This window comes from Streptomyces telluris, assembly GCF_024519335.1.
GTDB lineage: Bacteria > Actinomycetota > Actinomycetes > Streptomycetales > Streptomycetaceae > Streptomyces > Streptomyces telluris.
On sequence record NZ_JANIID010000018.1, the window covers coordinates 114,290 to 158,239 of the forward strand.

General features: G+C 68.0%; 39 protein-coding genes and 3 pseudogenes. 17 read left to right on the top strand and 25 right to left on the bottom strand.

Annotated features, from left to right (window positions below; all coding sequences use genetic code 11):
- The first annotated feature begins 34 nt into the window (after positions 1-34).
- Genes NQU55_RS20200 through NQU55_RS20210 form a run of 3 tightly spaced genes read left to right on the top strand, consistent with a single transcriptional unit; the run spans position 35 to position 1,436 of the window.
- Positions 35-517: a hypothetical protein gene (locus NQU55_RS20200; RefSeq protein WP_168091507.1), complete on the top strand. Its 483-nt coding sequence runs from the start codon at positions 35-37 to the stop codon at positions 515-517.
- A complete protein-coding gene (locus NQU55_RS20205; RefSeq protein WP_240976156.1) occupies positions 514-1,023 on the top strand; it encodes a DciA family protein in 510 nt (169 codons plus the stop codon). Before NQU55_RS20200 ends, NQU55_RS20205 begins: the two co-directional genes overlap by 4 nt.
- Positions 1,020-1,436: a hypothetical protein gene (locus tag NQU55_RS20210; protein WP_240976155.1), complete on the top strand. Its 417-nt coding sequence runs from the start codon at positions 1,020-1,022 to the stop codon at positions 1,434-1,436. The genes NQU55_RS20205 and NQU55_RS20210 overlap by 4 nt, the downstream gene beginning before the upstream one ends.
- Before the next feature lie 31 nt (positions 1,437-1,467).
- Here the strand turns inward: NQU55_RS20210 and NQU55_RS37140 are convergent.
- The 5 genes and pseudogenes from NQU55_RS37140 to NQU55_RS36870 form a co-directional block, all read right to left on the bottom strand.
- Positions 1,468-1,656, bottom strand: a pseudogene (locus NQU55_RS37140) (flavin reductase family protein); the annotation flags it as partial.
- Positions 1,656-2,861: an MFS transporter gene (locus NQU55_RS36860; RefSeq protein WP_372504754.1), complete on the bottom strand. Its 1,206-nt coding sequence runs from the start codon at positions 2,859-2,861 to the stop codon at positions 1,656-1,658. The gene NQU55_RS36860 and the pseudogene NQU55_RS37140, both read right to left, overlap by 1 nt.
- On the bottom strand, positions 2,861-4,105 hold the full coding sequence (locus tag NQU55_RS36865) for an aKG-HExxH-type peptide beta-hydroxylase (RefSeq protein WP_256790927.1): 1,245 nt from the start codon (positions 4,103-4,105) through the stop codon (positions 2,861-2,863). The genes NQU55_RS36860 and NQU55_RS36865 overlap by 1 nt, the downstream gene beginning before the upstream one ends.
- 36 nt (positions 4,106-4,141) lie before the next feature.
- The gene (locus NQU55_RS20225) at positions 4,142-6,151 is read right to left on the bottom strand and encodes a M3 family metallopeptidase (RefSeq protein ID WP_256790928.1); all 2,010 of its coding nucleotides are present in this window, start codon (positions 6,149-6,151) and stop codon (positions 4,142-4,144) included.
- Complete coding sequence (locus NQU55_RS36870; protein ID WP_168093241.1) at positions 6,148-7,464, bottom strand: tetratricopeptide repeat protein; 1,317 nt, start codon at positions 7,462-7,464, stop codon at positions 6,148-6,150. Before NQU55_RS36870 ends, NQU55_RS20225 begins: the two co-directional genes overlap by 4 nt.
- 557 nt (positions 7,465-8,021) lie before the next feature.
- Here NQU55_RS36870 and NQU55_RS20235 point away from each other — a divergent pair.
- From NQU55_RS20235 to NQU55_RS20250, 4 genes are all read left to right on the top strand, one after another.
- Complete coding sequence (locus NQU55_RS20235; protein WP_206329387.1) at positions 8,022-8,342, top strand: hypothetical protein; 321 nt, start codon at positions 8,022-8,024, stop codon at positions 8,340-8,342.
- Complete coding sequence (locus NQU55_RS20240; protein ID WP_240976401.1) at positions 8,339-8,620, top strand: DciA family protein; 282 nt, start codon at positions 8,339-8,341, stop codon at positions 8,618-8,620. Before NQU55_RS20235 ends, NQU55_RS20240 begins: the two co-directional genes overlap by 4 nt.
- Positions 8,617-8,796 carry a hypothetical protein gene (locus NQU55_RS20245; RefSeq protein ID WP_168093239.1) on the top strand — a complete coding sequence of 60 codons (180 nt, stop codon included), beginning with the start codon at positions 8,617-8,619 and terminating at the stop codon, positions 8,794-8,796. The genes NQU55_RS20240 and NQU55_RS20245 overlap by 4 nt, the downstream gene beginning before the upstream one ends.
- A 65-nt stretch (positions 8,797-8,861) precedes the next feature.
- Positions 8,862-9,695 (top strand): SDR family oxidoreductase, encoded by an 834-nt coding sequence (locus NQU55_RS20250; RefSeq protein ID WP_168093242.1) that lies wholly within the window; start codon positions 8,862-8,864, stop codon positions 9,693-9,695.
- Between the two features lie 363 nt (positions 9,696-10,058).
- On the opposite strand, the gene NQU55_RS20255 is transcribed toward NQU55_RS20250, so the two are convergent.
- Positions 10,059-11,702, bottom strand: a complete 1,644-nt coding sequence (locus NQU55_RS20255; RefSeq protein WP_168093243.1) for a hypothetical protein — start codon at positions 11,700-11,702, stop codon at positions 10,059-10,061.
- A gap of 1,100 nt (positions 11,703-12,802) precedes the next feature.
- Here NQU55_RS20255 and NQU55_RS20260 point away from each other — a divergent pair.
- Positions 12,803-14,605: a helix-turn-helix domain-containing protein gene (locus NQU55_RS20260; RefSeq protein ID WP_168093244.1), complete on the top strand. Its 1,803-nt coding sequence runs from the start codon at positions 12,803-12,805 to the stop codon at positions 14,603-14,605.
- Positions 14,606-15,105: 500 nt separating this feature from the next.
- Here NQU55_RS20260 and NQU55_RS20265 read toward each other — a convergent pair whose 3' ends face one another.
- Complete coding sequence (locus NQU55_RS20265) at positions 15,106-16,689, bottom strand: RICIN domain-containing protein (protein ID WP_168093245.1); 1,584 nt, start codon at positions 16,687-16,689, stop codon at positions 15,106-15,108.
- Between the two features lie 451 nt (positions 16,690-17,140).
- Here NQU55_RS20265 and NQU55_RS20270 point away from each other — a divergent pair, with 451 nt between their 5' ends.
- Both NQU55_RS20270 and NQU55_RS20275 read left to right on the top strand, forming a co-directional pair.
- Entirely contained in the window at positions 17,141-17,344 is a 204-nt protein-coding gene (locus NQU55_RS20270; protein ID WP_206329388.1) for a hypothetical protein, read from the top strand.
- 484 nt (positions 17,345-17,828) lie between these two features.
- Positions 17,829-18,341: a hypothetical protein gene (locus NQU55_RS20275; protein WP_168093247.1), complete on the top strand. Its 513-nt coding sequence runs from the start codon at positions 17,829-17,831 to the stop codon at positions 18,339-18,341.
- Positions 18,342-18,712: 371 nt separating this feature from the next.
- On the opposite strand, the gene NQU55_RS20280 is transcribed toward NQU55_RS20275, so the two are convergent.
- The 5 genes from NQU55_RS20280 to NQU55_RS20300 form a co-directional block, all read right to left on the bottom strand.
- Positions 18,713-19,165: a hypothetical protein gene (locus NQU55_RS20280; RefSeq protein WP_168093248.1), complete on the bottom strand. Its 453-nt coding sequence runs from the start codon at positions 19,163-19,165 to the stop codon at positions 18,713-18,715.
- A gap of 450 nt (positions 19,166-19,615) precedes the next feature.
- A complete protein-coding gene (locus NQU55_RS20285) occupies positions 19,616-21,397 on the bottom strand; it encodes a hypothetical protein (RefSeq protein ID WP_256790929.1) in 1,782 nt (593 codons plus the stop codon).
- An 84-nt stretch (positions 21,398-21,481) separates the two neighbouring features.
- Positions 21,482-22,543 (bottom strand): IS630 family transposase, encoded by a 1,062-nt coding sequence (locus NQU55_RS20290; RefSeq protein WP_443744703.1) that lies wholly within the window; start codon positions 22,541-22,543, stop codon positions 21,482-21,484.
- Between the two features lie 42 nt (positions 22,544-22,585).
- On the bottom strand, positions 22,586-25,249 hold the full coding sequence (locus NQU55_RS20295; protein ID WP_168095923.1) for an ATP/GTP-binding protein: 2,664 nt from the start codon (positions 25,247-25,249) through the stop codon (positions 22,586-22,588).
- A 401-nt stretch (positions 25,250-25,650) separates the two neighbouring features.
- Positions 25,651-25,965, bottom strand: coding sequence for a hypothetical protein (locus tag NQU55_RS20300; RefSeq protein WP_168096760.1), 315 nt, complete (start codon positions 25,963-25,965; stop codon positions 25,651-25,653).
- A 335-nt stretch (positions 25,966-26,300) separates the two neighbouring features.
- On the opposite strand from NQU55_RS20300, the gene NQU55_RS20305 reads away from it, so the two are divergent.
- Together NQU55_RS20305 and NQU55_RS20310 are read left to right on the top strand one after the other, a co-directional pair.
- Positions 26,301-26,903 carry a hypothetical protein gene (locus NQU55_RS20305; RefSeq protein ID WP_168096761.1) on the top strand — a complete coding sequence of 201 codons (603 nt, stop codon included), beginning with the start codon at positions 26,301-26,303 and terminating at the stop codon, positions 26,901-26,903.
- 294 nt (positions 26,904-27,197) lie between these two features.
- The gene (locus NQU55_RS20310; RefSeq protein WP_168096762.1) at positions 27,198-27,467 is read left to right on the top strand and encodes a hypothetical protein; all 270 of its coding nucleotides are present in this window, start codon (positions 27,198-27,200) and stop codon (positions 27,465-27,467) included.
- Here NQU55_RS20310 and NQU55_RS20315 read toward each other — a convergent pair.
- Positions 27,431-29,332 carry a zeta toxin family protein gene (locus NQU55_RS20315; RefSeq protein WP_256790930.1) on the bottom strand — a complete coding sequence of 634 codons (1,902 nt, stop codon included), beginning with the start codon at positions 29,330-29,332 and terminating at the stop codon, positions 27,431-27,433. The two genes, NQU55_RS20310 and NQU55_RS20315, sit on opposite strands and share 37 nt — an antisense overlap.
- 79 nt (positions 29,333-29,411) lie before the next feature.
- Here NQU55_RS20315 and NQU55_RS20320 point away from each other — a divergent pair.
- Positions 29,412-29,690 (top strand): annotated as a pseudogene (locus NQU55_RS20320) (helix-turn-helix transcriptional regulator); the annotation flags it as partial.
- Between the two features lie 335 nt (positions 29,691-30,025).
- Here the strand turns inward: NQU55_RS20320 and NQU55_RS20325 are convergent.
- From NQU55_RS20325 to NQU55_RS20360, 8 genes are all read right to left on the bottom strand, one after another.
- Complete coding sequence (locus NQU55_RS20325; RefSeq protein ID WP_168096786.1) at positions 30,026-30,202, bottom strand: hypothetical protein; 177 nt, start codon at positions 30,200-30,202, stop codon at positions 30,026-30,028.
- Between the two features lie 68 nt (positions 30,203-30,270).
- The gene (locus tag NQU55_RS20330) at positions 30,271-31,476 is read right to left on the bottom strand and encodes a UDP-N-acetylmuramoyl-tripeptide--D-alanyl-D-alanine ligase (protein WP_256790932.1); all 1,206 of its coding nucleotides are present in this window, start codon (positions 31,474-31,476) and stop codon (positions 30,271-30,273) included.
- 23 nt (positions 31,477-31,499) lie between these two features.
- Complete coding sequence (locus tag NQU55_RS20335) at positions 31,500-32,126, bottom strand: C39 family peptidase (RefSeq protein ID WP_256790931.1); 627 nt, start codon at positions 32,124-32,126, stop codon at positions 31,500-31,502.
- A 16-nt stretch (positions 32,127-32,142) separates the two neighbouring features.
- Entirely contained in the window at positions 32,143-33,117 is a 975-nt protein-coding gene (locus NQU55_RS20340; protein WP_168096573.1) for a D-alanine--D-alanine ligase family protein, read from the bottom strand.
- A gap of 170 nt (positions 33,118-33,287) precedes the next feature.
- Positions 33,288-33,842, bottom strand: a complete 555-nt coding sequence (locus tag NQU55_RS20345) for an NUDIX domain-containing protein (protein ID WP_168096574.1) — start codon at positions 33,840-33,842, stop codon at positions 33,288-33,290.
- A 474-nt stretch (positions 33,843-34,316) separates the two neighbouring features.
- On the bottom strand, positions 34,317-34,511 hold the full coding sequence (locus NQU55_RS20350; protein ID WP_168096575.1) for a hypothetical protein: 195 nt from the start codon (positions 34,509-34,511) through the stop codon (positions 34,317-34,319).
- On the bottom strand, positions 34,508-35,134 hold the full coding sequence (locus NQU55_RS20355; RefSeq protein ID WP_168096576.1) for a hypothetical protein: 627 nt from the start codon (positions 35,132-35,134) through the stop codon (positions 34,508-34,510). The genes NQU55_RS20350 and NQU55_RS20355 overlap by 4 nt, the downstream gene beginning before the upstream one ends.
- A gap of 219 nt (positions 35,135-35,353) precedes the next feature.
- Complete coding sequence (locus tag NQU55_RS20360) at positions 35,354-35,806, bottom strand: DUF6415 family natural product biosynthesis protein (RefSeq protein WP_240976721.1); 453 nt, start codon at positions 35,804-35,806, stop codon at positions 35,354-35,356.
- A 213-nt stretch (positions 35,807-36,019) separates the two neighbouring features.
- Between NQU55_RS20360 and NQU55_RS20365 the strand changes: the two genes are divergently transcribed.
- Positions 36,020-36,595 carry a hypothetical protein gene (locus NQU55_RS20365; protein ID WP_168094736.1) on the top strand — a complete coding sequence of 192 codons (576 nt, stop codon included), beginning with the start codon at positions 36,020-36,022 and terminating at the stop codon, positions 36,593-36,595.
- Between the two features lie 17 nt (positions 36,596-36,612).
- On the opposite strand, the gene NQU55_RS20370 is transcribed toward NQU55_RS20365, so the two are convergent.
- On the bottom strand, positions 36,613-36,882 hold the full coding sequence (locus NQU55_RS20370; protein WP_168094735.1) for a hypothetical protein: 270 nt from the start codon (positions 36,880-36,882) through the stop codon (positions 36,613-36,615).
- Between the two features lie 86 nt (positions 36,883-36,968).
- On the opposite strand from NQU55_RS20370, the pseudogene NQU55_RS37330 reads away from it, so the two are divergent.
- Both NQU55_RS37330 and NQU55_RS20380 read left to right on the top strand, forming a co-directional pair.
- Positions 36,969-37,229 (top strand): annotated as a pseudogene (locus tag NQU55_RS37330) (hypothetical protein); the annotation flags it as partial.
- Positions 37,226-37,780, top strand: coding sequence for a GNAT family N-acetyltransferase (locus NQU55_RS20380; protein WP_168094733.1), 555 nt, complete (start codon positions 37,226-37,228; stop codon positions 37,778-37,780). The pseudogene NQU55_RS37330 and the gene NQU55_RS20380, both read left to right, overlap by 4 nt.
- 22 nt (positions 37,781-37,802) lie before the next feature.
- On the opposite strand, the gene NQU55_RS20385 is transcribed toward NQU55_RS20380, so the two are convergent.
- Both NQU55_RS20385 and NQU55_RS20390 read right to left on the bottom strand, forming a co-directional pair.
- On the bottom strand, positions 37,803-38,585 hold the full coding sequence (locus NQU55_RS20385) for a transposase (protein WP_168094732.1): 783 nt from the start codon (positions 38,583-38,585) through the stop codon (positions 37,803-37,805).
- Between the two features lie 43 nt (positions 38,586-38,628).
- Complete coding sequence (locus NQU55_RS20390) at positions 38,629-39,147, bottom strand: hypothetical protein (protein ID WP_168094731.1); 519 nt, start codon at positions 39,145-39,147, stop codon at positions 38,629-38,631.
- Positions 39,148-39,928: 781 nt separating this feature from the next.
- Between NQU55_RS20390 and ltrA the strand changes: the two genes are divergently transcribed.
- Positions 39,929-41,698, top strand: coding sequence for a group II intron reverse transcriptase/maturase (ltrA, locus tag NQU55_RS20395; RefSeq protein WP_168094730.1), 1,770 nt, complete (start codon positions 39,929-39,931; stop codon positions 41,696-41,698).
- Positions 41,699-42,124: 426 nt separating this feature from the next.
- On the opposite strand, the gene NQU55_RS20400 is transcribed toward ltrA, so the two are convergent.
- The gene (locus NQU55_RS20400) at positions 42,125-43,501 is read right to left on the bottom strand and encodes a hypothetical protein (protein ID WP_168094729.1); all 1,377 of its coding nucleotides are present in this window, start codon (positions 43,499-43,501) and stop codon (positions 42,125-42,127) included.
- Positions 43,502-43,950 lie beyond the last annotated feature (449 nt).

Consider the following 43,950-nt stretch of genomic DNA (forward strand, 5'->3'; position numbering starts at 1 on the left):
CCAGCGTCGCGCTGTCGCGGCCACCGTCGACGCCGTGATGCCACATGCCTCCGAGATCGAGCGCCGTGCGGCCACCGAGCAGCAGCTGCACCAAGACGTGACCATCGAAGCCTGGGCCAAGGCACGCCGGTGGGCGGAGATCCGGGCCCGGCAGGCCGAGGCCGTGCAAGCCCGTGCCGAAGCCACGGCGGCGCCGCCCGAGGACACCGTCCCGGCCGTACCGGCGGCCTCCGTCCCGCCGCCCTCGCCCCGCCCGGCCCCTGTCACCCCGGCAGCGGATCCGGAGTGCGCGAACGTCGACGACCAGGAGCTGGTCCTCGAGAACCTGACCCGCGAGCAGGTCCTGGACTCGCGTACCCGCGCTGCGCACGACCACCAGATCGTCCACGACCACATCGCCCGGTACGGCGAGCACTCGGCACAGCGCCTGTTCACACGGGCGTTCGTCGCAACCGTGCAGCGGCTGTCCGGCCTCCGACACCTGGACCTCGGCTACACCCTGTGGGGGCAGGCATGAGCGGCGGCGAGGTGTCCGGTGTCGACCTGGCCCGGGTCGCGCTGCACCAGGCCCGCGAGGCCGCCAAGGCCCGCGGCGAGGGCGGCACCCGCAGGACGAAGCGGCGCCCCCGCGCTGCGGCCGCGCGCCGCGACGGGCGCGAGCCGACCGGGTTCGCCGCCGTACTCGCGGGCCTGATGGCCGAACGGGCCTGGGACATCCCCGCCGCCGGCGGCAGTGTCCTAGACCAGTGGCCAGCCATCACAGCCACCGTCTCCCCGAACCTGGCCGCACACGTCCAAGCGGTCGCCTTCCACACAGGATCAGGACAACTGGACCTGCGACCGGACACGCCCGCGTACGGCACCCAGCTCCGGCTGCTCAACGCCCGCATCGTCGCCGCGGCGAACGACGTGGCCGGTACGCAGGCGGTCCGCAGCATCCGGGTCCTGGCCATCGGCGCCGCGTCCCAGGAGCACAGGGCGGAGTCCGCCCCGGCCGCCCCGGCCACTTCGCAGGCCCGGTGAAGACCAGGGCGATAGCCTCGCCCGGCTCGCACCCGGCGCTCGCCGCGCACCGGTCGGCCACGCCAGCACAGCGGATCGACCCGGGAATCGCGGAGGCCGTGGAGCGGCAGGCGAAGGCGATGCGCGAGCTGTCCCGCCGTGCCTTCCCCGAGCCCGACGTCGTCCTGGACGATGCGCCGGCCCTGATCGAGGCGGCTCGCGCTCAGCGTCGCCGCCCGGCCGCCGCGGCGGAAGCCGCCGCCCTTCGCCGGGCGCGCTGGCCCGCCTCCCTCCGCAGTCCAGGCGGTAGTCCCCTCCAGCCGCGGGGAGCTGTTGCCGAGTGCGCAGGTGTACTCGACGCCGTCGAACCGGTCGACGCCCCGCTCGGCGAAGGGCTGGGCGATCTTCTCCTTGTTCTGTGGCAGGTACGTTGACGCAGAACGCGCCGACTTCGCGGATCAGCGGCCACGTACTCGAGGACCGGGAGACGTTGAAGGAGACCAGCGCCGGGTCCAGGGACAGCGAGGTGAAGGACTGGCAGGTGAGCCCCACTGGCCCGGACCCGGTTGTGGCAGTGATGACAGTGACGCCGGTGGGGAACCTTCCGGCCACGGACCGGAAGATGGTGGAGTTGACCACCGACCTGGTGATCATCACGGAGCCTCACGGGTCAGGGAGCGGGAGCGCAGCACCGGCCAGGCCGCGAAGGAGATCGCGGCCATCACGCCGAAGTAGTTCCAGGTTCCGCCGCCAAGCAGTGCACCGCCGAGGATAGGGCCGGCGAAGAATCCCAGGTAGCGGATTTCCAGAGCCCCGAAGAAGGCTCCTTTCTCCTCGTCCGGCGCGATGCGGTGGGTGATGAGGTCAGCCATCGGCATGAGGATTGCCTCGCCAACGGTCCAGGCGAACACACCGGCCAGCAGCACCCACAGACGCCCCGCTGACACCCCCCAGCAGGCGAAGGACACGGCGAACCCGGTGCATCCCACCGTTGCCTGCGCGGGCATGGACATGCGTCGGGCGAGCCATGCCGCCGGCCACTGGTAGACGAAGCCGAGGACGGCATGCACGGCGAAGACCACCGCGAACAGCGTGGGTGCACTGTCTCCGGCCTCGTCCTTGAGGTAGAGGGGGATCATGGATTCGAATTGGGCGAAGACCAGGGTCACCAGCACGGACGAGAGCAGCACCAGTCGGAACCGCGCGTCGCGCAGGGACCGCGTCCACGCCCAGCGCTCCCTGCGAGCGGCCTCGGACCGGACATCTAGCGCCCTCAACGCGTCCCGCCGGGCATGCACCAGGATCAGGCACAGAACGAACAGGACCGCGGAGACCCCGAACAGGGCGCTGCGGGAGACGTTGTAGGCGGCGGCGCCCAGCAGCGGGCCGAGCGCGGCGCCGACCGACAGGGTCATGAACCGCATCCGGAACACCAGCCCGCCGCCCTCTCCTGCGGCGAGGCTCATGAGCTTCTTCAAAGACGGCCCGACCAGCATCAGCGCGCCGCCCAGGCACACGATCAGAGGCAGCACCACCACCGGCGCAGTGACCACGGCGAGTGCCGCACCCAGCACCGTGTAGAGGGCGAAACCGGCCCTGAGCAGACTCCCGGCTCCGGCCCGGTCGGTGATCACACCTCCGGCGAGAGCGCCCACGGCGCCGACCAGTGCGATGGACCCGGTGAACGCGCCGATCGCGGCCGGCGGCAGAGTGGTGATGTCGGCAAGGTAGAGCGCAAGGAAGGGCATCATGGAGAAGAAGCCCACGGAGTTGATCAGGGAGCAGAGCACAAGGATCCTCACGGTCCTGTCCGCCATGAGCTCCTTGAAGCCTGCCTGCATCTGGGTGGTTTCTGCCATCAGGCGACCTGCTCCGTCTCTTCCCGCATCTGTGCCCACAGCACGTTGCCCGCCTGCGTGAACACCGCAGAGGGTTCGCCTTCTATCTCGTCCAGGCCCTTCTTCAGCAGACCGGCGTTCGTCTGGGTCAGCTCGCCATGGATCTCCAGGCCGGTCTGGGTGTACGCGCGGCGGTGGAAGGCGGTGATTCGGGCGAAGGCATGGACAGCCATGAGCATGCCCCACAGAGGACGCTTGTCCTTGCGGACAGGGGAGTTGAACGTGGCTCCTTCGGCGGCGGTCACCAAGGGGTCGAGTTCGAGGATCAGCATCAGCCGCAGGTGGGAGTTCTCATGCAGCAGGTGCTCGGCGGTGTAGTGGATGGCGTCGAAGGGCTGTGCTGCTTCGGAGAGGAACACCGCGCCCATCAGGGCCGCCTCAGTGAAGGAGGAGTGGAACTGGGAGGCGTAGGGCACGAACAGGCGGGTGTAGGCGCGGATCTCGGAGGCGAGTTCGGGCCACACGTCCTGTATCAGGGCGAAAGCCCGGGAGATGTCGGCGATGTTCTCCTCACTGACGTCCCGTACGGAGAGGTCGCAGCGGGGATAGCCGGGCTGCGGTTCGTGGGAGTTCATCGACGCGAAATGGCGGGCAATCCACGGATCGGTGTTGTCGATTTCGATGTCGGTTCCGGCGATGACCGGCCGTCGCGCGCGCAGCGTGTGCCCCAGGCGGGGCTCGCCATTGCCGAGGATGTAGGAGGTGGGGAGGATCGCGGAGCCGTCACGGATGGCCCCGTCGCCGCGTTCGTCGATCACCAGCCGGTCCACGGCGGTGTCGAAGATCAGATGGTGCCGCTGGCCGGGAAATCGCACCTCGGTGACCGGCTCGGGCAGGACCAGCTCGGTGCCTGCGGCGTTCGATCCGGGGCCGGTGGCGTAGGGGAGCGCGACGAACCGTGCGAAATGCCCGGACCAGGTGCGGACGAAGTCGGAATCCTTGCGCTGAGCCGCGAGCATCAGCTGCCGCCACAGATAGGGGAAGAACGGGTGGGAGAGGATGCGGTGGGTCTGGCTGTCGTCCAGAGCGGCGAACCGCTGCCCCCATAGCGCCAGCTCGGTCTCGGTCTGCTCTCCTCCGAGCTGCCCAAGCCGCTTGATCACTTTCGGGACGGAGGCGCGGAGCTTGGCTACATAGGCATCCAAGACGGGATCGTTGTCCTGAGCGAGGGCCAGCTCGCCGCCGAGGAAGTCGGTGCTGCTCATGGTGGTGTCCTCTTGGTAGGTGGGATGGCGTGGGTCCTACAGTCCACGCCGGCGAAGGAAAGGCTCGATACGCGGCCGATCGAGACCAGTGAGTTCGCGGAACATGGCCATCGCGTCGCGGGATCCGCCTGCGGCGAGCATGGGGCGGAACAGGTCACCGGCTGCGCGGGTGAGGCCGCCGCGCTGCTCCAGTGCCTCGACAAGGTTCGCGGCGACGATCTCCGACCACAGGTAGGCGTAGAAACCAGCGCCGTAGGGCCCGTGGAAGACGTGGTCGAAGTAGCCGGAGCGGTAGCGGGGCGGAATCTCGGTCATCGCGTCCAGGCCCCAGCGGGCAGCACCTTGCGCTTCGATCTGCGCGGCGTCCCAGGCAGATACCTCCCCGTCGGGGAGAGTGTGCCAGGCCCAGTCAACCGCGGCTGCGCCCAGGATCTCCACCAGCATGTGCACGCCGCCGGTGCTGCGCTGCTGGCTGAGATGCTTGATCCACTCCTGGGCGAGGGGCCTTCCGGTGAGGTGGTGCCGGGCGTAGTGACCGAGAAGCTGTTCATGGAAGGCCCAGGTCTCATGGACCTGCGCTGGTGCCTCGGAGAAGTCGCGGGGAACGCCGGGGGCCGAGTGCGCCGGGTACCGGACGTTGGAGAGCAGGGCGTGCAAGGCGTGCCCGAACTCGTGGAAAAGGGTCACGATCTCGGATGCTTCAAGCAGGCAGGGGCGCCCTGGCCCTGGCGGGGCGATGTTGAAGGTGTTCACCACGACCGGCCGGGTCGCGGTGGCGTGTGCCTGGGGGCGGAGTATTCCGGTCCACGCGCCGCCTCGTTTGCCCGCCCGGGTATGCGCATCGACCAGATAGAGGCCGACCGGGTTGGCGTTCTTGTCTGTGACGTCGAAGACGCGGGCTCCGGGATGGTGGGCTGTGATGTCGTGCCGCTCGGTGAATTCCAGCCCGTACAGGATGCGTGCACTGTGGAAGAGGCCGCGGGTAATGACGGAATCCAGTTCGAAGTACACGCGGAGGTCTTCCGCTGCTGGCCCAGAGCCTTCCCTGGGCTCCGCTGCCGCGTGGCGGGACCAGTCCCACGCCCGGATCGGGTGTCCTGCTGTAGCCTCCAGAGCCCGCCGCTCTTGTTGTGCCGCGCGCAGGAGCGGCTTAGCCAGGCGGTGGAACATGGCCTCCACCGCGTCCGGAGTGCCCGCCGTCTGCTCCTCCGTCGCCCACGCCGCGAATGTCGGATAGCCCAGGATGCGGGCTTGGCGGGCTCGCAGCAGCGCTATCCGCCCGGCCCGCTCCTCATTCCCCGCACCGCGGCTGAGCGATTTCTCCAGCAGGAGCCTGCGGGTTTCGCGGTCTTGAAGGTGAGCCAGCGCCGGCTGGCTGGTGGACGAGGCGAGAGGCAACACGTACCAGGACTCGGGTTCCCCTCTCCGGGATGCCTCCTCGGCCGCGGCAGCTATCTGGTCGTCCGGCAGGCCGCGCAGGGCGACATCGCCTTCCACTGCCAGGGCGTGGGCATGCGCGTCCCGGATCAATTCCTGCCGGTAGGCAGCGCACTCACGGGAGAGTTCCCGGTTCACCGCGCCCAGTTCGCGGGCGGCCTCGGCGGGCAGCATGGCCCCGGCCCGCCGCCCACGCCACCACCAGAACTCGGTGAGTGCACGCGCCTGGGGGTCAGTGATCCGGTCACGCTGAGCGTAGACGGCGTCGATGCGGGAGGCCAACCGCTGGTTACGGAGGATCCGGCCCTCGTGGCGGGAGAGGAGAACCGCGATGTCCTGCTCCAACCTGGCCAGCTCCGCACAGCCTCCGGCGGTCACTTGATGGGTGAACCCATCGTGGATGTACTGCACGCGCGCGCCGGAGAGCTCTACCGCCTCGATCGTGTTGGCGAAGTCGGGGGGATCCGCACTGTCCGCGATGGCAATGATGCGGCTCTCGCGGTCGGCGATGACCTTCTCCAGCGCCGGCACATAGTGCCTGGGGAGGATGTCGGCGAACGGCTGGATCCCGTGCTCGCCGGGTTGCTGCAGGAGCGGGTTCGGCCTCAACGGGCTTCCTGCATGCGTGCGGCGAGTTCGTGCACTGCCCACTCCTTCAGCGGGGCGAGCACTTCGGTGGTGCATATGTCCCGCAGCAGAATCAGCGGGGACAGGGCCCGCCGGTCAAGCGCAGCCGACGCCACCAGTGCAGCATAGGCGTGCTCGGCCTCATCCAGTCGAATGGAACAGCGAGCGGCCTGGCAGTGCGCGTAGGAGGCGTACGGCGCGCCCAGGCGTGCTGCGGTGCTGTAGGCGTCGCGGGCCTCAGCCACACGGTTCTCGCCCATGAGGAAGTCAGCCAGACGCACGTGCGCCTTGGGGTCGAGCGGGTCCCACTCGGTCATGCGCCGGTAGAACTGCTCCGCACCGTCGATGTCTCCGCGGGCCTTCGCCGAGCGTCCAGAGGTCTCCAGAACGGGGTGGACATTCTCCAGTGCCAGCAGCCGGGTATCAGCGTCCGCGGCCTCCACGGCTTCCATGGCGTACTTCTCTGAGAGTTCCAACTGCCGCTTGACCTCGGCGTGGTTTCCCTCGAAGAACGGGATGAACGCGACACCGCGCCAGTAGATGGAGGTGTGCAGGGGCTCCATCTCTTTCCCGGCCCGGGCAGCCACCGCATCGGCGGCTTGGAGCCAGTGCCGCATGTCCGCCAGCGCCTTCTCCTTCTCGCCCTTCGCACACAGCACGATCATGTGGGCGGCGGCCCCGTACCGCACGACCGGGTCGAAGTCCTCGCTTCGTGCGATGGTCTCCATCACACTGCGAGCCCGTACGAACGCCGCCGCCGCACTCCTGGCGTCCGGAGCGAGCTGCGCGTCGGCGTTGTGCCGGAAGTAGGCCAGCCGCAGGGCGTCGAGGCTGCTGCCGCCTCCGTCGGCGGGCACGAGGTCGGCGACGGAGTTCCAGAAACCTAGCTTGGCCAGTGCAGTCACCAGGCGGGAGCGGTCGAGGACGGACAAGTCGCCCCAGTTGTCGGCCATGTCGCACAGGTGATTCCAGGGTGCCGACCTCATGGCCTTGGGCAGGTCGCGCGGGTCGTCCGGGTTGGGCTGCGCGGGCTGCTCGGCCTTCAGGGCTTCGCGCAGCAGTCCGAGAGAAGCGATCTGGTAGACCGGGATCGGCAGGCCCTCGGCCAGGCGGCGGCCGACGTCAGCAGTGCACTTGGCGTGCAGGGGGCCGCCGGGGGTCTCCAGGTCAAAGTACGAGGTGAGAAGTTCACGTGAGCGAGGCGTCGGCTCGGGGACGAAGGCGCCCTGCGGTGGCTCTTCCATCGGCCTGTCCAGGTACTGGATGGTCCCCTTGGTTCGCAGAAACTTCTCCACCGGCAACTCCTCTGTCTGATCTTCCTACCCGATGTCAAGCGCGATGGCCGCAAGGGGAGAGTTGACCCCCTTGCGGCCATCGGGAGCCCGCCTATCGCTAGGCGAGCGAGGTCATCTGATCGGAGATCAGACAGCCGGGGCGTAGTAGGACACGCCCGAGACCGTGAGGCCGAACTCCTCGGCCAGCTCGTCGGTCTCGACCTCAACCTCGGTGATCTGCTCGGCGTTCATCTCTGAACCTCCTGAAATGAGAAGTACCCCCGGGGACCCGGAAGTGCCCCGAACGTACGTTTCCCCCCGGGGGAGGCTCAAGTGTCTTCATTTCAACGCCAGTTGAGGAATGTTTGACTCCGGCTGTTACCGAAATGAGAGTTTTTGTTCCAATGGATCACCATTAGGGGATGCGATCAGGTAACGGATCGTCCTGGTTGTGAATCAGAGGGATGTCGGGAGGAGGGGCTGACACAGGCCAATACATCGCGATGAGCCCACGACGACAGAGGAGTGATCTACCCGACACCCACTGCCGACGCGGTAGCGCCCACGCCGAAGTCACGGTGGTACAGCCCGAGGACGACGTCCCGGCCACGCCGGTGGCCCCGGTCGTGCTGCCCGCGCCCCGCTCAGCTGCCGTCACCCCGGCCCCGGAGCCCGCCGGCGTCGACCCGGGGCTGGTCCTCGAGGACCTGACCCGCGAGCAGGTCCTGGACTGGCGTAACCGCGCCGCCGCCGACCACCAGATCGTCCACGACCACATCGCCCGGTACGGCGAGCAGTCGGCACAGCGCCTGTTCACCCGGGTGCTCGTCGCGACCGTGCAGCGCCTGTCCGGCCTCGGGCACCTGGACCTCGGATACACCCCGTGTGGGCAGGCATGAGCGGCGGCAAGGTGTCCGGCGCCGACCTGGCCCGAGTTGCACTGCGTGCAGCGATGGAGTCGGCGCGGAAGAACGGCGGCCGCCAGACGACCAAGCGGCAGCAGCCGCGCCCGGTCCGTACGGTGCGCCGGGACGGGCGCGAGCCGATGGGCCTCGGGGCCGTGATGGACGCGCTGGTCACCGAGCGCGCGTGGGAGCTCCCGGCCGTCGGCGCGACGCTGCGGGAGCGGTGGACGGCCACCGCGCCAGCTCCGAGGAGCCTCTCATTCTGCCCATGAAAGCGATCGAGGTGGATGCCTTCCGCCGCCGGCACGAGAACGACTCCTTCTGGTGCGGACCGCTCCTCGGCGGCTGCGGCGCCCAGCTGACGACGAAGCTCTACACCGACCGCGTCTGCCACTTCGCCCACCATCCTGATCCGGACGGCTGCGGGCATGGCCAGACGTTTCCTTGACCTGAAGCATGATTGAGGTCCTAGTGTGTCACTGACTTGATCATCTGACGGAGGGAAACCCGCCCGTGATCCTCGTGACCGGAGCCACCGGAAACATAGGCAGTGCCCTGCTGAAGGAACTGCACGCACGCGGTGTCGGGCCGCTGAGAGGGCTTACCCGGGATACCGCACGAGCCGTCTTCCCCGAAGGGGTCGAGGCCGTGGAGGGCGACTTCGCGGATCCGGCATCGTTGAAGCCCGCGCTGGAAGGGGTGCGCTCGCTGTTTCTTGTCTCGCGCCTGGGCTCCGACGCCGACATCCTCGAAGCCGCCCGCTCGGCGGGTGTGGAGCATGTCGTCCTGGTGTCCTCCATCACCGTTCACACCCACCCGCACCTCGGCCCCGCCGGCGAGAACCTGGCGGTGGAGAAACTGCTCAAGGCAAGCGGCATGGCCTGGACGATCCTGCGGCCGACACAGTTCGCCTCGAACGCGTTGATGTGGGCGGCCACCATCCGTGGCCACGAGACCGTCCGCGCGCCGTTTGCCGAGACCGCGCTGCCGACCATCCACCCTGCGGACATTGCATCAGTGGCACGAGTGGCACTGACCGAGCCCGGCCATCACGGACGCACGTACGCCTTGACCGGTCCGGAGCCGGTGACCGCCCGGCAACAGGTCGAGGCCATCGGGGCAGCACTGGGCAGGGAGGTGTCCTTCGCCGAAATCAGCCGCTGGCAGGCCCACGTACAGATGGCCGCGGTCTTCGGGGCCGATGCCGCGGACGCGGTGCTCGACGTCACGGGTGGAGACGTGAACGACGAGCTGCTGATGGTGCGCGACACAGTCTCACAGATCACCGGAACGCCGGCCCGCCCGTTTCAGCAGTGGGCTTCGGAGAACGTCGACGCCTTCCGTTGAATCTCACGGGCCTGAGCAGTCACCGCATGGTCGACCTCGCCCCCATCGAGGCAGCCGAGATCATTCAGGTTGCCGATCTACTGTTGCGGCAGGTCGAACGCGCCAAGCGCCGTCAGGCCGCAGTATCTACATGGCCGACGCGGGGCCGAAGACCTGTTCAGGCCCTGGCCCTGCCGCACCCCCACCGGCGGCCAGAAGGGTGGATGAGCCGACGCCCGCGCTGAGCTGAGATGCCGAGCATGCCGGGGCGAAGTTGGCGGGTGCAGCACTTCGGCCGGACGGCGTGACCTTCTGTGAGCCACAATGGTGTTTTCGTAGGTGGCAGCGTTGAGGTGTGGGCCTGTCAGCTGGGAGAGCGGCGTGTCACAGCAGACCGCCCAGCGGCAGGATGCGCTCGGTGAGCCGTCCGCGCAGCCGTCCTTCAGCGGTGCCGGCTTCGGTGAGCCAGTCGGCGGCGATGAGCAGTGCGGCGTGCTCGGCGATCTGGTCGGGTGGCAGGGTGCAGAACGCGGCGGCCGGGTCCAGGTGGAGTCCGTCGTCTTCTGCGCGTCCGAGGTGGCCGGCGGGGCGGGTGTGGGCGGCGGTGTACAGCGCCAGGAGCCGGGTGGCCGAGGTGGCCTTCTTCTTGCGGATCTTCCGGTCGCCCACCACCTTCTGGGCCCAGCCGGAGATCCTGGCGCGGGTGGTCTTGCCGAAGGCGAACGGGCGGGGCTGCCCGGGCAGCAGCGTGGGGACGGTGACGGCGGTGGGGTTTTCGGAGCGGGAGGCCATCAGCTCGGCGACGGTGCCGGGCAGGCGCAGCCAGTCGGCCGCGACCAGCCGCTGAATGACCTGCTCGGCGTCGTCTTGGAGCCAGCCGGTGAGGTCCTGGCCGGTGACGTTCCCGGTGCCGGCTTTCGCGGCCCGCAGGGTGAGCATGAGCACCGCCAGACGCACCTCAGCCTCCGAGTGCGAGGCGTGGGCGGCGACGTAGTCCAGCACGGTGCGGGCGTGCGCGGCCTGGGTGCGGGTCAGCAGCCGTTCCACCACCGGCCCGTCGCCTGCCGTGCCACCGAGGGGCTGGCCGCCGCGGTTGGCGTGCATTTCGCGGGTGGTCTGCGCGGCCGTCTCGGCGCGCTTCGCCTCGTGGCGCAGGGAGCCGTCGCCGCTCACGTCGGCCCACAGGGCGAAGGCGCGGGCCTTGCGCTCGTGGAGCTCAGAGAGGATGGCGAGGTCGGGTTCGGTGCGCTGCTGGTAGGCGCGGAACGCGTCCCCGAGCTCGACGAGCTCCAGGCGCAGGACCTCGGGCTCGAGGTCCTGCGGCACGATCCGCTGGGCGATCTTTCCCCACCGCTTTGCCCGCCGGGGTGCTCCGCCCGGTGTGGCGGGGCGGGCGCGGGGGACCGGCGGCGGTGTGGCGGCCGCGGACGGCGATGCACTGGCGGGGGAGGGGGCGCGGTCGGAGAAGACCGCTGCGACACCCTGCCCCGGCGCGCCGCCTGCCCTCTCCTGCTCCGCGTCCGGCTGTTCCGCCGCCTGGTGCATGCCGGCCGGGGTGGTGCGGGCCGGGGGCGGGGCGGTGTCCAGGACGCGGCAGTCGGCAGTGGCGGCCGCGCAGCGTGCGCACATCTCCGCGATGCGCCACAGCCGTCCGGCACGGTCCGCGTACACGGTCAGGACCACCGAGCCGCCGCACCGGACCGCCGCTGTCGCCAGTTGCGCCCCGGTCCGCGGTCCGGCGGTGGGGTCGGGGGTGTGCCACGCACAGCTGGCGGCGCGGCAGGCGCACCACGCGTCGCCGCGCGGCCCGCCACCCTCGCGGATACGGGCCAGGTGCTCCTTGATGTGTCCGATCGCGGCCCTGCGCCCTGCGGCGGCGCCGCCGGCAAGGCGCTGATCGGCGCAGGCGGGGCGGGAGCAGGAGAGCCTCACCGCGCCGGCGGAAGGCCGACCGTCAGGGTCCAGGCGCACCGTCCACACCCGCCCCGCGACGCGCTCTTCCTGCCATGCGCTGGCCTCCACCGCCATGTGCACACCTCCCACGTTGCTTGCTGCGTTGCCCCGGGCGTCCCCATCATCGGAGATGATCGCCGACCAGCGTCTAGGGGAGCGGTGTTCGGCCCGGCGCGCCGGGTGTTCGTCGCGACCGTGCAGCGGGTGTCCGGCCTCGGGCACCTGGATCTCGGCTACGCCCCGTGGGGGCAGGCATGAGTGGCGGTGAGGTGTCGGGCGTCGACTGGTCCGAGTTGCGTTGCGTGCTCCGCTGAGGTCGATGGCCTGATTCGGACGGCGTCGTCGGCAGTATCTCCAGGGCCGGGCGGGCGGGGTACGGCCCCGTGCGGGCGCGGCAGGCCAGCCCCCAGGCGCGCGGCTCGTCGTTCACCACCTAGGCCACCGGCCTCCCGATGGGCCCGCACCTCCGATTTGCGGCCTTCTTCCGGCCTACCAGATGACACGTGAAGCCGGGGCGTCTTTCAGGAAACTTCTTTTTCTTTCGGGTGCATCGAATTCCCGGATTATCAGCGGAACTGCGAAGTCTCGCGAAATATCCCCGATCGTCACTTAAGAGGGATTCGGTGGCAAGGACACGGCCCCGCTACTGTCCGGATTGGCGCGCGCAGGGCTCAGCAGGGTCTGGACAATCCTCACTCCGAGCCCTGCGCACGCTTCCCTCTAATCGAACACAAGGAGCATTGCCTTGCGGCAATTTCCCTGGCGTCGAAACGCCTCGGTAGCTCGTAACCCGGTGGCGCCTGCATCAGACGCTACCAGCGGCTACGAAACTCGCTTTGCCCCCGCCTGGCGTGGCAAGTGTGCGCGTGCCACCTTCGTGTCCATGCCTGTCCTCGGTGTCATTGCTGATCTCGAAGGTACAGATCGAGGTGCACGTGGCCACGGAGTGGCTGTACGCCGTCACAGTTCTCCTGACGCTCCTGGTCAGCGGCAGGATCCTCAGCCGGGCGTAGGACATGAGGGTGTCTGCCGGGCCCAGGCCCGGCAGACACCCTTCCGCTGGCTACGAAACCCCAGGGATGACGAAATCCCCCGGTCCTGGTGACGTAATCCGGGGGGAAACGCGCCGTGCAGTCGCGACAGAACCCTGGTTGACCCGGAAACTAGGACTACGGATGAGTCTTTGCTGCCAGGTTTGCCGGGCGCCGCTGGCGTCCGGCCCCCAGACCAAGGTCGGACGACCGCAGAAGTACTGCGGTACCTCATGCCGCCAGGCGGCCTATCGCCTGCGCAAAAACCAGAAGCGGTCTCTCTGGAAGGATCAAAAACACGAAACGCCGGGCGCACCGAGGCCGACGCCCGCCGAGGACCCGGCCTCCGGCCGCCCACTCCCCACTACCGCGGACGACATCCTCGGCGAGATCGCCAAGGATGTGGTGGAGGGAGCCCGTCAGCTCCTGCGGTCGGTAAGCGACCGTGAGGCGGAAGCCGCGCTCCGCGGCGCCCTGCAAGTCCGCGCCTGCCTGGACAGTCTCCTTGCCGGCCTGGTGGCTCGCGCCCGCTACGGAGGCCTGACCTGGGGCCGGATCAGCGGCCTGCTGGACATCAGCGAGGACACCGCCCGCCACCGCTACACCGAGACCACCATCCTGCGGCGCCTGCGCCACCACATCCGTCTGGATGCCCGGCAGACACTGGACAGCTTGTTCGGGGCTGGTGAGCTGCCAGAAGATCCGGCCCAGCCACCGCTGCCCCGGCACCACAACACCGGTGCCGCTTACAACCGCTTGGCTCCCGTTCTCTCCATGCTGGCCCGCAGCTCGAAGATGTCCCTGCAGCAGCTCAGCCGGACAGCCGGCTGCTCGCCCTCCTACCTGTCCCGCATCCTCAGCGGGGAGCGCGTGCCAGCCTGGCCGCTGACAGAGCGATTCGCCCTCGCCTGCCAGGCGGATCCCGAAGTCCTGCGCAAACTGTGGGAGACCGAGCAGCTCCGGGATAAAAGCACCGCCACTCCCACCGATACCTCCCTGGCTCTCCTGCCCAGTGACACCCACGAGGTCACGAGCACCGACCTCCTGATGAAGGCACTGCACACCCAGCACGTCAGGGCCGGGCAGCCCACCGACCTCGCGATCGCAGTCGCCTCCCAGTGGCGCCTGCACCCAGAGAAAGTCCGTAACCTGCTGGAAGGCACCAGCCTCCCTGACTGGGACGACCTGCAGACACTCCTGCACGTCCTAGGAGGCAGCATCAAGTACTTCAAGGCCCTCTGGGAAGCCGCCGCGCCCAATACACCCCAGCCCGCCGCTCCGGCCATTCCCCCGGCCTCCGCCACCGCGGTCGCCCCGGACACCGAGGCCTACGACACGGCGGTACCACGACGTCTTCGTCCGCTGCCACCGGAAGACTCCCCGCCCCCAGCGTGGGGCCGGATTCCCGCCGTGCCCGCGGACCCGACCACCCTCGGATGGCACCTCACCGAAGAACAACCGGTGCTCGCCGAGGAAGAACTGCTACTCGTACTCCACGACGCGAAAGAACAGCTCCAGCACATCTGCAACCTGATGGAACCCTCCGCCGACCAACTCCCAGGCAGCCTTCCCCGCCTGCAGCAAGCCCACGTACACGTCAGCCAGCTCGCCTCCCGGGCCAAGGAGCGCACGCTCTACGCCAAAGAAGGCATCAAACTCCTGAACGGAGCTGGCAACTGCCTCTTTCAGATCCGGACAGCCGTCAATAGGCAACGCGTCTTCAGGAAAAGGGAAGAAGTCGACGCCTTCCGGTCCCTGTACGAGCCCTGTATCGACAACCTACGAGATGCACGGGCCCTCGCCGCCCAGCTACTTCCCTCAGAACAGCAATCAGGGACCACCCGCAACCGCCAGCCTAACTCCCCGCATAACCGCCTCCATAGGCTAGGAACCCACGCCCACTCCACACGCCAACCCCACGCCCTCAGAGAGTGGCCAGAACTCTGAAGAGGGCGCGGCGGTCGGGGGCGCGGTGCGACGGGGGGCAGAATCTGCGCGCCGTTCAGCCCGGCGGCGGGCTGACTCGCCGAACAGTCGACGTCCGCGGAGGCAGACCCAGTGCAGCAGGCATTGCTGGACACCGCCAGATACTGGCTGCTATTAACGGCTTGGGCCGCGTTTGGGGCAGGTGGGTGACGTTACCGGTGAGCCGGAGCAGCCTCGGGGCGCGCGTCGGGCCTCCCGTGGGGAGCCGGGAGGTGCGACGCGGCCCCGCCCGGAGGGGGCTGCCCGCAGGCGGGGCCGACCACGGGGGTGCCCTCGCCTGGGGGGAGACGAAAGATCACGCTGCCCGCGAGCGATCTGGATGGCACCGGATTCAGCCACGCGATAGACATGTGATCGCGCAGGAGTGCTCGTACCCGTCAGCGAGGCGGAGTGGGATTTGCTAGCCCCGGCGCAGCATTGCCCTGCGCCGGGGCCTGTTTTGCATGTTCGTCAGGTTGTACCTAGTACAGCAACCACAGCGAGGCCTGGTCGCGCGGAACCGTCTTCAGCGGCTGTGCCGGTCCATCGGTCTTCAAGCATCCGCCGTTGACGGCGCAGATGAAGAAGGCACGGTTGCTGAACTGGCTCCGCTCGAAGGTCCAGCGCTGGTTGTCCGCACCGTTGGAACCGCTGACGTGCCAAAGGTTGACCGAGTGGTTGCCGAGATCGGTGTCCAGGACCTGGCCCCCGCGCTGCGGGTCCTTCTCGATAAGGTACTGGCCGTTGCCCTTGTCCCAGAGAACCCACTGCTGGTTCTGATTCCCCTGGACGTAGTCGGAAGAAAAGACAGGGCTGCCGTTCGCGGTGTTACCTCCCCACTGGTCGGCGGCCTCCCGCATGCCGAAGGCGTAGACGAAGCGCACGGTCTTGCCGTGGCCGGGCTGCCCGTCGGCGTTGCCGCCGTTGTTGCCGCCGCCGTTGGTGACCCCGGTCGGGAGATCCCGGCTGGTCATAGTGGGAATGAGCGTGGCCGGCGGGTCCTCGTCGCAGTTGTACGCCTTGTACCTGATCTCACCTGCGTCGACACTGTCTTCCAGATGAACAGACGTACTGACATTGCGTTTGCTCACGCCGCCGACAGGGTACTTCAGCTGGACCTCGTAGTAACCACCCGTCTCCATGTACTGGGCACCGACATGATAGACAGCGAGCTTCATATGCTTGCTGATGCTCAGAGGAATGGATCCGCCATAGGTGTGCGATTGGGTCCACTTGTGCCCATAGGACGACTCAAGTTTGAAAGAAACCTTCGCGAAGAGGCTCGCCAGGGCTCCTGTCTCCGCTGTCAGACCGCTGGTGACGGAGACGCTGTCCTCCCCCGTACGCGAATCGGACCACGTATATGTCGGAGTCTGCGGCAACGGGGTGTTAGGGTCACAGGTATTGCCGACGAACACCCGGGTGGCCGGGTACGAGCCGGACTGGTGGGACGTGTCGACGAACTTGCAGTCAGCGGTATTGCTGTTGTTGCCCGGATAGTATCCCTGGGCGCAGGCCCTGAGCCATTCCTTGTCGTCGATACTCCTAGGCCAGTCGGCGTTCCACTTCTGGGCGTTAGAGCCGTTGCACCAGAATGCCTGAAGCTCCTTCCCCTCCTCGAACTTTGAGTCCGGAACATCCACGCACACTCGTTCGGAATCATAGTCGTCGATGGCGGTTCCCTTGGAATTGTGGTACCACCATCGCTGCGATTTCCTGATGTGACTCGTTTCGCAGGGCTCGACTACGAGAGGTTGTTGACTGGCCACCGATCCGCCCTTGATGCCCAGGCACTGCTTCGTGGCCTTGTTGATGATCTGGAAGGTGCCACCGTTCCAATACCAGATCTGCGCATCGGTTTTGTTGCAGGTCCGCAGCTGAACCTTGGGGTCCTGGAAGTCAGCAACGGTCATACACATGTCAGGCGCACTATCAGATGTGAAGCTCAGCCATGACGAATCGGCATCGGCATGGGCTGAAGGAGCTACGAGCGCGATGAGTCCGAACGACATGCAGAGCGCGAGCAGCGCGCTCAGATGCCTCCGGAAGAGACTGCTTTGGTTCATGGTTCTCCGCAGAAATTCGTACAAGATGCAAGTTGCGATGGAGGGCGACCGGGTTTGTGCGGCTGTGCGCTCGATCGCCGAGGACGAGGGCGTCGCCTCGGCCGACATCGGCTCCCCACCCTGCCGTGGCAATCACACAGCCTTGGGACTCGTCGGCGCGAGGAACGCCGACACAGCAGTGATGGCACGGGCCGCAGAGGTAACGATGGCAACGGCGATGTGCCTGAGCACGAGGCCTCCGTGGTCTCGGTCGGGTGGATCGCCGGTAGTACAGCACCCGGCGATTGATAAACGATCAACGCCGCAACCCCAGCTCGCCCCTGAGCGTCCCAGCGGCGTGATCACCTCGACCACCAATCCGAAGCGCCGGCGGCAGGTCCCGGCCATGGGTGGCAGTCCCGGGGGGCTCGGTATCGGGCGGGTCCTGCCAGCAGGGGAGGCAACGGTGGCCGTGACCGAGCTCTACATCGCGGGCGAAATCAAGTCCCGCCTACCGGAGAAGGCCCGCCAGGAGGTGGCGTTCAACCTGCACAAGCGGGATTGCCAGACCTGCGGGAAACCGCTCGGCAGCCAGCCCCCCGCCCTCGCCATTGACGACTGCGGCCCGTTCCTGAGCGCCACCCTCCACCCCCACAGCTGCCGCCCCTCAGGCTGATACCCGCTCCGCTCGATCGTGGCCGGCGCGCACCTGTCGTGGACCAGCCGCTTCTCACCTTGCCCATGGGCGATGACGGCGCTCATGGCCCGCGCGCCACGTTCACTGTCTGCCCGCACCTGGAAGGCGTGCACCGGGACCAGGACGGCGGCGACGGCTGGAGCGTGAACACCGAGCGGCGCTGGCCAGCCCGCGGATTCCGCCCGATGAGCCGCGAGCTGATCGTCGACAAGTGGGTAGCCAGCCATCGCAGGCTGCCGTCTCCCCGAACCTGGCCGCGCACGTCCAGGCGGTTGTCTCCGAGGCAGCCGTGAATCCCGATCGACTGCTCCGAACTAGCACTGCTACCGCAGCAGACGCAGTGTCGATGAACAAGTTGGCCGTGCTGTATGCAACAGATGGGCCGCGCCTGGCGTCCCGCCGAACTAGCATGCGTCCGGCGGCGTTTGAGATCGCTACTGTGCTCACTGGAGGAGGCTCTGCCGTGCTGCTCGCACAAGGCATCGAATGGGGCACCATCCCCACATGGATCAGTGCCGTACTCAGTGGTGGATCAGTGCTGATGGCACTCCACATCATCCGTCGCGACCGCAAGAAGGATGAGCGAGCGGATGCCATGAAGGTGCTCTGCTGGAACAGCGACAAGACCGAGGTAGTGAACGGATCCGACCGGGCCATTCGCCATGTCCGAGTCATGGCCGAGTTGAAGGAATACAAGGGTAAGCGGGGACCATTCCGCCACCGGACAGTTGCAGAGACATTGCGCCCTGGCGAAGAGGCATCGATTGCCCGAAACTGGGGCGACAACTTTTTCCCCGAGCCGGTGGCAGTAGTTTTCCTGGACTCAGACGGCAAGGAATGGGCGCGAGACCTTCGCACCGCACGGCTCTATGTATGTTCGCCCCGCCGCAGCTTCAACAAGTGGCTCGAGTTCCGCGTCTACTCCGAGAAACGGGAAAGGCTCCTGCGCCAGTTTACTGAAAGACGCATCACATAGTTGCGGTCCACCTAATCAGTTGCTCTTCACTCATTCCCGGAAGGACGGAACCTTAGACTTTCGGGGGCTCAAGCCTTTGCCGTCAGCGCGGCGGCAGCTTGACGAAAAGCCGCTTACCCGGCCCGCTCACACGGGGCTTGGCGTCGGGTGGGAGACCCCAAGCGCGTAGCCGCTCGCAGCCGTACATGGTAAGGCCCTCCCAGGTCCGAATCCTCTGGCCCTGTTTCTGGTTCTTCTTCTTTTCCTGGTGCGGCTCACGGCCACGTTGGTACTCCCCACTCCCGGCCGGGCGCGAAATTGCTCATGGTTGCCACGCTTAACGAGCTGGCGGCAACATCAGCACGTGAGGCGCAACAAACGGATGAGAGGTTCTAGCTGCCGGACAGCTCGCGCATTTGTTCCGCACGGAATGCCACGGTCGCCTTCTCCTGGCGTTGGTCCACGAGATCAGCGAATCGGGAGACTGCGGCGCGCTCGGTGGGCGTGAGATCGTCCATTGTCGCCTCGATGGCGGCGCGCACGCCGTTGCCTGCCTCGTGGGCAGAACGGAACTCGACCTCGACGGTCCCAACTGTCTCGAGGTACCCGAGTTCGACGAGGCGCTGGACAGATTCGTGGGTCTCGGTCTTTGGCATTCTGAGTTCAGAGATCAGCCAGTCCAGAGGGCCGTACGGGGCACAGATGTCTAGCAGCCAGCGGCAGCGCAGATATACGCCAAGGTCGGTCGCAGACAGCCGGGGGTCGGTGATGGGGTCATGGGCGACGACGAGTGTGTACGGCCCGGCGCCATCAGTGCGGAGTCTCACTGGTTCTGGGATGGGCATGCGTGGTTCTCCTCGGCGCGATACTCCTGGAAGCCTAGGGTTCGGCGTGATGGCGGCTGAGTAGCACGCGCCGAACAAGCAACGAAGAGCTGTTCGCAGCGCTTCCTCGATGGAAGCGGCACGTGCTCAGCGCAGCCGCCAGGTCGCGGCCACCAAGGCTGCCGCCCCTCGCGCCAGGCACGTGCCCACCCCGCAGCTACCGCACCGCATGATCACGTCGGTGAGCCGGGGCTGGCCCGCCTTCGGGAACGTCCTGCTCAGGCGAGACAAGGGCTTGGTGGTGGACTCCCCAATTGGGGAGTCCACCACCAAGCCCTTGTCCGTAGCGGAGCTGGCGGCCTTGGGGCGCGCGTCGGGCGCAACGGGGAGGGCCTGGTCGCGGGCGGCGGGCATGCGGGCTGGCACGGTGCGTCACCGCCTGCCGTGGCGGTTGCGCGATGAACTGGCCAGTCAGGGTGCCTCGCTGTCCTCGGCGTCCGCCTCTGGCAAGCCCAGCAACAGAGTCGTGAGGCTGCCGAGGAGCCATTCTCCGGTGGTCGGGGCTCGGGGAATGGTCAGGGGGTGCACCAGCAGGGCAGTAGCGGCGAGGATGGCCAGTGCGGCTTCCCGGTCACCGATCGCCGGGGCAAGCCGGTCGTACATGCGGCGCAGGTGCGTGGCTCCGCGGGCGACGAGGCGGCCCTCGAACTGCAGGGGTGAATGGTTGTCGTGTGGCAGTGCTTCAAAGCGGGCGAGCGCGGCCGGGACGTCCGCGGGGTTCCAGCTGTCGGGGTAGGCGGTGAGCCAGTTGATGATGTCCTGCAGGTCATCGTCGTCGGTCATGGGGGAGTGCTGGCCTGTGCCTGTGCCGGCCGCAGCAGCGGGGGCGGGCAGGGCTCCTTGTATCTGGGGCAGGCTGGTCTCGACGGGGTTGCTGTCGAGGATGGCGTAGAAGAGTGTGCGGGTCATGGCGGCCGGGCCCTGGCCGTGGACCTCAGCGAAGGCCTTGATTCCCATCTGGGGGTCGGCGATCGCCCGCTGGGCGAGGGATTCGAACTGGTTGACCGCGTGGGTGGTCATGTGGGTGCGCGGGGCGCGCGGATTCTTCTGCGCGGCCTCGGCGGCGGTCCGGGTTGCCCGCCACACGAGGTTGTAGATCTCTCCCAGGCAGCGGTGCTCGGCGACCTTGTAGGCCGCTTCTTCCAGACGGGCCGAGTGGTTGTCGGGGACGGCGGGCAGGTGAAGGTCCTCGAGCCGGTTGGAGAAGTACCGCACGGCCTCCTCCGCGATGAGCTCGTGTGCGACGGCAAGAAGATCGCCCTGGCGGGCTGCGGTCATTCCAGCTGGGTCGAGGGCGTCGGTAAGCCCGGCGTCAAGCTGTTCCACCGCCTTTTCCGCGCTGGTGCCGTAGGGGGCGAAGAACCGCGCCAGGGTGGGGTAGAAGCTTCCGGTGAGCTGGGGTGCGTCGACCGTGTCCGGTCCGTTCTCAGTCTCTTGAACGGCCTCGTCGAAGGTGGCCGGCTCCCAGACGAACGCGGTGACGGGAGTGGACGGGTGGATCTTCACCAAGTCTGCTCTGACGAGCTCTCCAAGCAGCGAGGCGGCCTTGTCCAGGCTGGGGTGCCAGGGATCTGGCCAGGCCTGGATCTCCGGGATGGGGGCGGGGGAGGGCGCGTACCGCAGCAGTGCCAGGGCAGCGACCATCTGCCGCACGGAGGCTCCGGGCAGGGCATCGCCATCACTGGGAAAACAGGCAGCGTACCTGCTGTCGACGGCCTCCCGCTGAGCCTGCCGCCATCGCTCCCGAGCCCCCTGCCGCGCCTGGTGCGCCTCCGCCTCAGCCTTGGCCGCATCCCTTTTGGCCTTACGGGCCGGATCGGCAACGAGCCGCGCAGCGATCAGCAAGGACTCGGTGCATTCCACACACGCCATCGTCTGGCCATCCACGGCCTGCTGAAGAGCCGTGCGGGATGTCAGGCTGAGCGGATAGGCGCATTCCGGGCAAAGCTGGCCGGGAAGAAAGGCCCGCACACCGGCCGCGGCCACTGCGTGCTTTTGATGCCCCCAGCCCGCGGTGTCGATGTCCTTGACCTTCTCGCACCACACCGGGCAGCCGTCCGCGAAGCCGGCCAGAGCCCAGTACCGCTCGCCGATCGCCACCAGCTCAGGATCCGCACCATCGATCGCGTTGACGATAGGTGTCAGCGCGGAGGAGTCATCGACAGCTGGCTCAGGCCCGGAAAGATCGGTCATGACGCTACTTTAGGCGGCTGACATCACCTGTCCCCGAGCACTGCCAAGTCCCCGAGGGGTAAGAATGACATTCGTACATATTGATCAGAAACTGATGGGGTTCTCGTCCAGGACGTAGCGGACGTGCGGGCCGCCGAAGTAGCCGCGGACGATGTGTGGCTGGCGTTGGCGTCTGTGGAAGAAGCGGCGTGTCTCGGCGGCGAGTTCGGCCTGGTCGCGGGCCCGGTGCTGCTTGGGCAGGCTGTGCTTGAGGTCCGCGTTGACCAACTCGTCGGGGTTCAGCTCGGGTGCGTAGGGCGGCAGGAAATGCAGCTCGACGTCGTCGGGGTGGGCGGCGAGCCAGTCGCGGACCTTCTTGGACCGGTGGGCGGAGTGCCCGTCGACGACGAGGTGGACCTTGTGGTCGAAGTGGCCGGCGAGCCGGTCCAGGAAACGGCACATCACCTCGGCGGTGAAGCTCTCGGTGAAGACCATGAAGTGCATCCGGCCCTTGGTGCTGATCGCCGACATCGCGTTCACCGAGAACCGGTTCCCGCTCCGCCGCACGACGGGTGTCCTGCCCTTCTCGCCCCAGGTGCAGCCGGTGACCTGGTCGGAGCGGATGCCGACCTGGTCGGCGAACAGAATCTCGCCGCCGTCCCTCTTCGCCTTCGCCCGGATCGTCGGCCAGGTCTCCTCGTGCCAGCGGCGCACGGCCTCCGGGTGCTGCTCGACGGCCCGCTTGTCCGGACGCTGGAAGGACAGCCCCCAACGCCTCAGGTACTTGCCCACCCCCGGTTCGGTCAGCTGTACCCGGTACAGCTTCGCGATCAGGTCACCGATCAGCCGCCGCGTCCACAACTGCCCGGAAAGTCCCACGTCACAGGGCCGGTGGTCGAGGGCGGCCTGCCGCACCGCGGCCTGCTCGGCCTCCCCGAGCACCTGGTGCACCCCGACCGGCTTGCCCCGCGGCCGCATGGCCAGCGCCTCCCGGCCGCCGGCCTGCCACTTCGCCCACCAATTGTCGACCGCCTTCAGCGACACCCCGAAGACCGCTGCCACGTCCTCACGGTCCCGCCCCGCCACCAACGCAGCCACCGCCCGCAGTCGCAGGGCCTCCTGCGCCGACGGCGACAAATGCCGCGCGTCCCCCACCAGATCGCTCACACCCCACCAACGACCCAAAACCCAAACCGTTTCAGATCAATATCACCTGGTTTCCGCGCGCCGGGCGATCACCAAAGCGCGCCAGCGGTCGCGGGTGGCTGCTTCCCCGTCGACCCACCGCACCGGGGAGCTGGTTTCGGCCGGGAGGTCGCCTATGAAGGCGGCGATGTCGGCGTAGTAGGCGTAGTCACCGCCTCGGGTCAGTTCCCTGAGCCGGCTGGTCACGGAGGCCAGGGCCTGGTGCGATCCTCGGACGGCGTGGTGGAAGGCGAGGGCGAGCTCGAGGGTTGCCTGGAGCGCTGCGGTGAGGCCGGCGACGTCTATCTCGGTGCGCAGGATGTGGGCGCGGTCCTCAATGTCGTCGGTGCCGGCGTCGCGGATGAGGGCGGCGATCTGGGTGGTGAGGGTGGTGGCGCGTAGGTCGAGGCCGTTGAGTAGTTGCTGGGCGAGGAGGAGTTCGTCGTCGGCCCGGGTGGGGTCGGCGAAGGCGGTGACGAGGGCCAGGTGGGCCTGGGTGGTTGCCTGTTCACCGGCGACGCCGTGTTGTTCGGCTTCGGATCGTGCTGCCGTGTATGCGGCGACTGCTTGGTTGATGTTGCCGTGGGGCCACCAGATGTCGCCCATGACGCGGTGGTGCCGGCCTTCCCAGCCGAGTGTCCGGGCGGTTTCCCGTGCGAGGGGGAAGTCGCCGGCCATGCGGGCGAGGTGGGCCAGGCCGCGGCGTGCGGCAGGAGCGAGGCGGCCGCCGCTGTCGGCGACGCGTTGCATGCCGCGGCGGGAATCGTCGCTGCGGCCTAGGTCACGGCATGCTTTGGCGAGGTAGTAGGTGGCCATCTCGCTCAGGTCGTTGGGGAGCAGGCCGGTGTCGATGACGGCAGCGAGGCGGTCGGTGGTGCGTTCGCGGTGTTCGTGCTGACGGCGGGCCAGAGTACTGAGCAGCTCAACCAGGGTGTCGGCGGCCGTCTGCCCTTGGTCGGTGGCGGGCTCGTCCGGGGCGGGCGGGGCGAGGGGTTCCCAGACGGAATCGCCGACGTAGGCCCAGGCTGCCTCGGTGAGCCAGCCGAGGCCGAGGTGGTGGTCGCGGGCGAGGCGCAGGCCTTGGCGCAGGCAGCTGACCAGCAGGGTCCGGCTGGGGGCGAGGGCGTGGGTCCACTGTTCGCCGAGGGCGGCGAGGGCGCGCTCGGCTGCCTGGTGCCAGTCGCTTTCGGTCCAGCGGTCGTCGGTGTTGTCGTCGGCGGTGCGGATGGTGGTCCGGATGGCGCCGTGGAGGTGGAAGAGCCACACGGCGTAGGGATTCTCGTCGACGAAGGGCCGCTCGGTCAGGCGCTGGGCTCCCACCTGGTGGGTCAGGCCGGCGGTCCGGGTGGCCAGGGTCAGGTCGAAGGCGTCGAGCAGTGCGACGGAGCGCAGCACGTGCCGTTCCTCGGCGGTCAGGTCCGACAGAGTGCGGGCGATCAGGGCCGGGAAGGCGTGATCGAAGTCTGGGGCGGTGGGGGTGCGGCCGGTGCGCCGGATCTCCAGGAAGCGCGAGATGGCCAGGTCCAGGTGGAGGGGCAGGCCGTGCGAACGGGCGGTGATGACGGCCCGGATGTCCTCGCCGATGAGGGGCTGGCCGTCGCGGGAGAGGCGGCGGGCGAGGTAGTCGTCGCAGTCCTCGGGAGAGAAGTCCCCGACCAGGATCTGCCGGCTGCCGCCGGTGGCTGGTGCCGTGTGTGCGGGCGGGGCTTCACGGGTGGCGAGACCGGGCCAGGCTGCGGGTCCGGTGAAGTCGAGCTGGCCCTGCAGGCCTTCATCGGCCCACTGCAGCCGGCTGCGCCCGCTGATGACGAAGAAGGCGCCCGGCATCAGCCACACCACACGCTGCAGCAGCCGCTCGAAATCGCGGCGAGTGCGGTCGCCGATGTCCTCGAACGTATCGAAAAGGATCACCGGCACGACCCGCTTCTTCACAGGGAGCCGGGCGAGCTCCCAGGAGAGCAGGTGCGGGTAGTAACTGAGCGCGTCAAGATCGGGCTCAGCTTCCAGAAGGTCAGCGAGACGGGCGCATCCGGCGAGCGCCCGCACAGTCTGCCGCCGCTCCCGCAACGCCCGCACCAGGGCACCAGTGACCTGACCGACCGCCGACCCCACCATGCCGGGCAGCTCCAGGGCACCGACGACCTCACCGACCGCGGCCTGCATCTGCCGCGGCAACAGCTCCGCGAACTTCCCCCGCAGCCCGCTGCGCCGGACGTACTCCTCCAGCGGCTCGCCGGGGTGGTTGTGCTCCCAGTACCGGCGCAGGGCGAGGTCGAAGGCGGGCAGGGGGCGTCCTACGGCTCCGGCGAGGGCGAGCCGGATGGTGAGCACGATGCGTTCGACGTCGGTGCCGGCGGCGCGGGAGAGGTCGATGCGCACGGGCAGGATCCGCTCGCCTGCCCAGGTGGGCGCGCCCCACTGGGCAGGCCGGTGCTCGGCGGAGGTGAGGGCCATCTCGAGCTTGCGGGAGAGTGTGGTCTTGCCGATGCCGCCGACGCCGTGGAAGACGAGGAGATTGTTGCGAGGGATCTCAAGGTCTTCGGCATCGAACGCCGGGTTGGCGATGTGCCGCAGGTGCTCCTGGAGTGCGGCTGTGACCAGCTCCCATTGCCGTTGCCGGTTCGTGAATGCCTCGCTCGCATCGAAGCGGTCGTTCGAGCTGAACAGTGCGCGAAGGTCCCGGCCCACGCCATCCTCCCCAGAAATGATCACCTGGGCGTCAACCTATGTCCTCTCAACTGCCCCGGGCAGTGCCCTGGGGGCAGAGCCGTGCGGTCGGCCTGTTCTCGGCCACATGGCTAGCTGGGCTCGCTCCCGGTGGCGAAGGCCGGACGCTGGCCGAGGTCACGCAGCACCACCCAGTGCGCCTGCGGGTGCCGGGCGGGTACGAAGCGTTCCGGGGTAGGAACGGGCCCCCAGGGGGCACGTACTGGAGTCTCGGCAGCAGGCATGCATGACCTGTCAGAACTGGCTGGACGACACCGGACTGGATGATGTCGCACAAAATCCCAACTGACTATGATGCTTCGCGAGTGCTGACCAGACCGTAGGCCGATGTCTGGTGCTGCGCGGGTAGGGGCATCGCGCGCCTACGTGGCTGCCGCCGAGCTGCCGAACTGTATCCGTCTGCGCACCCCGTCCCGGTAGTTGAACCGCCGAAGGTACTCGCGGGCGAACGCCTGGGCCTCTTCGAACTCGGAGGCTGGGTATCTCTTGACGTCGGCCGCGACGTAGGCGTCGGCGGCCGACGCGGCGTCGGTACGCAGGTACTCAAGAAGATCTTGCACGGTGCCTGCCGGATGCAGTTCGGCCCACACTTCCACGGTGTGCTGCGCGAAGACAGCCTTCGTCACCGGTCCGTCGCTGGGCTTCTCTCCAACGGGTTCTATGGGTCTTCTGCTCATCCTCCGATCGTGACAGGAACCCGCAATCCGCGATGTCATTTGGCGGTGATGCCCAGGCGATGCACCCTCAGGGTTGTCCCGTAAATGCTCTTTGAGCCGTCGTGTCATGGTCGTCAGCGGTGCGTGGGCTGCTCGTCTATCCGGCGGGGGCGAGGTTGTGCATGCGCGCGATGCCGAGCATGGAGTGGTGGACTCCGTCGCCTTTGCGGGGTCTGCTTGGTGAGCGATGCTATCCAGGAGGGCTCCGACGCCGTGATCACGCCAGCCACACCAAGATCATCCCATCTGCGGCTGGCAGTTCCGGGGCAGCCTTGTGTCGACCGTAGAGTGCGGTCATGGATGAGATCCCCTGGTTCGAGTACGAAGAGGGCTACCTGGACGTCGCCCAACGCGCGTTCGTGGACGTTCTGGCCGAACGTGCGGGATCCTGGCTGGTGGACCCGCTCGACACTGTTGTGCTGCCCTCGGCGCACACCGTCGACGGCCAGCTGATTGTCTATCTGGACATCGGTGACCCGCAACGCACTCAGGGAGTTCTGACGGTGGGCGCCCACTTCGACGGCTCCGTCGTCCGTGGGGGTCAACTCCACAACCAGGACTTCACTATCCAGCAGACCTCGAGTGAGTTCATCTTCGGAGCCGCGGGCACCCCTACGGGGCTGGCGAACAAAGCGGCAGAGTGGTTCGAAGCGGTCCTCGCGCGACCTCTGGTTCGCTGCGAATGGCATCACGAGGGAAGGATGTACGAGGTCCGCTACGAGTACGCAGACACGGGGCGAGGCCTCAGCGAGGGCTTCGAAGACTCACTGGCCCCCGACGCACTGCGGAAAAGACTGGCCGCAGACGGCGTGATCCGAGGCCGAGGCCGGATCAACCGTGCTGGCCTCGGCCAACCAGATGTGATCGCACATGTCCGAGGCGTTCGCCCCGATCAGTAGTTGCGGGACAGCTCTTCGTCACCAGGTTCTCGGCGGGCTCGGTCGTGTGGATCGCGTCGTCACCGATTTCATTCAGATAAGTGTCCAGCACCTGCGGTAGCTGGTGACCCGTTCCCGGCGGCTCGTCGCCGTGCGAGTCCCGGGACGGTGACCGCACGATGCGGGAGCGGGATACTTCTTCCGCCGCCGCCCCAGGCGCTCAAGGGGCCCCGCCCGTAAGTGCTTCCTGCTCACAGGAACCAGCCAGGGGACAATTGCCGTTTCCGAACAGGATCAACAGAAAGGGGGCGTGTCGTGTCCGACACCCGTGACTTCTCCGGCCTGGACGGCGGGGCGGAACAGCAGGCGTTCGACATCGTCCGGGATGTGGTGAGCTGGTACAACGCCCAGATCGCCAGCGAGCGGCGCTCGCCGGTGCCCGACGAAGAGCGCGTGGAGCAGTTCAAGGCCGGACGTCAGGCCGCGCTTGATGACCAGGCGCGTCTGGAAGCCGCCGATCCTCAGCAGACCGCCCAGATTGCTGCGGTCTATGCGGCCCGGCTGAAGGAGCTGAAGGAGTCGTAGCCCCGCCAGGGCAGCGGCAAGGACCACGCCTGGGGGTGCGGCTGGCTGATCCGGTCAGGCTGCACCCGCGCGGGCATCAGCGGCCGGGCCAGCGCAGCGATGCCTTCCAGCTCACGGCGATGCTGCGGCAGCGCACGGCGCAGCCCCTCGTAGAGCTTGAGGAAAGCTGCGGCTTCCTGATCGGTGTAGGGCCGCTGCTGCTCCGCTGCCAGTGCCCAGGCGGCCTGCTGGCCGCTGCCCTGTTCCTGGCGGACGAGGGCCGTGCCGTCGCGGCGGATCACCGTCACCGCTGCTACCGCATGATGACTTGGTGCCAGCTCCACAATCTCGGCCAGAGCGCGGAGGCACTGGTCGTGCCCGGTGCGTGAGGTGAAGCGGCCGTGGCTGCCGATCTGCAGGGCTCTGGCGTAGCGCAATGCCGTACCCAGCAGGCTGTCAGCCGCTCGCACCGCCGGGACCACCAGCTCGACCGGCGGGTAGCCTGCGGCCACGAATGGCAGTGCACTGGCCAGGAATTCCTTCACGCTGCCCGGTGCGCCCTCGATGAGCACGTCGCCGCGAGCTGCCCGTACGTAGGCCTCGGCCTCGGCGAACCAGGCCCGGTAGTCGTAACGGATTGCCGCGCCGGCGTTGCGTGGGTCGTCGCGCAGGAGTTGGAAGTAGTCGGGGTGCGAGACCTTGAAGTCGTCGCCCACCAGACGCGTCGTCCCAGGCCGCATCGCGCGTTTGACCATCCCCGCAACCGCTGTCTTGCCCGCCCCGGGCTGGGCCAGCACGTACACCGCGCGCGGGACATCTTGGGGGACGATGCCGCCCAGGTACGACGGCGCGATCAGCTCGTCGAAAATCCACCGGTGTTCCGTGGCCGAGAGCCGGTGATAGTCCACGCCCGGCGCCTGCCGCCGCGGCTGGGCTATGCGCCGTACCGGTTCAGCGAGGGCGGCTGCGCGCTCGGCGTCCCGCTGGACGGCCAGGCGCCGATCCTCGCAATGCAGCTCACGGTGGAGCCGCTGATCGGCGTGTGCGAGCTCACGGCGGAAGACAGCTGTCTCCCGGGCGCTCCACGGTCTTAAGCGCTCATGGATCACCGCTCGGTCCGCTGCCGGGCGACGGCGCCATGCGCCCGCGACGAGTTCGTTGTCGTAGAGCACGGTGCCGTCGCGCCGGACGACGGTGATGCGCTCGGCCAGCTGCTCGGCCTCGATGACCGCCAGCGTCGCCAGCATCCGCTGCGCACAATCGTCGTGGTTCTCCCAGGACACCCACCGGCCGCCGCTCACCGCTTCGGACAGGAAGCGATCCAGGATCCCGAGCTGGCTCAGGGCCTCCGGCGTGGCCACCGCGACCACCTCAAGCCGATACCTGGCCTGCCGGTAGGCGGCCGAGGACTGCCGGAACTCCTCCGCGTCGGCGAGGGCTGACTCGACCACTGCATCGAAGCCGTGTGCGCGGACGTGGTCCTCGACCGCGGCCTGCCAGCGGCTCGTGTCCGGCCTGACCTTCACGCCGGCAGTGCGGACATCGTCGGCCAGCAGGGCGGTGTAGCGCGAGTGCGCGTTCTTGTAGAGGTCCCGGCCGATCCGTACAGCGCCGCCTCGGGCATCCAGCGCTGCCTGGACCAGATCGGCGACCCTCGTCTTGCCAGCCCCGGGCTGACCACCCACGATCAGGACGACCGGTCGCTCTTGGGGTACAGCGTTCCTGGCCCACGCCGGCAGGATGAGCCGACTCAGGACATCGAGGTTCTCGTCGTCGGACAGAGTGACCGGTACGACGTCCTTCTCGCTCACCTGCGTCTCCTCGTGACGGCACAGCGGATCACCAAGCTGGATTTCGATCTTCGACTGGTCGGACGATAGCAGCAACGTGCGATCAATGTGCGTTTCATGAGCGGAATGAGTGCGATCAGGGCTGGGGTAATGAGCGTTCCAGGTAGGGTGGCGCATGGAGGTGACCTCTGTGCCCAATAAGGGACAGACGCTGTTCAGCGCCGTCGACGCACTGCTCGAACAGGTCAGCCAGGACCCGCTGCCCGACCCTGCAGACCGCAAGCGCCTGCGTGAGGCCGCCGGGCTGAGTCAGGAACAGATCGCGAAGGCGCTGGGCACGCGCCGCGAGGCCGTGGGGAACTGGGAAACCGGCAGAAGCGAACCACGGCCACCGAAGCGCGCCGCCTACGCGCGGCTCCTCGCAGGCCTCGCCACCCGCTACCCCACCCCTGCCGAGCCCTGCGACAGCAACCACTTGACCAGCGAGCACCTGCCATCCGAGCAGGCTGTCCACTCACGCGAACCCCAGGACCAGCTCGCTGCTGAACAGCGCCACCAGACGGAAGAGCACGAGGCCAACCGGGCCACCCTCACCCCGGACATTGTCCGCCACGCCCTGCTACGCACCCTCACAGCCACCGGACTCTCGCCAGGCTTGAGCAAGGAGGAACAGGACGCGATCCAACACCTGTCGCACGCGGCCCCGGACGCTGCTCTCACATTTAGCGCGCTGCTCGCCCGCGCCTACTCGGCAGGGCAGAGCACCGGGCGGGGATGACTGACAGTGCGTCACACGCCGCTCGGGACCCGCTTGTCCTCGGCCGGACCCGCCCGGGCCGATGAGCCCAGACAGCGCTGCGCCCGGGCTTGCAGGTGACCGGAGAAGGCAGCGCGTTCGCTGTCGAATATTGTCTGGCGGTCCGCCCTGTCCTTAAGAGCCTTCTCGACGTTGATGCCGCCGATCAAGTCGGTCCACCCGGTGATGAGGGCGCGTGCTGTTCAGGCCACTTTCTTGGTAGGTGAGCTGACGGTCATCAGGGAGGGTTGGAAGGGATAGGGCCGTAGATGTGCACCCTCCAGGTATCTGCCTCTCGTAGGGGGAGAACCAGGAAGGTGACGCGGGGGCGGGAGGCCGTCAGGCGCGCCCGACTGGTACCTCCCCTGGCTGCTACACCCTCGCTCATGCCCAGCACCGCGCCGACCTCCGCCCGGCCTCGCCCCGCTACGCTCTCAGGCGAGGCGTTGAACGCGTCGTTGATGATGGTCAGCCCGTCGCGGCTGTGCTGGACGTCCATCCGTCCGCCAGAGGTGATCTTTGCCCGGCCCAGCGCGGCCACGACCCGGTCGAAGGGGACACCGGCGGCGAGTGCTGTGGCTGCGGCTGCCAGGGCGTTCCAGAGGTTGTGGCGGCCGGGCACCGACAGCTGGAGGCGGGTGGTTTTGTGCCCGTAGCGCAAGGAGAACCTCGGACAGCCGTTCTCGCTCTGTACGGCGTAGGCCCGTACGTCGCAGCCGTGGCTGGTGCCGAAGGTGACGATGCGTGCGTCGGTGGTCTTGCCCATGGCGAGGACCAGGGGGTCGTCGCCGTTGAGGACGGCGATGCCCTGAGCAGGCGGCAGGGCCTGGACCAGTTCGGCTTTGGCTCGGGCGATGGCCTTGCGGTCGCCGAACTCGCCGATGTGGGCGGAGCCGACGTTGAGCACGGTCGCGATCCGTGGCGGCGCGATCGAGCACAGCTGTTCGATGTGGCCCTTGCCGCGTGCGCCCATCTCCAGCACGAGATACCGGCTGTCGGACTGCACGGAGGTGACCGTTACGGGGAAGCCGATCTCGTTGTTGAAGCTGCGGAGTGTGGCCACCGTCGGCCCGTCCTGCTCCAGGATCTGGCGCAGGAGGTCCTTCGTGGACGTCTTGCCGGCTGAGCCGGTGATCCCGATGACCGTCCCTGTGTAGGCGCTGGCCACGGCGCGGGCGACGTCCGCCATCCCGGCCAGGACGTCGGGAACGATCACGGCGGGGACACCGACCGGGCGGGCGGCGAGAACCGCGACTGCGCCCTCCTTGACCGCCTGCCGGGCATAGTCGTGCCCATCACCGTGTTTGCCGGGCAGGCAGCAGAACACGCCGCCCTTGTCCACCATCCGGCTGTCGAAGGAAAGGTTACCGGTGACCAGGGACTTGGAGGCCGTGCCATCGGCCAGGATGCCGCCGGTCGCCGAGGCGATCTCAGCGAGGTTCATCGGGATCACGCAGGTGTCTCCATTCAGGTCGAATCTCCCAGGACGACGCCGCGTCCCGCGTAGAAGCGGTCCAGGGCCGTCCAGGACAGCGGTGCGAATTCCTGGCTCCGGCCGGGCAGACCGGAGGGGTTGTGCAGCAGCACGCCGTCGTCGTCGGCGCCGACAACGAGCACAAGGTGCCCGCCCCGGCTGGGCGGGGCATGGTCCGGTGTGCGGACGGTCTTGTGGACCGACACCATCGCCAGGCGCCCGCGGGTGATCTCCGTGCGGATCTCCCCGGCGGGCAGCTCACGCTTCGCACAGGCGTACAGGCCCCAGCGGGCCTGCACGAACTCGGCAAAGGGCTGGTAGATCAGCCCCTTGACCTGGTCGCCGTCGCGGACGTAGGCGCCCGCATCCTGCAGCTCACCGACCAGGGGTACGGACGGCGGCACCGGCAGGCCCCAGTAGTCCAGCGCCATGCGTGTGCAGGCCACCCCGCACATCCGAGGTGCCCAGAAGGCGTACTCCTGCGGGCTGCTGGCGCCGGACTTCTGCCACAGCGGATCCGTGCTCGCCGGCCTGGCCCCGGTGATGAACTCCGGCACCAGGCCGGGCGACTCCCACTGCGAGTAGTAGGGGACGGAGCGCTTGATCATGGAGGCGGTCATGCCTCCCCAGTGTGGTCTACGGCACGTACCCGGGCTTGGTGAACGCCGTGGCGATCAGGTGGCGAACCAACTCGTCGTATTCGATGCCGCCCGCCCGGGCCATCGTCGCGAGGTTCCCGTTCGGCGAGAGCCCGGGCACGGTGTTGATCTCCAGCACCGGCATCCGGCCCGACGGCGCGCACAGGAAGTCAACCCGGGACACCCCGTGCGCGCCGACGGCTCGGTGCACGCGCAGCGCGAGCTGCTGCATGTTCTTCGTCTGGGTCACGGGCAGAATCGAGGGGCAGTGCTCGCGGCGCAGGCTCAGGTCGTGTTTGGCCGCGTAGTCGTAGAACGGGCGGTCGGTCTCAACATCGTGGACCGGGAGCGCCCTCAGGTCCCCGTTGATCTCCAGGATGCCGACGGAGCACGGGGTGCCGGGGATGTACTCCTCGACCATGTACTGCTCATACGGATGCTCACGGACCTGCTCCAGGACGGATTCGAGCTCGTTCTCGTCGTACGCGATCCCAGCCTCCAGGCTGCCGCCGCCGGACTCGGGTTTCACGAAGACCGGAAACCCAAGGCTGAGCTTGACCGTCGAGACGGCTGTCGCCGCGGACCAGGAACGGCGGATGCGTACATCACGCGGGGTGTCGATGAGCTCGGCCCGGAGCATCGTCTTGGTCGCCGGCTTGTGCATGCCGACCGCCGAGGCCAGCGGCCCGGACCCGGTGTAGGGGATGCCGAGCAGGTCGAGCGCGCCCTGGATCTTGCCGTCCTCGCCGCCCAGGCCGTGGGAGGCGAGCAGCGCGACGTTGATGCGCTCGGGCAGGGTCTCCCAGTTCATGCCGCTCAGATCGATCAGTTCCGCGTGCAGGCCCTGAGTGACCAGGGATTTGAACGCGGCCTCTCCCGATGCGATCGACCCGGCCCGCTCAGGGGACGTGCCGCCGAACAGTACGCCGATCCGCAGATCAGCCGGATCCGATGGAGCAGGGGTTCCGTTCATCTGTACGCTCCCAGTGATTGGAGTGACTCTCCAGTTGCTGCATCCCGGCCCGGGCCCGGTGCCCGTGTACGCGGTGGAAGGCTGTACGGGCCGGGCCCGGTGCCGGGACGCTTCATCGGCTCCGCCCTGGCGCCGGGGACTGAATCCGGTCGGCGGCAGGGCAGACATCTTCAGCTGCGCTGCACGGGGAAGATGGGCTTGCCGTGTTCCATGACGGCGGTGGTGCCGCCCTCCCACGCCTCCCACAGCGCCTTGAAGCGCAACCGCTGATGGGTCTGCATCAGGTCGTCCGGCTCGTCATACCCGATCCACAGGTGCTTGGTGAGCTCGGGCGCCTCACCCGGCTCGGCCGCCGGCAGCACGATCTGTGCGTCGGCGCTGACCGGCTCGCAGAGGTAGATGTGGTTCTGTCCCATCGCGGCTCCGGTCTCCGCGTTGTAGGGCACCCAGTCCTTGCCGAGCAGCCGCGTGGGCGTGACGACCAGCCCGGTCTCGCGCCGGACGTGCCGCCCCATCGCCAGCCAGTCCTGCTCCCGGTCCCACGCATGGCCGCCGGGAAGCTGATACCAGCCGATCCGCGGCGCGTAGTTGGCCTGGACAACCAGCACCTTCTTGGCTCCGGCGTCATTGGCCTGAGGGACCCAGGTCAGGCAGCCGATGCGGCACGCCGGAGGATTCTTGAGGTCTATCGTCTTCGGCCCGTCTGGGGCCTGCTTCTGCGACACGTGCGCTACTTCCTCTCTATCGGGGCTTGTGGTGGGCCCGCGTGCCCGAGGGACATTCGGGGCACGCGGGCCCGGTGGCCAGCAGCAGACGCTCTCGCCTTCGTCTGCCAGGGACTGCCGCATCGGCGCAGCACCCCATCCCTCTTCGCTCCTCGGGGGAGAGTCGGCGAAGAGGGATCCGGCCAGGCCATCCCGGCGGACCACACGGACTGCGGAGGAGTCGCCGTAGATACCTCCCCCGCACGGGGCCCTGGCCGGGACGGCCGGTCTAGGCGGCCGGGGTCACCCCGGCGCGCGCGCAGGCCAGGCGGTAGACAGCCAGCCGTCTGCCGTAGACCAGCCGGTCGAGGTGGTCCCGGCGGACGATCACCTTCCTCACCGCCGGCCGCGGAACGGGCCTTCGCGAGGCGGGCAAGGGGACGTCGCCGTACGGCCGTGTGCAGAGCGGGTTCGTACGGGTCATCGTCGGTCCGTTCAGGATCGGAGCGGTGGAGGCTGGTCGGGGGCCTCAAGCGAGGCCCGGCCGGGCTGGGCGACGACCATCCCGGGCCGGTCGACGTCGGCGAGCTGGTGGTGGATGATTTCGCCGAGCACCCCGTACGGCGACAGATAGACAGCGAGCGCGATGCTCTTCACCGCTGCTTCCGCCACCTCGTAGATCTGGCTCACCGGCCGACCCTCCTGGTCAGCAGGTGGATCGCTACGCAGCCGACGAGCGCGCAGGCCGTAATGAGCATTAGGTCGGCCATCACGACACCGGGGCGGACGGCAGCTTGAGCTGCTGCATTCGGACTACCCGCGACCTCCCGCAGGCTCACCCCCGTGGTCCGCCGGTGCGGGGCGTTGCTGCCTTTCAGCGTCATCAGCCGCGTCGGCGCCGGCCCCCCGGTGTCGTCAGCCCACGGCACCAGCAGCCCCGGCTCCATGGCGACGAGCGCATCGAACAACCACAGCCGCTCGACCGTTGCCCACCGGTACATGTACGCCCACCGGGCCCGCACGCCGCACCGGTCCATCCGCACAGGCCGTACCGCCAGCGCCCGGAAGCCGGCCGCCTGCGTGCCCGCGAGGTTGTTCCGCGCAGCTTCGGCAGCGAACGCGTCCGGGCGCACCCACATCAGAGCCGTCGCCTCCGCGAAACCGTACGGCCTATCGTCCCCGAACTCCCCTGCCAGCGTCGCCCACGCCTCCCGGGCGAAAAGATCCCTGGCAAACACCCTGTCCTTCCCGCTGAACCGCGTCAGGCGTGCCCACGTCAGGGAGGTGAGGGCGGGTGTCGTGCTGTCAGGCATCACAACCTCCGTTCGGGTCTGTGCTGGTCTGCGGTTGCGCATCGCAGGGGCCGACCTCCGCCGCAGTGAGCTGCACCGAGGCCGGGGAGCGATCGAGCACCCCAGCGGCCCGCTCGTGGAGAACTCCGGCTGGGACACCCACCACGACAGCGACCAGGGCGAGAAAGGCGCGGGCCGGGTGGGAGGTGTCGATGGCGTCGTCGCGGGCATGTCGGGCGTTCACCGGGCCGCCGCCGTGTGCCGGTCCCCGACCGCCTGCTGTGCGTCGAGGACGAGGCCGAGGAGCGTCTGGCAGCTGCGGGCTAGGTCGGCCATCCATACCGACGCGTTCAGCGGGTACTGGTGCGGCGAGGGCCGTTCGTAGCCCAGTCGGCGCTGCAGCGCGTCGAAGTCCGCGCCCAGCATGCCGTCGTAGGGCGAACCGTCTGGCCGCAGGACGCGGTACCTGGCCTCGGCGGCTGGCAGCAGCAGCGCGATCTGCCCGGCCAGGTCCGTCATGGTGTTGCTGGCCTTCTCGGGGTCCACGCGGATGCCCTCGACCGTCGGGCGGAGCGCTTCGCGGATCGTCTGCCGGATCCGCTCGACGTCGATCGGCACCTGGCCGTCGGGCCCGTTCACGCGGGCGACGTAGTGACCCGCTGTCGTAGCCACAGGGGCGGGGGTGGTGGTCATCTGCCCAGCTCTCCGGATCTGAAGGGTGCAGCAGGCCGTCGGGCTTTCTCCACCGGCGGCCCGCTGCTCGAGGGGAGGGTGCATGCAGTAGGCAACCCCCGAAAGACCCCCAACGCCCCTACCGAAGCAAGGGTTTCTGCCCGTACGACCCCTATCGAATTGACCCGCCCTTTACCTGACTCCGGGTGCCCCTGCGCCCTACCGTGGGGGACTGTGAACTCCCAGCGCAGGCGCAACGCACAGCTGGTCGCATGGATGAAGGGCCGGGGCCTGAGTGCCGCGGCCCTGGCCAAGGCACTCAATGCACAGATCGGTGCCATCAGCGGCCGACAGGGAAGACTGACCGAGGGGACCATCCGCAAATGGCGCTCCGGGGAGACCACATGGCCCCGGACCCTCCAACGCCTGGCCCTCACCCAGGTCAGCGGCCTGAGCGTCGAACACCTAGGGTTCGTACACCCGTCCGCACGTTCGGAGGAGGGCTCCGTGCACCGCCGCGCATTCCTCAACTGCGCCACCACCGCCGCCACCGCGCTGGTCACCACACCCGCCGCCGCAGCGGGACGCTGGCGCACGGGCACCACAGACGTGCAGCACCTGCGCGAGACGCTGCACCAGCTCACCCGGACCGACCAGGCCAAAGGCGGCATGACACTCGAACGCGCCGCCGAGGCGATCTCCCACAGGGCAACCGCTGCCGTCAACGCCGGCGGTTGCAGCGACCGCATCGGGCACATGCTCTACGCCGTTGCCGCCGATGCGGAGGCCGCCAGCGCTGGTACGCCCTAGACGGCCACCGCACCACCTCAGCCGCCCAGCACATCGACGCTGCAACACGGCTCGCCGCACTTTCCCGAGACCCCTACGCACTCCTCCACGCCTGGAACAGCCAGGTGCACTACGCGCTGACCACCGGGCGCCGCGCCGACGCCATGGCCGCCGCCGAAAAAGTCAGCTCCCTCCATGCAGCCCGCCAGGACCCGCTGTGCCGGTCCCTGGCCCATGCCCGGCTCGGCACAGCCGCCGCCCTGCTCACTGACCGCCGGCGCGCCGAAGGCGCCTTCGACCGCGCCCACGAAACCCTCACTGCCAGCCAAGCCCTTCCCCGGCCCCCCGCTGGCTAGGCTTCTACGGCACAGCCGACCTCTACTCCCTCCACGGCAAAGCGCTGCGTGTTCTGGGCAAGCCCCAGCACGCCGAGGCCCACGCCCACGCCGCGCTCTCCGCCGCCCGCGCCGGATACACCCGCGACCGCGCCCTCTACCGCGTCCACCTGGCCGAGGCGCAACTTGCCCAGGGAGAGCGGGACGCCGCCGCCGACACCATCCGCCAAGCCTCCGAGCTTGCCGCTGACCTTCCCGGCAGTGCACGCGTCCACACCGCCCTCAACCGCCTCACCAGAACTATGGAAGCCGCCCTATGACCAAGACCCCCGACCACTTCACCCGGACACCGCTCACCGCGGAGACCATCGACGCGATCCTCGCGGTCTACGTCGATGCCCGCGCCGAACTCCAGCATCTTGAGCACTACCAACCGCCCCGCATGCGAAAGCAACTGGAGCGTCACGCGATGCGCCCCGGATGCCTGGCCGCGCTCGCGTGGTGTGAGAACGAACCGGTCGGCTACGCCTACGGCTGCCCGCTCGGCGAGGCAGATTCGTGGTGGCCCAGGGTCTATCCGCCACTCTCGGCAGACCTCACCCGCGAGGACGGCAAGCGCACCTTCCGGCTCGACGAAATCGCCGTCCGGACCGCTTGGCGCGGCACAGGCACCGCCCGGAAGGTCCACGACCACCTGCTAGCCAACTGGACAGGGCGGGCAACCCTCATGGTCAACCCACTGGCCGGGGGCGGAAAGGTCCAGGCTGTATACGAGCGATGGGGCTATGTGCCCGTCGGGCACGCCCAGCCACAAGACACCGCCCCCGTCCTGACCGTCATGATTCGTCCCAGCCATCCAGCAAGCACCTAAAGCTTGTCTCGTGACGCCGCGTTCAGTGGCTGAGGGCGAGGTTGTGCATGTGGGTGACGCCGCTGGTAGCCCAGAAGACGCCGTCGCCCTTGAGGCGGCAGTCACGAAGGATCTTCCAGTTCTTCATGCGGGCGAAGGCGTGCTCGACGCGGGCGCGTACCCGCCGGTGGGAGGTGTTGTGCTGTTCCTTCCAGTCGGGCAGCCGGTCCTGTCCGGCCTGGCGGCGGTGGGGCATGAGGGTGCCGGTGCCCTGGTAGCCGCCGTCTGCGAGGACGGTTGCGGTGCCGCATGCGTCCTTGATGCCGGACTCGGCGAAGGCGGTGCAGTCGTTGCGGTTGCCGGGCAGCGGCCGGCCGACGGCCAGTACCACCCGGGTGTCCGCTTTGATCAGGACCTGGAGGTTCGCCGAGTAGCGGTAATTCTTCGACGAGGCGGACACCCTCCGGTCTCTTGTGGGCACCAGTGTGCCGTCCACGATGAGGATGTGGTGCCGTCCGGGCTTGCGCTTGCCCGGGGCCAGGGCGGCTAGCAGTGGCCCGTGCCGGCTGATGATGCGGCCGACAGCGGCCGGGGAGACCCCGAAGAGCGGGGCGAGCTGGCGCATGGTGAGGTTCGTGCGGCAGTACATCGCCACGAGCAGGACCCGGTCCTCCAGCGTCAGCGCCCACGGGCGGCCTGGCCGGTCCGGGTCCAGGGCCCGGCCCCCGTTGCGGTGGACAGCCCGCACCAGACGCTGGAACTGGCGCGGGCGAAGCCCGGTGAACACCTCTATGAGCTCATGGCGTTGAGCGGTATCGACCTGCACGACCAGCTCAACGCCGTACCCGATCTGGAGTTAGGAGACAGGCTTAGCGGCCGACCGTGCTCCAGTCGGCGGGGGCGGGCGGCACCGAGCGGCCAGCGACGTGATCGTGGAGGCGCTGGGTCAGTTCCGGCAGGTCGGAGGCAGGGAAACTCACCTGGAGCAGCCGGAGGTCAAACCGCGACGGGAGATCGTCCTTGAACATCGCTGCGTCCATCGGCTTGATCTTCACGTCCCATGCGTCGGGGGCTGCCCAGTGGGTCATCCGCACGTAGAACGCGTCCCGCGGGCCGGCATTCGCAACGGCCGAAAGGAAGGCGAGCCCGCTGTCGACTGGGAAGTCGATGAGCATCCAGCCACGTCGAGACTCGACCCACTCCGCCATATGCGGGAGCTTGTCTGGCCAGTCCGCATTGCTTTCTGCAAGGTCCTGGCAACAGGTGAATGTGTCGAACCCGCACTCCCAGATCGCCCGGATCGTGGGCGCGAGCCGCTCGTCGATCTGAGCGTGGCGGCTGCCTACCCGGACGAGGACGGTGGGGTGTGTGCCTCCGTATGACGTCATTGCAGGAGCATAGAAGCGGGCTATGACATCGAGGCATCGACGACTGCCAGGCCACATAGTGCGCTCGCTCGGGGCAACAAGAACGCTCAGGGGCCAACTAAAGCGCTCAGTGTGCGACACGAAGTCGCTCCAGGTAAGTAAGGACAGCCACGTGAAGGAGGTATCGATCGGCTGAACTTCGGGCCAGTGTCCAGGGCCCGTCCCCGCGCTCCCATGCGTCGCTGGTAACGGCGGGGTGTGAAGCGGAGCGTTCAAACCCAAGAGCGTCCCGGCCATCGGGGTGCAACAGGTGAGGGGAAGGCTGGACGGGCGAACGCAAGTGAACCCTTGATGATGCCCCGTGATCTTAAGGCCGCGTCGATGGCGTGCTGGCGGCGGTCACAGGACCCGGTGCTGTGAGGCACCAAGCGACCTTCGGGTAACTGAGCCCGGAGGGAGGACACCGCTGGTCCCGGGGTAGAGGGGGCGCCCACCCCAGCCGCGCCTTACTGGTGCGGAACGTGGAAACCCCGACGAGGTCCAAGCCTCGGCTTGGTAGGCCGACCGCAAGGAAGGCTGAAGTCCCCGGCGGGAGAAGGAAGATCCAAGAAGCGAAGGCCGGCAGACCGAAAGGCCAGAGGAAACCGAGAGACGGGACCTTCATCCGTCCCTCGCATAACTCGCCGGATACGGGTCCTGGTGGCCCGGCCTGAAAGGGCGCCCACGTGGATCAGGTGAGCCTTTGAAGTCACCACTGCAAGGAAGCCGGAACCGAGGGACAAGTTAGACACCGGAGGTGAATATGGAGATCACGGCACCTGCCGTGACGTCCTCACCTGCGGTGAACGGACCCGAGGGCGACTTACTCGACTGGCACGGCATCGACTGGGCCACCTGCGAGGAGAACGTACGGCGGCTGAGGCAGAGGATCTTCAAGGCGACGCAGGACGGGGACCTCAAGAAGGTCCGCAACTTGCAGAAGCTCATGCTGCGAAGCCGCAGCAACACGCTGATCAGCGTGAAGCGGGTGACGCAACAGAGCAGTGGTCGCATGACCGCTGGCATCGACGGGGAACGGGCCCTCACGCCCAAGGCGCGAGGCACCTTGGCGGCCGAGATCCATCGGTCGTCGAAGCCCTGGAAAGCCAGGCCGGTCAAGCGAGTGTTCATCCCGAAGAACAACGGGAAACAGCGACCACTCGGCATCCCGGTCATCCGTGACCGGGTACTCCAGGCCCGCGTGAAAAACGCGCTGGAACCCGAGTGGGAAGCGCGGTTCGAGCCGAGGTCCTACGGCTTCCGGCCCGGCCGCAGCTGCCAGGACGCGATGTCCGCGATCTTCTGGACGGTGAAGGGCAAGAACCCGAAGCGTCTGTGGGTCCTGGACGCGGACCTGTCGGCGGCATTCGACCGCATCGACCACGACCACCTCATGACCATGCTCGGCCAGTTCCCCGCCCGGGACCTAATCCGTGGCTGGCTGAAGGCGGGCGTGATCGACCGCGGCCGGTTCGCACCGACCGAGGAGGGCACTCCTCAAGGCGGTGTGATCAGCCCGCTGCTGCTGAACGTTGTTCTGCACGGACTGGAACAGGCCGCGGGGTGCCAATACACGGTGCGGGCCGGGCGCGAGCCTGGCGCCGCCCCGGGCACTCCGGTGCTGGTGAGGTATGCCGACGACTTCGTCGTGCTCTGTCACGACGAGGAACAGGTGCACCAGGTCAGGGCCCGGCTGGAGGACTGGCTGGCGCCGAAGGGTCTTCGCTTCAATGAGGAGAAGACTCAGGTCGTCCACCTCGATGAGGGGTTCGACTTCCTCGGTTTCACCGTCCGCCGCACGGGCGGAAAGTTGATCACCAAGCCGAGCACAGCGGCTTGCGCGAGGTTCCGGGCGCGATTGCGGACCGAGGTTCGAGCCCTGCATGGGGCGAATGCCGAGGCTGTGTTGCGCAGGCTGATCCCGATCGTTCGCGGTTGGGCGGCCTACTACCGGGCGTGGGCATCCACGACGACGTTCTCGTCCCTGGACAGCTATATGTGGCGGCTGACCTTCAAATGGGCCAGGCGTCGTCACCGCAACAAGTCGAGGCACTGGGTCGTGGCCCGGTACTTCGGCAGGTTCCACCCGTCCCGGCGAGACCGGTGGGTGTTCGGCGACCGCGACAGCGGCGCCTTCCTCATCAAGTTCGCCTGGACGGGCATCGTCCGCCACCAGGTCGTCAAGGGTGGAGCGTCCCCGGACGACCCCGCTCTGGCCGAGTACTGGCGGGACCGCCGCCGAAGGAAAGCGCCGCCGCCGATGGACAAGACGAGTCTTCTCCTGGCGGTCCGGCAGCAGGGGCTCTGTCCTCTCTGCAAGCAGGCGCTGATCGTCGGAGCCGAGTACGAGCCGGACAGTCCACGCGAGTGGATCAACTGGTTCGCGGCCTCGAAGAAGATGCTCCACAAGCATCACTTCACCTACCGGCAAGACGGTGGCGGGGACGAGCGGAGCAACCTTCGCCTCGTGCACTCCGAATGCCACCGCCAGCACCATGCGGGCGACAGCAAACGGGCCACACAGCCCTGCTGACCTGCGAAGCCCATGGGGCTTGCTTGAGCCGGATGCGGGGAAAGCTCGCACGTCCGGTTCTGAGGGGGCCGGGGATCAGCAATGGTCTCCGGCTACCCGACCACAGCGGGTATGACGGCCGCCGATGGTTGGCGAGCCATGCGGAGAAACGTGCAGGTGATTGGGATGGTGGTCGGTCGTAGTTGGCGAGTTTGGTCGGCGATAGTTGACGAATCGGTGGCTGCTTTGACCGCGCAGGGTGAGCATTTCGGCCGGGAGGTTCGGAGGCAGGGCTTGTCGAGCGCGCTGGCGAGCCCCGGGCCACGGGACCATCCAGCCCACGAACGGAGGCCGGTTCCCGCCTGCGTACCCAGGGGTGCCGATAGTGAGCAGCCGACCAGCAGCTCAACGTGAGTCGTGAGCTGCAACCCGTCACCTGTTGGGCCCCTACAGGTTCGCGAGGCCGGATGGGGCGGTGGACGCGTATTTCGACCGCGACAGCAGGCCAGAGATGACATCGAAGCGGTATACGTACTCCCGCCATATCCGGACCGCCTCGGCTGTGTTGCTGATGCAGGCGGTGTAACTGCGGCAATTGTCCGGGTCGAGGAGGTGCTCGATGCCAGCCTGGTCGAGGTCGGCGCCCGACAGGCTGGGGTCGGTGTCGGCAATGGGCGCACTGCTGATGCCGATCGACTTCCGTACCCGCGCCACCGCGTCGGGGTCCCAGAGCCGGTCGCGTCGCGGTGGTGTCTCCGGCAGGTGGGTGACGTGGCGCACCGAGGTGAGGGTCAGGACGCTCCAGCCGTCGAAGCAATGGCGGATCGTTGACGGCATCTCGGTGGAGCAGCTGAGGTAAGTGATGTAGTCGGCCAGTTCGCTGACTGTCGTGCCGTGCTTGAGGAGCATGGAGCAGGCGTTGAAGTCGTCACCGGCTTTTGCTTCATCGTGGGATATCTGCCACATGTCGTGGGAAAGTGCTGTGGCGATCTTCCATTCGTCGAGCAGTGGGTGGTCGGACAGGCCGGCGTAGAAGGCGTTGTGGGCGATCTGGGCGCTGGAGCCGACGTCGACGGCGCGCATCGCCAGCCGGTCTGCCAGCATCGGGACAGTGGACGGGTCGTGGTACCGGTAGGTCAGGCGGGTCGCCATATTGGATACCAGCATGCCCCAGGTCGGCAGCCAGATCTGCTCGGTTGCCCCGGGCCGGTCGAGGTGGGGGGACATGTGGTCGAGGGTGACCTCGGCCAGTTTCTTGGTCTCCGCCGCGCACTCCGGACCGGCGTGGTGCTCATCGGCCAGAGCGACAACCGACCAGAGGTGCGCGATGGCAATGACGACATCGACCGGAACGTCGGCGGAGTGACAGTGAAATGACCACCGGAACGCTGCTTCGCAGGCGCCGGAGATGGTCTCCCGCGCTGCCCGCCATATCTGGGCGCTCCCTCTTCCTCCGTTGAGGACACATGGCCGGTCGGGCCTGTCGATGCGGTAGTCATGGGCGCTGACCTGCCGCAGATACGGCTCCACCCACCGCAACATGAGGTCACCGGGGCGGGCTGCGGCACGAGCGGCCAGGGCGCCGAGGACACCGACCAGGGGATCGTCGGTCGTGAAGGCCCCGCCTCCTGCTGCGCGGGCGCGCCGGCGCCATCGACCACCCCTGTCGGCGTGGTCGAGCGCAGCAGCGGACTCCTCGGTGAGCAGGTAGTCGACCGGCTCGGTCAGCGCCACGGCGGCATAGAAGGGGCGGAAGCCGTCGTCGGTGACCCCCATGGGGTCGCCGTAGAGGCCGAGGACGTCGATCCGGGGTGTCGTCGTCATAGCTGTTTCCCCTCTCTCCGCCGCCTGCCGTCTGGCCACCAACAGGACAGCTGACGGCACAAGCACGTCTTCATCGCTGTATCGCTGCCCAGCAGGCACCTACCTCACGCGCGCAGGCGTTGATGCTGAGAGAGCGAACATCGCCGCAGGTCAGCCCCAACTCCGTTGGAAACTCGACGCCGCCTACCACAAGGCTTACGGCACGGACAGGGCTACGCCCATGCCCAAGGTGGACCACTGCGACGCCCCGGTGAGGTGCCGATGGCCGCAGACGCTCAGAACAGCTGCCGGATGATCGTGCACGCAGGGTCACTCGCCATCTGTCGGCGGCCACTCGCCACCTATCGCCGACCGTCACACAAGCGGGCGGAAGCGGCGGATCGGGTGAGGCCGGCACGCTATTCGCACGGGAGTACGATTAAGCCAGGATGGCTGAAACCTTTGACTTT

Coding starts and splice junctions, on each gene's coding strand:
- NQU55_RS20205 (WP_240976156.1), top strand. CDS start 514: ATGAGCGGCGGCGAGGTGTCCGGTGTCGACCTGGCCCGGGTCGCGCTG.
- NQU55_RS36860 (WP_372504754.1), bottom strand. CDS start 2,861: ATGGCAGAAACCACCCAGATGCAGGCAGGCTTCAAGGAGCTCATGGCG.
- NQU55_RS36865 (WP_256790927.1), bottom strand. CDS start 4,105: ATGAGCAGCACCGACTTCCTCGGCGGCGAGCTGGCCCTCGCTCAGGAC.
- NQU55_RS20240 (WP_240976401.1), top strand. CDS start 8,339: ATGAGCGGCGGCAAGGTGTCCGGCGCCGACCTGGCCCGAGTTGCACTG.
- NQU55_RS20245 (WP_168093239.1), top strand. CDS start 8,617: ATGAAAGCGATCGAGGTGGATGCCTTCCGCCGCCGGCACGAGAACGAC.
- NQU55_RS20255 (WP_168093243.1), bottom strand. CDS start 11,702: ATGGCGGTGGAGGCCAGCGCATGGCAGGAAGAGCGCGTCGCGGGGCGG.
- NQU55_RS20260 (WP_168093244.1), top strand. CDS start 12,803: ATGAGTCTTTGCTGCCAGGTTTGCCGGGCGCCGCTGGCGTCCGGCCCC.
- NQU55_RS20265 (WP_168093245.1), bottom strand. CDS start 16,689: ATGAACCAAAGCAGTCTCTTCCGGAGGCATCTGAGCGCGCTGCTCGCG.
- NQU55_RS20280 (WP_168093248.1), bottom strand. CDS start 19,165: ATGCCCATCCCAGAACCAGTGAGACTCCGCACTGATGGCGCCGGGCCG.
- NQU55_RS20285 (WP_256790929.1), bottom strand. CDS start 21,397: ATGACCGATCTTTCCGGGCCTGAGCCAGCTGTCGATGACTCCTCCGCG.
- NQU55_RS20300 (WP_168096760.1), bottom strand. CDS start 25,965: ATGAGCAGAAGACCCATAGAACCCGTTGGAGAGAAGCCCAGCGACGGA.
- NQU55_RS20305 (WP_168096761.1), top strand. CDS start 26,301: ATGGATGAGATCCCCTGGTTCGAGTACGAAGAGGGCTACCTGGACGTC.
- NQU55_RS20330 (WP_256790932.1), bottom strand. CDS start 31,476: ATGAACCTCGCTGAGATCGCCTCGGCGACCGGCGGCATCCTGGCCGAT.
- NQU55_RS20335 (WP_256790931.1), bottom strand. CDS start 32,126: ATGACCGCCTCCATGATCAAGCGCTCCGTCCCCTACTACTCGCAGTGG.
- NQU55_RS20340 (WP_168096573.1), bottom strand. CDS start 33,117: ATGAACGGAACCCCTGCTCCATCGGATCCGGCTGATCTGCGGATCGGC.
- NQU55_RS20355 (WP_168096576.1), bottom strand. CDS start 35,134: ATGCCTGACAGCACGACACCCGCCCTCACCTCCCTGACGTGGGCACGC.
- NQU55_RS20360 (WP_240976721.1), bottom strand. CDS start 35,806: ATGACCACCACCCCCGCCCCTGTGGCTACGACAGCGGGTCACTACGTC.
- NQU55_RS20380 (WP_168094733.1), top strand. CDS start 37,226: ATGACCAAGACCCCCGACCACTTCACCCGGACACCGCTCACCGCGGAG.
- NQU55_RS20390 (WP_168094731.1), bottom strand. CDS start 39,147: ATGACGTCATACGGAGGCACACACCCCACCGTCCTCGTCCGGGTAGGC.
- ltrA (WP_168094730.1), top strand. CDS start 39,929: ATGGAGATCACGGCACCTGCCGTGACGTCCTCACCTGCGGTGAACGGA.
- NQU55_RS20400 (WP_168094729.1), bottom strand. CDS start 43,501: ATGACGACGACACCCCGGATCGACGTCCTCGGCCTCTACGGCGACCCC.